A 57,671-nucleotide genomic window follows, 5' to 3' on the forward strand; every position below is an offset into this window, starting at 1 on the left:
TGTTGCGTACCCAGCCGCAGAGCGTGTCGGGGGCCTTCCATTCGAGCATAATCTTCGCCGCGCGCGAGAGCCTGTCGGCGCGCTTTCTGCTGCGCGGGTTGTACAAACAGATGCAGAAGTCGGCGCTCGCCACGGCAGCGAGCCTGCGCTCGATGACCTCCCACGGCGTGAGCAGGTCGGAGAGCGACACGACCGCGAAGTCGTGGGCAAGCGGGGCGCCGAGCACCGCCGACCCGCTCTGAGCCGCGGTGGCCCCGGCGATAACTTCCACGTCTACATCGGGGTAGTCCTCCGCAAGCTCCAGCACGGGGCTCGCCATGCCGTACACGCCCGCGTCACCGCTGCACACGAGCGCCACGGCTTCTCCGCTCTGCGCGCGCGAAAGCGCCAGGCGGCACCGTTCGACCTCGTGCATCATCGGCGTCGCGAGATGCGCCGCGTCGGGCACGGCGGCGAGCGCGAGCTCCACGTATTTCGTGTACCCCACAACGATGTCGGCCGCCTCGAGCGCGCGCCGAGCCGCAATCGTCATGCCGTCGGGGCCGCCCGGGCCAATCCCCACCACGAAGAGCTTTCCCATCACCGCTCCTTAAACGAAAGTTCGATAGTTACCTTGGAAAACGCGACGGTCACGCCGCCGTGAGCGAGCTTCGGGAAGAAAAGTTTGCCCCCGCCCGCGAGCGCCGCGCGCTCGCACACGTTGTCGACCCCCACCGTCGCGCGCACGAAATCAGATGGCGAAACGCTGCCTTCGACCTGCGACAACTCCTCTGCGGAATACGTCGCGAGCGGGATACTGCGCGCGTGGCAGAAGGCGAGCAGACCCTCCTCGCGCGCCTTAACGTCGATCGTCGCCGCCTCGCGCACGGCCGAAGGCGAGATGCCCGCCTGCCCGCACGCGAGAAGAAACGCCTCCCCGATCGCTTCGGTGCACGCACCGCGACGGCACCCTATGCCCGCAACGATGCAGGGTAAGACAAGGTGAAGCGGCTCGCGCGCAGGCGCCTGCGCCCGCACGCCCGCCGGCTTCCCCGTCACACCGGCGGGCACGACCTCGCCCGTTGTCTCCGCCGCGCGAACGGACGCACCTGCATTCGCGCCAGCGAACGGCGACACGACGATATCGGCCCGAGCGCGGTCGGACGCAATGTCAACCCCCTCAGGCGGCTGTCCCGAAATCGGCATGTCGGAATAGAGCGCCACGCGCCCGCCCGAAAGCAGCCGCGCCGACACTCGCTTGATAGCCTCGGGATTCGAAACGGCGAGCCCAGCACAGCGCGCCCACGTATCCACCGCCCACACGCCGCGGACGTCGGTCGCCGTGGTGATGACGGGGATGGCCCCTGCCGCGCGTGCCACAGTTTGCGCAAGCTCGTTCGCACCGCCCAAATGCCCCGACAAAAGCGAGACGGCAAAGCGCCCCGCCTCGTCGATCACCACAACCGCGGAATCGTTTGCCTTCGAGGCGACATGCGGCGCGATCGCCCGCACGGCGATGCCCGCCGCGCCCACGAACAGAAGCGCGTCCGACGCTTCCCACGCGAGCGCCGTCCATGCGCGCAGGTCGGCCTTCCCCTCGCCGAACCCGCGCGAAACGGAAACGTTCCAGCCAGAGTCATCTTCACCTGTCTGCGCGCAATCGGAAAGCGCGCGTGCGGTGCGCTCCGCCAACGCATACCCCCTCTCAGTGAACGCTATGCAGGAAACCCTCATCTAGCGCACCACCATCGTCGAGAAGTAGCTGCCCCGATCGGGCACATCGTCGAGCGAGCGGTACACGCGCTCGCCCGGAAGCCCACAGTCCTCTACGAGCTCGGCACCGTCGAAGGCACCCTCCTCGCGAAGGATGCGCTTCGTGTCCGCAAGCGAGCGGCGCGCCTTCATGACCACCTTCGTCCCCGGCCAGCCGATTGCGCGGCGAACGTCATCGTAGCCGCCGGGCACGATGTGCAGAGGCGACGACATCTCGGGCGTGAGGTCGCGCTCGAGCGCCGCGGCGACCGCGCAGAAGCTCGGCACGCCGGGAATGGCGCGCGCCTCGAACCCGCGGGCGCGCACGTCGGGCGCTATGCGCTGGAAGGTGGCGTAGATGCTTGGGTCCCCCAGGTTCAGCAGCGCGACGTCGCGGGCCGCATCCAGGTGCGCGACAAGCTCGCGAACAAGCGAGGCATGCTCGGCCGCGCGGCGCTCGGCGTCGCGCGTCATCGAGAATCGCACGGGGATCACCGTCTTGCCTGTAAGGTCGACGGCGCCGCGCACAATGTCAAGCGCGACCATGACCCCGTCCGCCGTTTGCGGTGCGGCGATGACCGGACACGATTCGATTGTGCGGACGGCCTTGATCGTGAGCAGCTCGGGGTCGCCAGGCCCCGTGCCCACCCCGTACAGCACGCCTTTACTCATACGTCGCCCCCAATTCCCCGATAACAGCATCGGCGCCCGACGTGCGGAAAAGCTCGCGGCGCCCGGCGTCGAACACGACCGCGGCGATGTCGCATGCGCCCGCCGCGCGGCGGCGCAACCTGTCCTCGATTGCCGCAGCGAGCGAGGCGCGCACAGCATCCCCCACGCCGGCGGCCTCGATTACCTCAAGCGCCGTCGTGGTCGTGACCGACGACATGATCTCGTGCACGGTCTTCGCGCCCGCGCCGGCCAAGGCCGCGTGGGCGGCCAGAATCTCCGCGCGGCAGTCGGCGGTACGCGAATGGGTGTCCATGATGCCGCCCGCGACCTTCACTAGCTTGCCGATGTGTCCCACAAGAAGGACATTGGTAAATCCCTCGCGAACGCAGCAATCAATCGCATCGCCCACAAAGTTGGAGATGAAGACCACCGGCGCACCGTTTAGGTGGAAATGCCCCGAGATGAACTGCCCGCCGTAGTTGCCGGGCGTGAGCACGACTCCGCGCCGCCCCATAGCCGCATGCTGCCGGATCTCGAGCTCGATGCTGTCGCGCAAGGCAGCGAGGCTGCGCGGCTCGACGATGCCCGTCGTACCCAGGATGGAGATGCCGTCCTCTATCCCCAGGTGCGGGTTGAAGGTCTTTTCGGCAAGGGCAACACCCTCGGGTACCGAAATCGTCACAGCAATATTTCCAGAAAAGCCGTGCGCGGCGCACACCTCGCGCACCGCCGAAGTGATCATCGCGCGCGGCGTCGCGTTGATGGCGGCCGCCCCCACCGGCTGCTCAAGCCCGGGCAACGTCACGCGCCCCACGCCCACGCCGCCATCGACGGAAACTTCCGATTCGCGCGCGGGCACGCCCTTGCTGCCCGCAGCGCCCGTGCCCGGCCCCGCATGTTCCACGAGCGCGTACACGAGCACGCCGTCGGTCACATCGGCATCGTCGCCTGCGTCCTTTCGCACGGCGCACTGGGCGCACCCCTCGCCGATGCATACGTCGACCACGTCCGTCTCGACGGGCAGCCCGCCGGGGGTGACGATCGACACGCGGCCCACGGTCTTTCGTGACAAGAGCATCTCGCAGGCCGCCTTCGCCGCGAGAGCGGCGCAGCTCCCCGTGGTGTAGCCGCAGCGCAGGCGGGTCGTCCCGGTATATATGTAGTGCTCGAAGGCCACGCTAGCTGCTCGCCTTCCGATACCCCGTGGCAAACGAAGGGTCGTAAAGCTTGCTGCGCTCGTACGACTCCGCTTGCGCGCCGTCGTGCGCAAGCCCGCCGCGAGCTCCGAGCACGCTGCCCACCACCACGAGCGCCGTGCGGTCGATGCCCTCTCGCGCGCCCGCATCGGCGAGCGTGCCCACTGTGCATCGCACCACGCGCTCCTCAGGCCAGGTCGCCTTATACACGAGCGCCGCCGGCTCGTCGGAGCTGCGGCCCGCGGCCAAAAGCTCGGCGGAAAGCTCGGCGAGCATACCCGAGCTCAAGAAGATGACCATAGTCGAGCCGCTTTCCGCCATGGTGCGCATGCCCTCGCCCGCAGGCATGGGGGTGCGCCCGGAAAGCCGCGTGATCACGACCGACTGGCTGATTCCCGGCAGCGTGTATTCCTGGCGAAGCGCCGCCGCGGCACCGCAAAAGCTCGACACGCCGGGCACCACCTCGTAGTCCACGCCGCGCGCGTCGAGCGCGTCCATCTGCTCCTGGATGGCGCCGTACAGGCACGGGTCGCCCGTGTGCAGGCGCACCACTTCCTCGCCCCGCGCATCTGCCGCGCACATCACGTCGAGCACTTCCTCCAAGGTCATGTGCGCGCTGTCGTAGACGATGCAGGATTCCTTGCACTCAGCGAGCAGCTCGGGGTTCACAAGGCTCCCCGCCCAAACGACCACGTCGGCCGCGTGCAGAAGGCGCGCCCCGCGCAGCGTGATAAGGTCGGCGGCGCCAGAGCCTGCGCCAACGATATGAATCATCCGAGCCTTCCCTTCCCGTTTCTCATCGCAACCGTTTACGCCGCCATTCGCGCAGCGGGCAAAACACGGCGCCTGCGGCAGCAATCGGCGCAAATACGCAGGCAGGAGGCGCAATGCCGCCCGCGCTGGCTTTGACACGTTCACAAGTGCCCACTATCATAGTAAAAGTTTCGGCAACGAGCATATGACAATCGGATAAAAGGAAATGACCGGCGCGGCGCCTGCACAGCCCGCGCTGGCTTGCGGAGGGAACCAGGTGGGAATCCTGGGCAAGGGACATTACTGTATAGGACGCGCGGGCGAACCGCCTCGCGCCCCAAGCCAGACTGCTTCGCCTTTTCCTCACGGCATCGCCGTGGCGTTAGCTCCTTGTGAACCCCGAGGGGTGCGCTTTTCTTTCGCTTGTGCCGACAAGCAACTGTCGCCGGGGGACCGGCAAACCGAGGAAAGGAAAAACCATGTCCGACCAGATGTCACGCCGCGGCTTCATGGGCGCCGCAGCAACCGGAGCCGTCGCGCTCGCCGGAGTCGCGCTCGCGGGCTGCTCCAACACCTCCGCGAGTTCCGAGAAATCTAGTGAAAAGGAGAAGGCCGCGAAGCCGGTCATCCTCGTCACGAGCTTCGGCACGAGCTACAACGACTCGCGCCACATCACCATCGGCGCCATCGAAGACGCTATCCGCGAGAAGTACTGGCAGGACTACGACATCCGCCGCGCCTTCACCGCGCAGATCATCATCGACAAGCTGAAGAAGCGCGACGGCATCACGATCGACAACATGACCGAGGCGCTTGACCGCTGCGTGGAAGACGGCGTGAAGGAAATCGTCGTGCAGCCGACGCATCTCATGGCTGGCCTGGAATACGCCGACGTGAAAGACGAGCTCGACAAGTACGCCGACAAGTTCGACAAGATCTCGCTCGGCGACCCGCTGCTCACCTCCGACGACGACTACAAAAAGGTGGCCGCAGCCATTAAGGAGAACATGGCGTCCTTCGACGACGGCGAGACGGCGCTGTGCCTCATGGGCCACGGCACCGAAGCCGATTCCAACGCCGACTATGCCAAGATGCAGGAAGTGTTCAAGAACGAGGGTTTGACGCAGTTCTTCGTCGGCACCGTCGAGGCTGAACCGACCTGCGAGGATGTTATCGCCGCCGCGAGCGCCGCAGGCTACAAGAAGGCCGTGCTCGCGCCGTTCATGGTGGTCGCGGGCGACCACGCGAACAACGACATGGCAGACGAGACCGACCCCGACAGCTGGGCTGCGAAGTTCGTGGCCGCCGGCTTCGAAGTGACGTGCCTGCTCCAGGGTCTGGGACAGAACGTCGCGGTCGACGACATCTACGTCTCGCACGTGGACGACGCCATCGCCAAGCTGTAAACTCGCCGCGCACGGGGGCGCCGGTCGCGTCCCCGTGCAACGGGCATGCGCCTTTCCCCGACTGACGACGCATGCCCGTTGCATTCGCATCCCGACCGCCCACCGCACGGCGCGGGCGGTCGAAGCGATTGAAAGGAACCCCCTCCATGTTGAAGAAAACCCTCGTCTTCGCCCTGTCGGCGGCGCTTTGCGCGTTCTCGCTCGCCGGCTGCGCCGGAAATTCAATCGACAGCGCAAAGGCAAGCGATGCCGATTCCCAGGAAAAGACCGAACAGGCGGCCGATGCGCCCGCGGGCGCAAGCGCTGCCCCCATCACCGCCGACAAGGTGGCCGACGGCACCTATCCAATCACCGTAGATTCCAGCTCGAACATGTTCAGGATCGTGGACGCCCAGCTCATCGTGGAAAACGGCTCCATGCACTGCGTGATGACGCTTTCCGGCACGGGCTACGGCAAGCTCTTCATGGGCACGGGCGACGAGGCTGCCGCCGCGAGCGAGGCCGACTTCATCCCCTATGTGGAAAACGCGGAAGGCAAGTACACCTACGACGTGCCCGTTGATGCGCTCGACGAGGACACCGCCTGTGCCGCGTGGAGTATTAGAAAAGAGCAGTGGTACGACCGCACACTTGTGTTCGAATCCGCCGGCGTCGATCTGCGCGCCGACGCACTGAAGTAACGCCATGCGGTCGATTCTTCCCAAGGGGGAAAACAGGAAGCTCCACAGCATCGCGGCGCGCGCGATCGCCTGCGTTCTCGTCGCCCTGCTCGCGCTTCCCTTCGCGGGGTGCAGTGCGAGCCCGAACGCGACCGGTGGCACGGCGGGCTCTCAGGAATACACGGTGAGCGTCTCGCTTTCCGGCGGGTCAGGGCGCGCAAGCATCGCCTCACCCACCACAATTGTGAAGGATGGCGACACCTACACCGCGACCATCACCTGGTCGAGTTCGAACTACGACAAGATGACCGTCGACGGCGTGGACTACGCGCCCGTAAACGACGGCGGCAACTCCACGTTCGAGATACCCGTCACGCTCGACGAGGACATCGCCGTGTCGGCCGAGACCGTCGCCATGTCGACGTCGCACACCATCGACTACACGCTCCACTTCGACTCATCCACCATGAAGGAGAAATCGGGCGACGATGCAAGCGGCGGCTCCCCTGCGGGAACGGCTTCAAGCGCCGCGGCCGACTTCCACAACGCCGATTTGGGCTGCGGCTGGGAGCCGACGGGAGCGCTTCAGCTTGAATACGCCGAGCACTTCACTGTCGACGAGTTCGAAGGCGGCCTGCGGCTTATCTGCGTTTCGAACGGGGAGCGCTTCCTCGTGGTGCCGCAAGATGCGAAGGTACCTGATGGGTTAAGCTCCGACATCGCGGTCATAAGGCGCCCCGCCGACAAGGTGTACCTCGTGTCGTCGGCGACGATGTGCCTGGTCGACGCGCTCGATGCGAACGACAATATCTTAATGTCGGGCACGAAAGCCGACGATTGCTCGGTCGCGGGCTTCAAAAGCGCGCTCGGAAGTGGGGCGATCGCCTACGGCGGCAAGTACAGCGCGCCCGACTACGAGCGAATATCGGCCTCGGGCTGCACGCTCGCCATCGAGAACACCATGATCAACCACACGCCCGATGTGAAGGAAAAGCTGCAGAAGCTCGGGCTCGTCGTGCTCACCGAACAGTCGTCGAGCGAGCCCAAAGCACTCGGGCGCGTCGAGTGGATTAAGCTTTTCGGCGTCCTGTTCGACAAGGAAGACGAGGCCACGCACCTGTTCAACGAGCAGAAGGCCCGCGTCGAGCAAACGTCGGGGCTCGCGTCGTCAGGTAAAACCGTGGCGTATTTCTACATTAACTCGAACGGGGCCGCCGTCACGCGGCGGGCGGGCGACTACGTGGCGCAGATGATCGAGCTTGCAGGCGGCAGCTACGCGCTCGATGACGCGCAGACGGCGTCGACGTCAGGTTCGTCAGTAACGCTCGAAATGGAGCGCTTCTACGCGACAGCGAAGGATGCCGACATCATCGTCTACAACGGCACCATCGACGAATCGGTTGCCACCTTGAACGACTTCGTAGGCAAAAACGCGCTATTGTCGCAGTTCAAAGCCGTGAAGAACGGCAACGTCTGGGTCACAAGCGCCGACATGTACCAGCAGATGACTTCTACCGCCGACATTATCGACGAGCTGCACGGGGCGTTCACCGGCGATGACGCGAGCGACTTCCATTATCTGAGGAAGCTCGGTTAGCGCCATGAGAAGCCGGCTTTCCATGGCATACGACGAATCGGGGCGCGCCGCGCGGTGTCGCGTCGTGACGGCGCTGCTCGCTGTTGCCCTCATCGTGCTCGTCGGGGCCAACCTGTGCATCGGGAGCGTGCTCGTGCCCGCAGACCACATCCCCGGCATCCTTTCGGGCGGCGCGGCCAATTCCATGGAAAGCCAGGTCATCTGGGAGATTCGCCTGCCGCGCGTGCTTTCAGCCGTGCTTCTCGGCGGGGCACTTTCGCTTTCCGGGTTCCTGCTGCAGACGTTTTTCAACAACCCCATCGCCGACCCGTTCATCTTGGGCGTCTCCTCGGGCGCAAAGTTCGTCGTCGCGCTTACGATGATCGTACTTCTAGGCGCGAACCAGGCCATGTCCTCGCCGGCCATGGTGGCCGCAGCGTTTCTGGGCTCGCTTATCACCATCGGCTTCGTGCTCCTCATCGCACGGCGCATAAGTTCCATGGCCATGCTCATCGTGGCGGGCGTCATGGTGGGATACATCTGCTCGGCGGCGACGAACTTCCTCATCGCCTTCGCCGACGACCAGTCCATCGTGAACCTGCACAACTGGTCTTTGGGTAGCTTCTCGGGTTCGAGCTGGGACGACATCGCGGTCATCGCGGTCGTGGTGATCACCGTGAGCGCATGCGTATTCGCGATATCGAAGCCCCTTTCCGCCTTCCAGCTGGGAGAAGCCTACGCGAAAAGCGTCGGCGTGAACGTCGAACGCTTCCGCGTGGTGCTCGTCCTTCTAGCGAGCATGCTCTCCGCCTGCGTGACCGCGTTCGCTGGTCCGGTGTCGTTCGTAGGCATCGCGGTTCCGCATCTCGTGAAGTCGGCGCTAAAGTCGTCGAAGCCCATCCGCGTGATTCCTGCGTGCTTCTTGGGAGGCGCCATCTTCTGCGCGGGCTGCGATTTGATCGCGCGCACGCTGTTCTCTCCCGTCGAGCTTTCCATCAGCGCCGTCACCGCCATCTTCGGCGCTCCGGTGGTTATCGCGCTCATGTTGAAGAAGCGGGTGAGGTAGATGCGGGAATTCGTGCCGCGGCCCAAAACGCTCGGAGGGGACATTCCATGCTTAGACAGTCCTGAGCTCGCACGAAAGCGCCAGAAGGCACTTTCGGCTCGTGCGGAACTGCGCGCGGAACGCCTCTTCCGAGCGGAGCCGAACCTCGAAACTACGGTCGAAACGCAGGCTGACGGAGCGCCGCTTTTCCACATAAGCGACCTGTCGGCGGGCTACGACAAGAAGGTCGTAGTCGGAGGCGTCGATCTGGAGGTTCGCGCGGGCGACGTCGTGGCGCTCATCGGGCCGAACGGCTCGGGCAAGTCGACCATCTTAAAAACCATCACACGCCATCTGGCACCGCTTGCCGGCGCGGTCGAGCTCGACGGGCGGGAGATTTCCCGATGGAAGACGGCGGAGTTTGCAAAGAACCTTGCCGTTATGCTGACAGATCGCCCCCGGACCGAGCTCCTCACCTGCCGCGATGTCGTAGAGGCGGGAAGGCACCCCTACACCGGGCGAATGGGCACACTCTCGCCCGACGACCATAGTCGGGTCGACGAGGCCATGAAAACCGCACGTGTGGAAGAGCTCGCCGAGCGCGACTTCATGCAGATAAGCGACGGGCAACGCCAGCGCGTCATGCTCGCACGCGCCATCGCGCAGGATCCGCGTGTGCTCGTGCTCGACGAGCCCACGTCGTATCTCGATATCCGCTACCAGATCGACCTGCTGCGAATACTTCGCCACCTTGCGAAATCGCGGAATGTGGCTGTCATCATGTCCATCCACGAACTCGAGCTCGCGCAGAAAAGCGCCGACAAGGTGATTTGCGTGAAGGACGGCCGGGTCTTCCGCGCCGGCGCACCCGAGGACATATTCACGCGCGAGACGATTGGCGAGCTCTACGGCCTTCAACATGGCACCTTCAACGAGCGCTTCGGCAGCGTGGAAATTGGGCGCCCACACGGCGATGCGCACACGTTCGTCATCGCCGGCGCAGGTACGGGGTCAGCTGTGTTTCGCCAGCTCATCCGGCAGGGCAAGGCATTCTACGCGGGCATTCTGCACGAAGGGGACATCGACTGCGAGCTCGCGCGCGACCTGGCGACGGAATGCGTGGCCGAGCGTGCCTTCGAGCCGATTGGGGATAAAACCATAGCCCGCGCCAAAGAGCTCCTCGTCCACTGCGCGCGCCTTATCGTGTGCCCCGCCGCCTTCGGCACCCTAAACGCCCGCAACGCAGAGCTCGTCGACTTCGCACGCTCACATGGTATCGAGGTCATGCGAGCGCGCGAAGGCGCATCGGAAGATTCCAAATTGGAGTGGGAAGGATAAACTGGACTTTCTTTTAAAGATCCTCAGGCTACAGCTCCTACGCCGACGAGGTCTACAAGGCGCCAGAGAACCTCGTGAACAGGCATTTCCACGCCGACGAGCCCAACTAGGCCTAATCCAAGCGAGATTCCAGACTCGACAGACCATTGAGAGTTAGGTCGTTGGCGACCTCAGAGACACGCTCGATAGGAACCGAGCCGTCAGACAGTGCCCACGTGCGATAGATACCGATAATACCCGACAGCAAAAACGCCAGATAATAGTCGAACATCTCGTCCTTGAGACCTTGGGGCAGCAGATCGCGCTCGGCAATCTCATGTTCGAGCGGCGCACGAAGACGAGCCATGAAATCATCGAGCGGAATATTCTCGATCAGCTGACGATTGAGCACTAAGTTGTTGCACAGTGCCTCATTAACGGTTTTAAAGAAGGTCGCCGCCGCGCCAAGAGCGCGCTCGTTGGTGTCACCGTCCATAGAAGCAAGCGTTTTCTCGACCGAGTCGACAATCATCTCCACCACATCGACGGCAATGGCATCGAGCAGGCCGTCAACCGTACCAAAGTGTACGTAAAAGGTCTTGCGGTCGACATTGGCCTCGCGCGCGATGGCACTCACCGTAATGTCTGCCAGCGGCTTTTCCATGAGCAGGCGCTCGAAAGCCGAAAGGATGGCATTACGGCTGCGAACGATGCGGCGGTCAAGACGCGGTTTGCTGGTTGCCATGGGCGTGTCCCTTCGATATGCGAGCATTCATCAACAGATGAGAGATAATCTACGTAAGAGGATTATCCCCCATACAGCACAAATATGCCCCGCATCATGAAGAACGCACGACTGCCCTACTGCGACTTGGGATGCTTCTTCTTATTAAGTGCCGACGGAGATACGCGAATACCATCGCCTGTCTGGCGCACATAGGCTTTATGAGCCGGCTTAGCGGTCCCAGAAGCCTTCTGAGCGCGCTTCTTGGGATCAACGGTAACAGCATTCGTGGGGTGCGGCTTAGTGGGCGCAGAGGGCGTCTGAGACGTGCGGCCGAGCTTGCGCATCACACGATCCCAGCGCGCATGGATGCTCTCGTTGTGGGCGCTCTTAAGTCCCAGCAGGGGCGCAGCCAAAATGGTCGGCGCAATAAACGTAATGAGGCGCCACAGCAGATAGCCGGCGGTCGAAGCCGACCCAAAGAAATGACCCAAGAACAATGCAAAGCCGCCCTCAGCACCACCAGTTCCACCGGGCAAGGGAACCGCAGAGCTCAGCAGCTGGACAAAGGCGCTCGCGGCCATGACCGAGAAAAAGTCGACCTCGTGGTGGCCAAAGGCAAGCATCAGGAAATACGGCACCAGATAGAAAAACGCGAGCTGCAGCATGGTGATAAACACGGTGAGCAGCATGGAAGAAAAATGTCCGGCTGAAAGCTTGAACTTCTCGGAGAAGGAGTAGATCTCGCCATCGACAAACGTGCGCCATCCCTCGATCTTAGTGGCCGAGACACCAATGCGCTCAAGCCAATTGATGATGCAGTGGGCGACGCGCGTGACGGTCTTAGGCATGAGCGCGACGGCGAAGATGCCAAGCAAGATGCAGCAGTGCCCACCAAAGCTAAAGACGCACAGCAGCGTCATGTCGCCATAGCGCTCGGCAAAAAACGGCATGCGAGCAAGCAGTAGGATAGCGCCCCAGGCAACGAGGCCAAACTGATACACGATAAAGCGCGTGAATTGCGTGGCTCCGGCCTCGCCGACATTTTGGCCCGCCTTGGTCAGGCGGTAGATCTGAGCAGGAGTCGAGCCCATCATCATAGGTGTGAGGTTGCCAAAGAAGATGCCGCTCGCCTCGACCGAAATGAGGTCGCGAATGCCGACGGGTGAATTGGGGTCGAGCCAGACAGCGATCGCATAGGCCACAATGCCAAAGAACAGATACATGAACATGCAGAGACACGCGACAACGAGCCATGACGCCTGGACGCTCGACATAGCGGCCCAGAACTGCCCCATCTGCCCGGTTACCACCAGATAGACGATATAACCCACCAGCACGACGCCGATAAAGATGGCGCCGCGGCGTGCGCTCTTATTGTCATCTCCGCCCGAGGCCTCAACCTCGACCTGGGGCTTAGACGTATGCTGAGAGGACTCCGTCATGAGACTCCTTCTAACAGTCAAAATATCTTGGATATTGTACCCGCAAGGACCATAGACAGAACGCAAAGCTCTGGTTCAAACGGGAATTGCAGACGGTTGTTTGAAAATAAAAAACCCGGCCTTCCATAGGAAGTCCGGGTATCAGATGCGTGGTAGCCCGTACCAGATTCGAACTGGTGATCTCCGCCTTGAGAGGGCGGCGTCCTAAACCGCTAGACGAACGGGCCATAAGCCTCAGCAGAAAAGAAGTGGTAGCCCGTACCAGATTCGAACTGGTGATCTCCGCCTTGAGAGGGCGGCGTCCTAAACCGCTAGACGAACGGGCCACATGACATCTGCACTGCCGTGCTGCGAGGAGATATATTACGGGACAAAAAACGTCAGCGCAAGAAGAAATTCCAAATTGCCGAAAAATTGTCGGCAGGTTATGGAACACGCAGGTAAACTAGGTAGCTAATTCAAGTTGAGATGGACCAAAAGAGCTTCGCGCTCGTTGGGAATGTTGTCTTCGATCACGGCGTCGAGGGCGGAGTTGAGAAGCTGCCCCAGTTCCGGCCCGGGCTTGACTCCAGCACGGATCAGGTCGCCGCCGTTGATGGCGAGCATCTTGAGCGTATAGGGCTCCCCCGCCCTCAGCAGCTCGTGCGCCATCGCGCGCATCTCCTCAATCGTCTCAACGTAATAGAAGCACGACGGGGCCTTGCCAAGTGTGTCGGCACGCTTAAGGTCCATGAGCTCGTCAATCAGGCGGGCCGTGTCGACGCCCTCACCCGAAAGCGCGCGCATCATATTGAGCAGACAGGAGCGCTCGGGGCGCAGCGGCATGTCATGGTATTTGATGAGCAGGCACACGTCGCGCACCAAGTCGTGCGAGAGCGCCAGGCGATCCATAATGACGCGCGCCTTCTTGGCACCGAGCTCGGGATGACCGTAGAAGTGTCCGCTGCCGGCGTGATCGACCGTGAAGCACTCGGGTTTGGACACATCGTGCAAAAACGCCGCCCACATAAGACTCGACGAGGGCGCGACGCCGTCGCACAGCGCCAGCTCCCCTGCCACCGTCAGAACACGAGCGATATGCTCGTAGACGTTAAACGCATGATAGACACTTCGTTGATCAAACCCGCGACCCGCTGCCAACTCGGGCACGGCGGCGCAGATGAGCTCGGGGTAGCGCAGCATGGCATCTCCCCCGTGGCCGGTCGAAAGGATGCCCTCAAGCTCAATGCCCACACGCTCGCGCGCCACGGCATCGAGCAGCGGCGCGCACTCGGCAAGCGCACGCTTGGTCTCGGGCTCAATCATAAAGTCCAGGCGGCAGGCAAAGCGCACCGCACGCAGCATGCGCAGGGCATCCTCGTTAAAGCGACGCTTGGGATCGCCGACAGCGCGAATCAGCTTGCGCTCCAAGTCACCCTGGCCGTCGTAGCGGTCGACAAGCCCGCGCTCGGGATGCCAGGCCATGGCGTTGACGGTAAAGTCGCGGCGCGCCAGATCGTCCTCGAGCGAGGCGGCACGCTCCACACTCTGGGGATGGCGACCATCGGTGTAAAAGCCATCCAAACGGTACGTGGTGACCTCGATACGCTCGCCATCGGAAATAGCCGTGATTCCGCCAAATTTAATGCCCGACTCCACAACCGCGATGCCGGCGGCCTCGAGCGCCGCCTTGGACTCCTGCCACAGGCCGCTACAGCACATATCAACATCGTGGCTGGGGCACCCCATCAGGGCGTCGCGCACCCAACCGCCCACGTACCAAGCCTCAAGACCAGCCGCCTCAAGCGCGCGCAGGACGCACAGGGACGCATCGGACGGTTGATTACCGTTGAGCGAAACATTGCACATGCCTATGGCCTCCTGCACTTGTGAGCGTTAATCGATGGTTCTCAAGAAGTCTAACAAGAAACGAGAAAGCGCGCACACGCAATCGCGTCGTCAATTCCATAAAACGAGACAGCAGACGCCATATGCGTTCAGCGAGCAAAAAACACCCGCCTCGGAGATCCAAAGCGGGTGTTCGGCAGCGATTTTTCGATGCGGCTAGCAGACCTGACGAACCTCGATGTGCTTCTTATATTCGTCCACCTTGGCAAAGTCGCCCAGGCCCGGGCACTCGACCACGTTGGCGCCGGTGGCCATCGACAGACGGAGGGCATCCTCGACGCGCTCGGGAGCGTCGTGCCATACGGACAGGAAGGCAGCGAGCGAGGAATCGCCGGCGCACACCGTCGACAGCAGCTTGACGTCGAAGGTGCGATTGGCAAACCAGATGTGCTCGCCGTTGGAGAAGTACGCACCGGCGCCACCGAGGGTCAGCAGCACGTTCTTGGCGCCCTTAGCGTGCAGCTCGGCCATAGCGCACTTGACGGACTCATCGTCGCCACCGCTCACCTTAATGCCAAAGATGTCGAGCAGCTCGTCGTCATTGGGCTTGATCAGCAGCGGCTCCATGGCAATGAGGTCTGCCAGCTGATGGCTCGAGATGTCGAGGACGAACTCGGCCCCCTTGGCCTTGACGCGGCGCAGGACATCGGCCAAGAAGCCCTCGGAAGTGTTGGGAGGCAGCGAGCCGCTGATGACCAGGCAGGTCATGTCATCGAGCGAATCGATGAGCTCAAACATCTCCTGCTCGTTGGCCTCGTTGATGGCGGCACCGGCGTTGACCATGTTGTACTCGGTGTCGGGTCCGGCATTGAGGAACACGTTGACGCGCGTGATGCCGTCGGTCCAAACGGGCTTGACGGGCACGCCCAGGGCCTCGGCGCCCTTAACGATAAACTCGCCCGAGAAGCCGGCGAAAAAGCCCAGGATCGTGGTGTCGACACCGTAGTGATCGAGGGTGAACGAGACGTTGAGACCCTTGCCGTTGGGCGTGTAGACGGCGTTACGGGTACGCGTGACGGTGTTGGCAGCAAGGCCGTCGCAGGCGATGTTGTAGTCAATGGCGGGATTTGCAGTGAGCGTGTAAATCATGAATGTTCCTTTCACGAAGTAACGTGTTAATGAAAGTATATTCCACCCAACGGTAAAAGGCTAGGACAACTCGGTGAACGGTGTGGAAGCGATGAAGTACGGCAGAGCATCTCTCTCCAATAACGGAACAAAAAGGCGCCCCAGCCGAAACCGGGGCGCCGCATGCGCACGAATATGTCGCGTTTCGATTACTGACGATCGAGCTTGCGGACAGCAACGCGCTTGCTGTACTCGTCGACGTGACCGAAGTCGCCGATGCCGACGGACTCGGCAACGTTGGCGCCGGTGGCCATAGCGAGCTTCATGGCCTCCTCGACGTTGTCGCGATCCCTGTACCACTTGTGCAGGAACGCAGCGAGGGTGCAGTCGCCGGCGCAGACAGAAGAAACCAGCTTGATGTTGAACTCACGCTTGGCGTACCAAATATCCTCGCCGTTGGAGAAGTAAGCGTCGCCGCGGCTACCACGGGTGAGCAGCACGTTCTGAACGCCAGCGTCGTGAGCCATCTTCATGGCAACGCGGACCTCGTCGTCGGTGTCGACCGGCACGCCGAAGATGGCCTTCATCTCGTGATGGTTCGGCTTGATGAGCAGCGGCTTCTTGTGAGCGAGCTCCTTGAGCTTGTCGGAGGACAGGTCCAGGACGACGTCGGCGCCACGAGCCTGAGCGTGCTCCATAACCTGAGCCAGGAAGTCGGGCGTAGCTTTGGGAGGCACGGAGCCGGAAACGATCAGGCACTCGAGATCGCCCGCGGTGTCCAGGATGTTGTAGAGCTCCTCCTGGTGCTGCGGCGTAATAGGAGCACCCGGGTTCAGGATGCCGTACTCGTGCTGGCCATCGTTGACGTAGGTGTTAATGCGCGTGATACCGTCGGTCCAGACCGGGCGGCAGAGGCAACCCAGGTTCATGACCTCCTCGACGATGAACTTGCCCGTGAAGCCAGCGAAGAAGCCGAGCGCGACGGTGTCGACGCCCATCTTCTTAAAGGCGAAGGACACGTCGAGGCCCTTGCCGTTAGCCGTGTAGCTGGCCGAGCCGGTGCGGACGTTCTCGTCGGGCTCGAGCGGAGAGCTCGAAACCGTCATGTCGACAGCCGGGTTAGCGGTTAGCGTGTAGAACATTTACAGTACCCCCTGTATATGTGAGGGCCGCGTGGCCGACCCATTCCAACCACGCGGTTACCTCTGATACCAAATTAGCGAGCTGCGGACTCGAGCAGTGCCTTGACCTCGGCGGCGGTGTTGCAGGCGAGTGCCTTCTCGGCGAGCTCGTCGCACTCGGCCTTGGTCCACTGGCTGATGGTCTTGCGGGCGCGCAGGATCGACGGAGCGCTCATCGAGAACTCCTCCAGGCCCCAGCTGATCAGCAGCGGCTCGAGCAGCGGATCGGCAGCGGCCTCGCCGCACATACCGACCATGATGCCGGCCTTCACGCCGCTCTCGATGATGTTCTTGAGCGAGCGGAGCACGGCGGGATAGTAAACCTGGTACAGGTTGGAGATGGTGTCGTTACCACGGTCGGCGCACATGGTGTAGCCGATCAGGTCGTTGGTGCCGATGGAGAAGAAGTCGGCGACCTCGGCAAGACGGTCTGCGAGCAGCGAAGCGGCGGGCGTCTCGACCATGATGCCGACCTCGATGTTCTCGTTGAACTTGCGACCCTCTTCGGTCAGCTCGGCCTTGCACTGCTCGACGAGCTCCTTGACAGCCAAGACCTCCTCGACGCAGGTGACGAGCGGGATCATGATCTTGACGTCACCGAAGGCGCTAGCGCGCAGCAGAGCGCGGAGCTGGACCTTGTACTGGTCGGGATTGGCCAGGCAGTAACGCACGGCGCGGAAGCCCATGAAGGGGTTGTCTTCCTTGACCATATGCAGATACGGAATCTCCTTGTCGCCACCCACATCGAGCGTGCGGATGATGACCGGAGCACCCTTGAGCGCGCTGGCGACCTTACGGTAGGCGTTGAACTGCTCCTCCTCGGAAGGAAGCTCAGCAGAGTCCATGAACAGGAACTCGGAGCGGAACAGACCGATGGCCTCGGCGTCGTGATCGAGCGCGTTGGGCACGTCATCGGGGTTACCGATGTTGCAGGCGATGATCTTCTTGATGCCATCGGCAGTCACGGACGGCTTGCCACGGAAGGCCTCGAGGGCCGCCTTCTCGGCAGCGAAGGCCTCGGCCTTGGCGGTATAGGCAGCGAGCGTCTCCTCGTCGGGATCGGCCTCGACGATACCCTTGCCACCGTCGACGACAACGGTCATACCGTTGCGCAGCGCGGTGCAGCTGTTGGAAACCGAAAGGACAGCCGGGATCTCGAGGGCGCGCGCGATGATCGCGGAGTGCGACGTGCGGCCACCGGTCTCGGTGACGATGCCGGCAACGTGGGCCTTATCGATCGTGGCGGTCATGGACGGTGTGAGGTCGTGCACGACAACGACGGTGTTCTCGGGCAGGACGGAAAGGTCGACGACCTCCTTGCCCAGCAGCTCGGCCAGAATACCGGTGCGGATGTCGGCGATGTCGGCCGCGCGCAGACGGAACATCTCGTCGTCCATGGACAGGAACATGTTCTCAAACATGGTCGAGGTGTCCATGAGCGCCTGCTCGGCGCAGGTACCGCCGTCAATGGCGGCGTTGATGGCGTCAGTCATGCCCGGGTCCTGAGCCAGGACAATGTGTCCGCTCATGATCTCGGCCTCGGCCTCGCCCACCGTCTCCTTCATATGGTCGGCCTGAGCCTGGGTCTTCTCGCAGAAGACCGAAAGAGCGGACTGATAGCGCTCCTTCTCTGCTGCCGAATCAGCAACCTCGTGCGGCTCAAACGTCAAGTCGGGATCGACGGCGACCATGACGGTGCCGATACCGATGCCCTCGGAAGCGTTGACTCCCTGATACATTCCCATTCCTCTCTCCGTGTCATGTGATAAAGCGTTTTGCCATATCCATGACAAAAGAGCGCAGCTACCTTACAACAGGTCACTGCGCCCCCAAATATGAACTTAGTTGTTCAACATGCGACCCGTTTGAGTTCTACTCGCCAAGACCGCTCTTGATGAGCTCGATGGCAGCAGCCAGAGCCTCGGCCTCGTCGGCGCCGTCGCACTTGACCTCGACCTCGGTACCGCAGGGGATACCAGCAGCCATGAGGGCCATCGGGGACTTGCCGTTGACCTCCTTCTCGGGGGTGACGACCGTCACGTCACAGGCGTACTTGCCCATGGTGGAGGCGAACAGACCAGCCGGACGCATGTGCAGACCCTGAGGATTAACGAGGGTAGCCTTCTCAGAAACCATAGTTGACTCCTTTTTGTGTTTAACCCCTGTCATGCATGTGGCAGGAGTCAGATTCACGACGTTGTTTATATTAACTCACATCAAACGGTTTTTCATTATGTTTCGCACGAATTGTTGGACAGATGTCGTTCCTGTACGCTTGCCTGCCGGGCGGGGCGGTTAAGTTTGCTGCTCTACAGTCCTGCGCAAGACGAAAAGCACATTAAGTGCTTTCCTTTGCGTGCGGAACTCGCGACAAACTTAACCGCCCCGCCCGGCAGGCAAGCTGCGGAAACTCGGTCGGCTCAGAGCAATATCGTGTGAACGGAATTCTGGCTGAGGATCTGTTCGCGACAAAGACTCAATGGGCAGTTCCCTCTATGCCCTTCTGGAAGTTGCGGTGAAATAGGGACTGATTTTGCGGTTGAAACGTTTAAACAATCCCTATTTCACCGCACCTTACAGAAGGGAATGAAAAAAGGCGGGGGCTCCGAGTGGAGTCCTCGCCTTTGTTACAGGGGGCGATGGTATTCGCGTGTTGCGGGATTAGACCAGACGGGCGTTGATCGTCTTGGCGATCTCGGCGGCGTCGGTGGAACCCTTGACGGTGGCACGGAAGTCCTCGTCCATGAGCGCCTCGGCGACCTTGGACAGGATCTTGAGGTGCGTAGTGCCGGCCTGGGCACCGGGGATGAGCAGGGCGATAGCCACGTTGACGGGAGCGCCGTCCATGGTGTCCCAACCGGTCACGCCGGACTCGTCCTTGACGACGATGACGGCAGCCTCGGTAATGGCGTCGGACTTGGCATGCGGGATGGCGAAGCCCTCCATCATGCCCGTGGTGCCCTCGGACTCGCGGGCCAGGAAGGCGTTCATCACGGCGTCGGCGTCGCTGGCGATACCGGCCTTGACGGCCTGGTTGGAAACGAAGCTCAGAGCCTCGTCACGAGAAGCGAAGTCCTCGGCGACAAAGACATTCTCGACCTTCACGAAGTCGGCAGCCTCGGCCTTGGGGGCCTCGACGGCAGCGGCCTTGGGAGCCTCAACCGGCTTGGCTGCAGGAGTGGCCTTCTGGTTCTTCTCAAAGTCGTACTTCTTGAAGGCCACGAAAAGGATGCCACCGACCACAGCGCCGATGAGGATCGCGAGGACCCAAAGCGGACCGTTCTCGACAACGGGCAGGACCAGGAAGCCACCGTGAGGCGCCGGATCGTGAACGTTGAACATAATGGTCAGGATCGAAGCGATAGAGGAACCGAGCATCATGATGGGCATGACGGGCCAGATGTTCTTGGTCATGAACGGAATGGCGCCCTCGGTGATGTGGGTGCAACCAAGGATGAGGTTGACGACACCGGCGTCGTGATCCTCCTGGCTGAAGTACTTCTTGCCGACAACGACGGCAAAGGTGGTGATCAGCGGCGGAACGATGCAGGCGGCGGAGACGGCAGCCATGAAGTTGGTGCCGAAGTTATAGGTATCGGTGCCAACACCGGCGGCCAGAGCCTCGGTGAGCATAGCGGTACCGGTGACGTAAGCAGCCTTGTTGACCGGGCCGCCCATGTCAAAGGCGCACATGCAGCCAATGGCAAGACCCAGGACAACGGCGCCAGAGGCGGACAGGCCCTTGAGGAAGTCCATCATGGCGGTGTTGATGGCAGCCATGGGGCCGGAAATGCCGAGCATGACCAGGCCGACGATAGCCGTCGAGAACAGCGGGTACAGGAAGATAGCCTTGAGGCCGTCCAGATTCTTGGGCAGACCGGCAAAGACCTTCTCGAGCAGCAAGATGACATAGCCGGCAAGGAAGCCGCCGACGATGCCGCCCAGGAAGCCGAAGCCCACGCCGGCGCCACCGGCATCGATCATGCCGGTCTCGGCGTTAACAGGCAGGCCCTGGATGGCGATCATACCGGCAACAAAGCCGGGGACGAGCGCCGGGCGCTTGCCGATGGATTCGGCGATGTAGGCGGAAAGCACCGGAACCATAAGGTTCATGGCGATGCCGCCGATGATCTTGAGCATCGCAGCAAAGCTGTTGTAGTCAGACGCCGTCGAATCGAAGGACGTAATGCCCCACAGGAACGAGACAGCGGTCAGAACACCACCAGCAACAACGAAGACCAGCATGTGGCTGACGCCGTTCATGAGGTGCTTGTAGATGACGTGGCCGATGGACTCCTTCTCCTCGACCTCATCCTCGACATCGGCAGCGGCTGCAACCGTGCTGTCGCCCTTGGCGGCGAGCGCGCGGTCAATCAGCTTACCGGCGGCCTCAACGGACAGGGCCTTGGAAACACCAACGGAAACCATGGGCTTACCGGCGAAACGCTCAGCCTGGACATCCTTGTCGGCTGCGACGACGACGGCCTTGGCACCAGCGATCTCACTCTTGGTGAGCTCGTTCTCGACACCGACCTGGCCATGAGTCTCGACCTTAATGGTCAGACCGCGCTCGGCAGCTGCCTTCTCCAGCGCCTCCTTCGCCATGAAGGTGTGCGCAATGCCGGTCGGGCAACCGGTCGCGGCGATGATGTCAAACTTAGCCATGTGTCCCTCCTTCTTGAGTACAGCGCCCGCGGGCGCTCCCCTACACGCGCTTCGATGCGCGTTTTTCCACAACTGAAAGATACCAACCTACCGTCCGCGTGAGAAGAGCTAAGGTGCAAATCTCCGGTGAAAGGTTCTTTCATAACCGTAAACGGTAAGTGAAAGTTTACCATCAACACTTGAAACGGCAAGGTGTATCTTGTAATTGAAAATGCCCGTATACTATGGCATTGCAAATCAAGCTAGATTTTCATGCCAACCAGGAGCCATCCATGACCGATAGTAGCAAGAGCGCACTTTCCCTCATTAGCACCCATCAGGGATACAGCGAGTCCGAGCAGCGCATTGTCGACTATATATTGGAGCACCAGTCCGAGGCGCCACGCCTCACGGCCGCTCAGCTCTCGCGCGCCGCCGCCACGTCCGAGGCGACCGTTTCGCGCTTCTGCCGCAAGCTTGGCTTTGGTAGCTTCCGCAGCTTTCAGTTTTCGTTGGCGAGGGATTTGGAAAGCCAGCGTAACGAGGGCCTGACTGACGAGGTCTCGCTCGACAATATGGAGCAGAGCCTCAAGAATATCCTGGCTGCCAAGGTGAGCGAGCTTAATGCGACCATCGACGGGATCGACCACGATACGCTGGCGGCTGTTGTGCATGCCCTTAAGCATGCAGGGGTTATTGAGTTTGCAGCTGTGGGCAATACGAACGCGGTCGCGCTCGATGCGACGTTTAAGTTTTCGCAGCTGGGCCTGCGCTGCATGGCGAGCACCATTAGCGAGACATCAATCGGCTTTGCGCTCACGTTACGCCCGGGTGACGTCATCGTGCTTATCTCAAACTCCGGCAAATCGCGCCGATTGAATCGCATGGCAAAAGCGGCTCGCAACTGCGGCGCAACCGTAGTCGTCATCAGCAGTGACAGCAAATCCCCACTCGCGCGCCTGGCAGACTACACTTTTAATACCGTCAACCACGAAGCGCTGCTGACGACAGGCGACTTTGCGTTCTCTAAGATCAGCGCTACGATGATCATCGAAGTCATCTACAACTTCCTGCTGCCCGAGATTGAAGACGCCCGCGAGCATATCAGCTACTACGAGGAGCTCATCCAGCCGGACAAGGTCGTTGAGTAAAACGCGTAGTGGGACAAAAATTTCAGTCTATTTTGTCCCACCAACACCGCTGATACGATCTAGCCTCGAGCTTCTTCAAGCATCTGTTTGGCGTGCGCCAGGCTTGCCTCGGACTGATCGCCGCTCAACATGCGGGCGATCTCGGCGGTACGCGCTTCGCCGGTTACCTCGTCCAAATGCGTCTGGGGAACATCGCCCGGTTCCTTACTGACAACATAATGCTTGTCGGCCATGACGGCGACCTGCGCCAAGTGGGTTACGACAATCACCTGATGCGTAGCGGCGAGATCTGCCAGCACGCCCGCGAGCGCACGCGCCGTGGAGCCACCGACACCAGCATCGACCTCGTCAAACACCAGCGTATCGACACCGTCCGCGTTACCGAGGACAACCTTGCTTGCCAGCATGACGCGGCTGAGCTCGCCGCCCGACGCAATGCGGCGCAGGGGGCGTGGCGTCAAGCCGGCACCGCTGCGGTATAGCAGCTCGTAACTCGAAGGACCAACCGGCGTCCACTCAGCACGGGGAAGATCGCGCGACTCCCAGACGAGCTCGGCACTACCCATCTCCAGGCGAGCCATCTGGCGGCCAACCTCGTGACAGAAGCGCGGGGCCGCCGTATTGCGAGCGCGCTTAAGCGCCTTGGCGGCAGCAAACAGTTCGTGCTCCGCCGCGCCAAGCGCTTCACGCGCCATTTTGATCTGTTCATCGCCATTATCAACCAGCGAAAGCAGCTCTTGCGAGCGATCACGCATGGCAAAAACATCGTCCATGGTCGGACCCCACTGACGCAGCAGGCCCTTGAGGTCGGAATACCGCTCGCGCATGCGAGCGAGCTCGCGCGGGTCGAAGGCGACCCCATCGCGATAGGCGCGCAGCTCGTTGGCACAATCCTCAAGCGAGATGCAGGCATCCGAAAGCGTCTCGGCAATGTCGCCCAGTTTGCGATCGACGGTAGCCATTCGGGAAAGCTCTGCCACGGCGCTGTTCACGGCATCGAGCGCTCCCCCTTCGGCGGCAAGCGATGCATGGGCATCGTTAGCTGTGGCAACCAGTACCTCGGCATGTTCGGAGCGCGGCAGCAATTCCTCGAGTTCCTCATACTCGCCCGGCTTAGGGTCGACCTCGCCGATGCGCTCGAGGGCAAAGCGCGCCTCCTCGACACGACTCCCCTGCGCACGCGAGGCCTCCTCAACGCGACGGACCTCCTTGGCAGCCGCGCGCGAGGCTTTAAAGCAAGTACGGTAGTGCTCGAGTGCCTCGAGCGCAGAGCGCCCCGCCCAGGCATCGACCATGGCAACGTGATGCGCCGGGTCGAGGAGGCGCTGGTGCTCGTGCTGACCGCACAGATCCATCATCACGCCGACGCGCTCCGAAAGCTCGCGCACGCTGGCGATGCGGCCGTCAATCCTCACGCGGCTGCGGCCCTCGGCAGAAAGGCTGCGCTGGACCGTGAAGCCCTCCGTGTCGTGCGGGCCGTCAAACAGGCGTGCCTCGACGCTCGCCAGCGCCTCGCCCTCGCGCACCGTCGACGAATCCGCACGCTCGCCCAAAATAAGCTTAAGGGCCGAGAGCAGCGCGGTCTTGCCGGCGCCGGTCTCGCCTGTCAGGACAGTCAGGCCGGCACTCGGCACCAGCGTCGCCTCACGAATGAGTGCAATGTTAGAAACCTGCAGCTCATCGATCATGACGGACTCCGTAGAATACGCGGCTCACCGAGTTGTAAAAACTCTCGGGGCCGTAGTCGAGCAGCAGCACATCGCCTGGGCCTCGGCGCACGGCCACGCTCTCGACCGTGCCGTCGCAGGTAATAAACTGTCCATCGATGGCGATCGCCGGAACGCTCGGGCGATCATCGGACATAAAGATTTCGACGACATCACTCGGCGAAGTCAAGAAGGCACGGGCCTGAATGGTGTGCGGCGCAATGGGTACGCAGACCATACCCGTATAGTCGGGGCTCACAATGGGGCCACCGGCACTGAGCGCGTACCCCGTAGAACCAGTCGCCGTGGACACGACCACGCCGTCGCCACGCAGTCGATCGATATGGTGGCCCGACACCGTGATGTCGAACTCAACCATATCGGACAGGGGGCCGCGCGTGAGCGCCATGTCGTTGAGGGCGAACGTGCGCACGACATCCTTCGTGCCATCGTCGCGCACGGACACGATATCCGCGGCGATGGTGGCGCGACGGCTCACGTGCAGCTCGCCGGAAAGGGCGTCGCTCACGACCTGCAGAATGTCGCGCTCCTCGGGGCTCGCAGCAGTTAAAAAGCCCAGGTGACCATAGGAAAGACCGAGGATAGGAATCTCGCGATGGTTGAGGATGCGGGCAGCGCGCAGCAACGTACCGTCGCCGCCGAGCGTAATGACCAGATCGGAGCCGTCAATATCAGGCGTGCTTTGAATCTTCGATCGCTGGTCGGCAGCCCATGCGACCTCATAGCCCTGGCGCGTCAGCCAAAGCTCGAGCATCAGGCCGCTCTCAACCGCCTCTTGCTTGTAGTAATTGGGAACCAGAAAGACCTTCATAGCGTTGCAGCTTTCTCGCTCAAAACCGATACCTGGAATTGCAGCTCGTCTTGCGTGCGGTCGCCGGGGTCAAATCTCGTGCCGTACAGGAAAAACTCAACGTTTCCCTTGGCACCATGAATGGGCGACACGCACACATCGACCGGGAACAGCCCCTTGGCAGCAAAGAGTTCAACTGCCGCAACGAGTGTATCGCGGCGCACGGCGGGATCGGTCACAATGCCGCCCTCACCCACCAGCGCCGCCGGAGCCTCAAACTGCGGCTTTACAAGCGTGCAGAATGCACCCGTAGGCGCCAGGCACGCCAGCACCGCATCGATAATGTTCGCGATGCTGGTAAACGAGACATCACACACAGCCAGGTCGATGGCGCCGGCATAGCCAAGCTCAGGCAGCTGCGTCACGTTTGTGCGCTCATGCAGCGTCACGCGATCGTCCTGACGTAACGACCAATCGAACTGGGCGCGACCAACGTCCACCGAGACAACGGTCGCAGCTCCGCGCTTGAGCAGGCAATCGGTAAAGCCGCCGGTAGAGCAGCCCACATCCAGACAGGCAAGGCCCGTCGGATTGATACCAAACGTATCAAGCGCGCCTTCGAGCTTAAGACCGCCGCGGCCAACATAGGGAATGCGCCCCTTCACGTGCAACGGCAGGCCCGGGGTCACCTTAAGGCCCGGCGAAGTCAAGCGCTCGCCGCCACTCGAGACCAAGCCAGCCATAAGAGTGCGAAGGGCATCCGCGCGATCGGCGCAGATGCCCTGTGAAATCAGTTCGTCATCAAGACGCACGCGTTTCATGAATGCCATCAACCATTCGTATCCGGGGATGCAGCCTGTCTATCTTGGGACTCGTTTGCCGCATCCTCATCGTATTCCTGCTCGAGCTTGTTGGCCTCACGCGGCGTCAGCTCAAACTTGTCGACCATATCGACCGCACGGGAGCCCAGCTCAATCGCCTCGTCAAACAAATCGAGCGAACGCTCCAGGGACGTATCCTTAGATCGAACGGTGGCGATGATCTGGTCCAGACGATCTGAGATCTCATCGAAGTTGCGGACGGAACCCTCTGGCATGACTACTCCTCGACGGAGTCGGCCTCGACGGCCTCGGCAGCGTCCGCATCCTCGGCAAGTACACCGGCGGCAGTCTGAGCGGCAGCGACCTTGGCGGCCGCCTCAGCAGCCTGTGCCGCCTCGCGTGCGCGATCCTCGGCCAGCAGCTCTTGGTACAGCTCCTCGCCCGGCAGCTCCTCGCTGCGAGCGATCTTGCCCAGCACGCCGTTGACAAACGACGCGGACTGGTCGGTGCCATAGGCCTTGGCAAGCTCGACAGCCTCGTTGATCACGATGGCGTCCGAGACCTCATCGTCGGTGAGGAAGCGCATCTCATAGACGGCGATACGCAGCAGATTGCGGTCGGCGCCTGGCATGCGCATAAGATCCCAGTTCTTGGCGATGGCGCGCAGGGCGCAGTCGATGCGGTCGATGTGCTCGTAGGCACCACGGCACAGGTCCAGCGCGTAGGGATCGAGGGGACCCTTCGAAATCAGGAAATCGCCCTCGAGGACGCGCTCGAGCGGGCTGTCCGTGGCCTCGGCCTGGAACAGCAGCTGCAGCGCCTGACTGCGGGCAAGCGTACGCCCGCGATAAACCTTAAGGCTCAAAGGTTACTCCTTGGGGAAAACGAGGCCGTCGATACAAACGTCAACACGCTCGACCTCGACGCCCACCTGGGCATCGATGGCGGCGACCACGGCGGCGCGAACAGCCTCGGCGAGTTTCTTGAACGGATAGCCAAAGAACACCACGACACGCACGGTGAGTGCGAGCTTGTCACCGACGACCTCGGCCTCGACCGCCGGCTCGGAAGCCGGGGCCTTAGAAGAGAGCATCATGGAGACAAGGTTGGTGGCAAGGTCCTTGACGCCAACGGAGGCGATGCCCTCGACATCCGACACGGCGCGCGAGACGATGGCGGTCAGAACATCGGGCGAAATGCCGATGCCGTCAATCTTGATTTCCTGGGGCATGAGTCCTCCTAGAAGAGTTGGTTGCTAGACGCGGGAGACGAACTTGCCGTCGCGGGTGTCAACCTTAATGACCTCGCCCTCGTTGAGGTACATGGGGACCTGGATGACAGCGCCGGTGTCGATGGTGGCCGGCTTGGTGGAACCCTGGACGGTATCGCCCTTGAAGCCCGGGTCGGTCTGGACGATGGTGGTCTCGATGAACATCGGCGGGGTCACGCCCATGAGCTCGTCGTCGGCGAAGAGCAGCTGGCAGGTGTCATTCTCGCGCAGCCACTTGGCGTTCTCGCCCACCATATCCTCGGGAACGGGAACCTGCTCGTAGGACTCGTTATCCATGAAGATGTAGTCGGCGCCGTCGTTGTAGAGGTACTGGAACTCACGGGTGGTGAGCATGACGCTCTCGAACTTGGTGCCGGCGTTGCAGGTGTTCTCGACGACGCGGCCGCTCTTGATGTCGCGGGTCTTGTAGCGCACGAAAGCGCCGCCCTTGCCCGGCTTGACGTGCTGGAACTCGACGATGGTGTAGACCTTGTCCTTAATGCGGAGACCGAGGCCATTCTTGAAGTCGGCGGTAGAGATAGTAGGCATAGCGACCTTTCTTGTTATTGGCTAGACGCACAAACGTCCAAATTACATACGACCGAAATTATACACTTGCAGACGGCGGCTGCGGCGAGCGCATAAAAAGAGAACGCGGGACGCCCGAATCGATCCGGACGCCCCGCCCCAAAAATCTATCGAAATGGGCTAGCAATCGATGACGTGCAGGTCGTGCGGGGTCTTGGTGAAGGGCTCGTAGCCGTTCTCGGTGACGACACCGTAGTCCTCCAGGCGCACGCCGCCCACGCCGGGCAGGTAGACGCCGGGCTCCATGGTGATAACCGAGCCGACCTCGATGATGTTCTTGCTACGGTTGAAGTTGGGCAGCTCGTGGATGTCGATACCAACGCCGTGGCCCAGGCCATGGTTGTAGTAATCGCCATAACCGGCATCGCCGATGATCTTCTTGGAGAGCTTGAAGATGTCGTTGCCCTCGACGCCCGGATGGATGGCGGCGACGCATTCCTCGTGCGTGCGGCGCACGAGTGCGTACAGGTCGAGCTGCTCCTGCGTGGGCTCGCCCATCACGACGGTGCGTGTCATGTCGGAGCGGTAATCACAGTAGCCCGCACCGTAATCCATAAGAACGAAATCGCCCTTCTCGATCACGCGGTCGCTCGGCACGGCATGCGGGTTGGCGGTGTTGGGACCGCTCGCCACGATGGAGCCAAAGGCAAGGCTATCGGCGCCGTTGGCGAACATAAAGTTCTCGAGCTCGTTGCGAACCTGCTTCTCGGTCATACCGGGCTTAATAAAGCCGAGCATGTGCTGGAAGGCGGCATCGGTGATCGACTGCGCATGGCGCATGAGCTCGATCTCCTCGGCGTCCTTGATGGCGCGCATCTTACGGATGTCGTCGTGCATCAGCGGCAGCATGCAGGCAACGGAGCGGTCCTCCAGACCACGCTGAATACCCTGGTAGAAATTGATCTGCATGTCGTCCTCGACGGCGCAGACGCGGCACTTGTTGGCCGCAATCTTGCCAGCGACCCAACCGGGGATGGTTCCCTCGTCCATGTCGTAGACCCAGGGGCTGCCGGCGGGCGTGTTCTCCTCAAAGCTGTTGAGATAGCGCGAGTCGGTATGGAACAGGCACTGGTCAGCCGTAATAAACGCCGCGTGCGGGAACTCGAAGGTGTAGTCGAAGACGCCCTTCACGCCCGTGAGCCAACGGAGGTTGGCCTCGTCGCGCACCACGATAGCGTCGTAGCCGCGCTCGGCCATCAGGGCACGGACACGTTCGATACGACCGGCAGGACCGGCAGCAAACTCAGACATGCAGATTCCTTTCTTATTGTCTCTATAAAGACGGGACGGGTCTCAACCGAACGTCAGAATCGCATGCGATCCGCAACCGATTGGAAACCCGTCCCTCAACATGATACGAAAGACGAAGGATGTCAATAAAACTTAGAGAAGTTCTTTGCGAGAAGCCAAGTAGGCATGAGCATGGCGCTCAAGAACCTCGTCCTCAACGCTCGTTAGACGAATGGCGCCGAGTGCCGCGGGCAGCGGCAACATACTGCGGTTCGAGCGGACAAACTGCTGCCTGCGGAACTCCTCGATATATGCGGCGGGCTCCAGATCGAAGGCAAACTCCTCGATACCAAAGTCCTCCAAGCAGTCATCGACCTCAAAGACGTGATCGATATCGAAGTCGCAGGCATCATGTGCTAGGCGCGCCTCAAAGCGCATACCTTCGGACAACAGCTGGTAGGCAGGGACCTGCGAAGCGGCATCGCCCAAGCAGGCGCGCAGGGTACGCTCCCCCGTCTTGCCAAAATCGAGCGCATGGCGGGCGCTCGGGTTCGTGGCCATCAGTACGTCCTTGTGGGCAGTCTGAGACCACTGAACGGCATTGACGAGCGCGACCTCCTCGCCAGCGAGAATCTCGGGGACGGTCTCGGTAAACTGATTCCAACGGGACTTGCTGCTCGAAAGCATAGTGCCAACAAGTACCGCATAACCGAGCTTGAGGTCCTCGGGGTCCGCTTCGCGAACAAGTTCGAGGTCACACACGACCAAGCCCGGCTCGGGACGGAACGCGATAGCGGGAAGCGCATTCGCCGACGAGGCGACGAGTGGCTTCATAGTCGTCGCGACCGTGAGCATGGCGTCGAACGTCGTCGGCAGCAAGGCGCACTCGGTGCGACCGCACCACTGATTGGCACACCAGCAAACGACCGAGCAGGTCGCCGTGTCGCCGACAGCGACAACGAGATCGTCGCAGGTAATGCCGTTAGCCGACAGGGCGCCAAAAACGGTATCGGCATCGGCCAGCGTAGCACCGGCAGGCGAAACCTCGAGGACAAGCGGCGACACGGCAAAACCGGCGTCGACCAGCGCATGCTCGACAACCTCGCCAAAACGCTCGGATGTGGCGCTGTTCCAAACCACCATCGCCCGCTTGGGTTTGCCCACAGCCGAGGCAAACATGCGCGACAGCTCCTCGAACGCGCCCAATCCGACGCGGACATCGACACTGCGGTTTTGGAAATTGATAAGTTGACGGCGAATCATAGCAGTCCACGCTCCAAAAGCATCTCGGCACAAAGGTAGGAAACGTCCTCGAAGGACTTGTTGCGAATATCAAGGGTAATATCGGCGGCCTGGCGATACAGCGGACGGCGATGTTCAAACAGGCGCGCAGCATGCTCGGGTGAGCGGAAATCTGGTCGGGTATCGGAGCGGCGAATCTGGCGCAACGAATCCTCAAAGTCGCCTTCGAGGTACACACAGGTACCCATCTTGTGCATCAACTCAATGTTCACCGGCGTCTCGACGATGCCACCCCCGCACGATACCAGCAGGCTGCGCTCGCTTTGAAGCGAACGGAGTGCCGAGGTCTCGAGTTCGCGAAAACGATCCTCGCCCTCGGTCTCAAATATCTCGGTCACCGACTTGCCGCATCGACGCACAACCAAACGATCGGTATCGATGAATCGACGCTTGAACATCGTGCCCACGTTGCGCGCAAGCGTCGACTTGCCCGCACCCAAAAAGCCGATAAAGAAGATATGGTCGCAGCCGTGTTTGATGTGCTGAGACATGGCGAAACCTATTCCTCGCAGGGAAGGTCGCGCAGGGCCCGGCGCTCAAAGATACGGAAGATCTGCGTGTACCACAGGTCCTGGGTTGCCTGCGGCTTAACCAGAATAGTGTCAACGCCGGCAAAGTTACCGCCCCACACGTCCGTGTAAAGCTGATCGCCGATCAGTACGGCCTCGTTAGCCGTGGCCCCCAGGCGCTTAAGACCCGCCTTCAGGGCAAACGGGGCGGGCTTCATGGCATGGCTGATGGCCTCGAGCCCCAGCTCGCGCGCCGACGCCATGACCTGGTCGCGATGCCAGTTATTGGACACCATGCACAGCTTAAAGCCCTTGGCATGGGCGGCCTCGAGCCAAGCGGAGACCGCAGTGGGTACCTGCTCGGTATCACGCGGCACCAGGGTGTTGTCGCGATCGAGCAGAATGGCGCGCTTGCCATCGGCCCAAAGGGTATCGAGGTCGATGCGGTCGACCGAGGCAACATATCGTTTGGGGCTGAAAATCCTCATGTTTAATTCCAAGACTGTTGGTGCTCTTCGTAGGTCTGCGAGAAATACTCCTCGTCCTGCGTAATGTAGAAATACAGGTCATCGGAGTCGGTGGGCTCAAGGGTGGCCTTGAGCGCCTCGAGCGACGGAGAGCAGATGGGCGTGGGCGGCAGCCCCTCATGCTTATAGGTGTTGTACGGACTATCGCTCTGAAGGTCGTCGGCGGTAACCTCGCCGCCGGTGACATACATCATGGTCGCATCGCTATTGAGGTAGCGCAGACCGTCGAGCTTGCCGGCAAGACGGTTGTAAAACACCGAGGCGACATGCGCGCGCTGCTCGGCGTTGAGGCCCTCGCGCTCAACGATGGAAGCGAGATTGATGATATCGTAATCGGACATCTCCACGCCGTAGCGCTCCTTGATCTTGGCCTCGCAACCGGCAAAGTCGAGCGATTTATACTCGGTGTTGAACTGATCGAGCATGGCTCGGATGACATCATCGGCACTTGGGTCCTTGCCCAACGAGTAGGTCTTAGGGAACAGGAAGCCCTCGAGCGAATCGTTCGCAGCGCCTTTCAGGAACGCATAGTCGTTCACATAATTGCTGGCCTTCGCCTGGTTGAGGAAGTCCTCTTTGGAGATACTGTCGTAGGCCTGGGCCACGCGGTCGGCAACCTGGTCGACCGTCAGGCCCTCGGGGATTGTCAGCGCATCGGAGCCGGCATTGGGGCCCTCCATGAGCTGCTGGACGACCTTAGTCGCATCCATCAGCGTCGTGAACGAGTACGTGCCAGGTTTAAGCGACATGTCCGCGTTGAGCTTTTTGACCGCCGCATAGTAATCCTTGGGATTCTCGACAATATGGTTCTCGGAGAGAATCGAAGCGATGCTGTCACCCGAGGCACCATCGGGAATAGTGATAGTAACCTGCTGGCCAGCAGTGACTTTCGCATCCTCACCAGCAAAAAAGCCCTTGACAGCTGGCACGACAAAGAAAACGATCGCGACAAGCGCAAGCACGGCGACGACGCCACCGATAATCATAGGCACCGGGGAGCTTTTCTTTTGGGCACCACGGCGAGCGCGCGTGTTATAGCTCGAGCGCGTAGCCGGAGCAACGCCGTGCGAGCCATGAGTATGATGTGCGTGGGAGCGTGATTGCGGTGCCTGTCCCTGCGTACGCTGGGCAGGAGCCTGCTGCTTAAAGCGGGAACCGCCCGCGGGCTGCGCGGGACGAGCGGCGGGCTGTTGAGCAGTACGCCGAGTAGGTTGAGCCGAACGCTGCGTCGGTTGCATCGGACGCTGACCGGACGATACAGGGCGTGGCGCAGGCTGTCGTGTACAATTCGGCTGGCGCGGATCGAAAGCGCTAGACATGCGAAACCTCCTCGTTTTTACGATCGAGCCATGTCTGCAAGAACAGGCTGGCGGCGATCATGTCGATCTTGCCCCTCATCTGCTTTTCGTTGAGTCCCTGCTCGCGCAGGATACGCTTGGCCTCTTGCGAGGACAGGCGCTCGTCCTCAAACTCCAGCGGAAGATCGAGCTCGTCGGCGATCTTTTGCGCTATGGCGGCAACGCGCTCGGCCTGGGGGCCAGGCTCGCCGGCCATGGTCAGGGGACGCCCGCTTACCAAGATGTCGGGCTCATAGTCCTCGACCAGGTAACGGAACGTCTTGGCCATACCGGTAACCTCAGCGGCCGGAAGCACCTTGACGGGCATCGCCATCTTGCCATCACGGCTCGAGACGGCGATGCCGATCCTGGTCTCCCCTATGTCCAGCGCGAGCGCGACCACAGCGACTACTTAGGCGCCGAGCGCGGTCTTGGCGGCCGCGAGGGCATCGGCGATACCGGCAGCGTTCTTGCCACCGGCCTGGGCCATGTTGGGACGGCCGCCACCGCGACCATCGACCAGACCCGCGATCTGCTTGATCACGTTGCCGGCGTGGAAACCGGCCTTCACGGCGTCATCGGAGCCGGCGGCGAGCAGGGCCGGGGTGCCCTTCTCGGTCACGCTGGCAACGACGCAGGCGACAGGGCCGGCGACCTTCTGGTGCACGGTATCCCAGACGTTGCGCAGGTCAGCAGCCTCAAGGCCCTGGAGCTCAGCGACGACGAGCTTATAGCCGTCGAGCTCGACGGCACCCTCGATGGCGCTGGAGATAGCGTCGGAGGAGCCACCGGTCAGCGCCTTCTTGAGCTTGTTAGACGTCTCGCGCAGCTCGGCCTGCAGGTTCTCCACACGAGCGGGAACCTCGTCAACACGGCACTTGAGCGCAGCGGCAGCGGCGTCAACGAGTGCCAGGCGGTCGGCCATGTAGTCGAGGGCGCCCTTAGAGGTAACGGCCTCGATACGGCGGACGTTCGAGCCCGTGGAGGACTCGGAGATAATCTTGAACAGGCCAATCTCGGCAGTGTTGGCAGCATGCGTACCACCGCAGAGCTCGCGGGAGAACGGCTGGTCCTCGGCGCCCACGGAAACGACGCGGACGACGTCGCCGTATTTCTCGCCAAAGAGGGCGACAGCACCGGCGGCCTTGGCCTCGTCGATGCCCATGACACGGGTCACGACCGGCTTGGAAGCGAAAATCTGCTGGTTAACCAGGTCCTCGACAGCCTTGAGCTGCTCGGAAGACAGGGCCTCGAAGTGCGTGAAGTCAAAGCGCAGGTGCTCGGGCGTCACCAGAGAGCCGGCCTGGGAGACATGCTCGCCCAGTACCTGCTTAAGCGCAGCGTCGAGCAGATGCGTGGCGGTGTGGTTGCGGCGCAGGAAACCACGGCGCTCGGCGTCGAGCGCGGCGGTCACGGTAGCACCGACGGTCAGCGTACCCCCGGCAACGTGCGCGACGTGGGCATACAGGCCGTTGTGGTTCTTGGTGTCGGCAACGGTCAGAACAACGCCCTCGGCGGAAAGCTCGCCGGCGTCGCCCTGCTGTCCGCCCATCTCGGCGTAGAACGGGGTGCGGTCGAGCACGACGTCGACGTCCTCGCCCGCGGCGGCAGACTCGACGGACTCGCCGTTGCGCACGATGGCGACAACCTTGGCGCCCTCGATAACGTCGTTGTCGTAGCCGTCAAAGTCGGTCGCAGCGACCTTGTCGGAAAGCTCGACCCACACGTCGTTGAAGCTGCCCCAGGCATCGCCCTTGGCGTTGGCACGGGCGCGGGCCTTCTGGTCCTCCATGCAAGCGGTGAAGCCGTCCATGTCGACGTCATGGCCAGCGGCGCCCGCGATCTCAACGGTCAGGTCGATGGGGAAACCAAAGGTATCGTGCAGCTTAAAGGCGACCTCGCCCGGAAGCACGGCGCCCTCGGCAAGAGCAGCCAGGGCCTCGTCCAGGTAGACGCGGCCGTTGTCGAGCGTCGTGGAGAAGCGCTCCTCCTCAGAGGCGACGATACCCTTGACGAGTGCGACGTTCTTTAGCAGCTCGGGATAGGCCTCGCCCATCTGAGCGTTGACCTCGTCGATGAACTTGGTCAGGAAGGCGCCCTCGATGCCCAGCAGGCGACCGTGGAACACGGCGCGGCGGAGCAGGCGGCGAAGGACGTACTCGCGGCCCTCGTTACCGGGCAGGATGCCGTCCGAGATCATAAAGTCGACGGCACGGGAGTGATCGGCGATGATGCGCAGCGAGCGGCTGGCGCCGGAGTAATCGTCGGCGTCATAGGTCTTGCCGCTGATCTTCTCACCGAGCTTGATGAGGTGCTGCATCAGATCGCCGTCGTAGTTGGCGGTCTTGTGCTGCATGATGGCGGCCATGCGCTCCAGACCCATGCCCGTATCGAGGTTGCGGTGCGGCAGCTCCGGCATGGAGCCGTCCTCCTGGCGGTCGTACTGGGTAAACACGAGGTTCCAGAACTCAAGGAAGCGGTCACAGTCGCAGCCGGGCTTGCAGTCGGGGCTACCGCAGCCGACCTCCTCGCCCATGTCAAAGTAGATCTCGGAGCACGGACCGCAGGGACCGGTGGGGCCAGCGGCCCAGAAGTTGTCGTCCTCGCCAAGGCGCGAGATGTGATCCTCGGCAACGCCCAGGGAGCGCCACACGTCATGGGTCTCATCGTCCTCGGTAAAGACGGTAAAGTACAGGCGGTCGAGCGGCAGCTTGAACTCCTTGGTGATGAGCTCAAAGGCCCAAGTGCAGGCCTGCTGCTTGGAGACGCCGCCAAAGGAGAAGTCGCCGAGCATCTCAAAGAACGAGAGGTGACGGCCGTCCTCGCCGATGCAGTCGATGTCGTTGGTGCGGACACACTTCTGGCAGGAGATCGCGCCGATCTCCTTCATGGCCTTCTTGCCCTGGTAGTACTCCTTAAACTGGTTCATGCCGGCGTTGGCAAGCAGCAGCGAGGGGTCGTCGGGAACAAGGGACGAAGAAGGATAGAGCTTAAGACCGCGCTCCTCAAAGAAGTTGAGGAACTTGGAGCGGATCTCGGCCGTAGTCATTGACGGGTAGTCAGCACTCATAGAGGGAATCTCCTCGGTTTCACATCGAAACAGTTCAAACGTAACGATATTACCATCCCGCCGCGCAAGTGCAAAAAAGAGGGCCGACATAAAGCCGACCCTACAGCGAAAGTGCACGTTATTTAGGAGTATGCGATGCTTTGAAAAAGGCTACTGTATAATTACATATAAGATTCACCCGGAAGGAGCGATCGATGAAAAGCAAACGATTTGTCCTGAATGCACTTCTGGTTGTAGCACTTTTAGCGCTTTTGGCTTTCTCCTGCTGGTACGCAAACCAACCAGCATTTGGCTACGTATTGTATGCAGTAATGTCCGGCGATAAAGCCTATTACACTCTACGCGCAATTGACGTTCTCTTTTTCTATGTAGCCGGCCCCTTATCAATCGCTTTGCTCGCGTTTCTTGTCATTTACAACTTCAAGAAACGCTAGCGGTGCCTATTTGGAATCCGAATCGTCCATGGAGCCGTCGATGCCGGTTTTGGTATCGTCGTCCGAGTTGGAGTCATCGTCCTTGGCGAAGGGATTCTTGAAAAAGCTCGTCGCATCGGGCTGCAGGCCCGAGAGCTTGATCCAGGGATTCTCGAGCTCGGGCTTGGGCATCGCCTGGGCCTCGGGCGCGGTCTCGTTGCCGATGAGCTCGGACTCGTAAATGAACGTATCGTCTCCAAGCGCGTCGTAGGCGGCGACCGGGTTGCCCTCGGCATCGCGATATGGCGTGCCCTTAAATACAGCGCCGTCGTATGCCACGAGCTGGCGACCGGTCTCGTTCTCAAAGTAGTAGACGAAAATGCCCTTGAGGGCCGCGCACAGCGGAATGGCGATGACCATGCCGATGGGACCCATAAGTGCCGAACCAATAACGAGGGCCGTCAGGCTCATGATGGGATGCACCTGCACCGAACTCTGCATGACCTTGGGGGAAATGACGTTATCGGTGACGTTTTGAGCCACCATGGTCACAACGAGCGTCCACAACGCCAGCATGGGGCTGAACATAAAGCCGAGCACCGTGGCGATAGCCGCGCTTACCCAGGGACCGACAACCGGGACCAAGTGCATGATGCCGGTAAAGATGGCCATGAGTGCCGCGTAGGGATGGCCAATGAGCGTAAAGCCGATAAAGGCGAGGATGCCACCGCAGATGGACGTCACGACCATGCCGCGCATATAACCGCCGACCGAGCGCGAAAGAATCGCGACCATAAAGCGGTACGAGGTCTCTTTTTCCTGTCCGATGATGGTACAGACCTCGTGGTGCATACGGGGATAATCGCAGGCAAGCCAGTAGGCAAGCACCAAACCCAGGAAGATTACGAACAGCTGCGAGGCCGTGTTGGTGATCAGCGGGAACACGCCGCGACCGAGCTCAGCGGCGATTTGCGATACGTACTTGGACGCCACAGTAACCAGCGAGGACAGATTATCGTCCAGGTACTCCTTGAGCGGCGTGTTGTTGAGCGTCTTAGCGTGCGAAATCATCTCGTTGAGATCACCGCCCGCAACGCGAAGCTGCTCAGGCAGACGGCTCAGGACTTCCATAATCTGACCGAGCAAAATAGGCGACAGGATGCAGACGACGCCGACGAGCACTGCCACAACCACGATCAGCGCGATGAGCGAACCGATGCCACGACCGACGCCGTGATGCTCGAGCCAGTTAGTGATCGGCGACATCACAAAAGCGATGATGGAACCGACAGCGAGAAACTCGATAACCGGCGCCAGGATACCCATAAGGTTAAAGATGACGGCTGCGATGACAATGCAGCCAACGACAGCCCAAATGCGAAGCGTCAGAATACGAGTATCACGCAGCGTGCGGTCGGTTTGTTGGGGGTGCTCAATCATGAACGAACCATCACTCCGTCGGGGTCGATCTTGTCCTGTATCTTCTTAAGGGTACGGCGCAGCAGGCGCGAAACCTGCACCTGCGAGATACCCAGCTTCTTGGCGATCTCGATCTGGGTCATGCCCTTCACAAAGCGCAGCTCGATAACCTCACGCTCACGCGGCGAGAAATCGCGGATGGCTTCCTCGATCACCAGGCGGTCATCGGTAAAATCGAGCTCGTTGTCGTCATCGGCATAGCGGTCGAGAATCGAGGGGGCATCATCGGAATCGGACGCGCCAGGAGCCTCGATGGGCACCGAGGTATAGGCCGAAGACGATTCCATGGCCTCCAGCACCTCGTCGACGGTCACACCCAGGTACTCAGCGATTTCTTCAACCTTAGGCGAGCGCTGCAACTCATTGGTGAGCTTGTCGGTGGCCTGGTTGACCTTGGCAGAAAGCTCCTGCAAACGGCGCGGCACGCGCACGCTCCAGCCCTTATCACGGAAGTGACGCTTAATCTCGCCCAGGATGGTAGGCGTGGCAAACGTCGTGAACTCGAGTCCGCGCTCGGGGTCAAAGCGGTCGATAGCTTTGAGCAAACCCAGATAGCCGACCTGCATGAGGTCGTCGAGCGGCTCGCCGCGGTTCTTAAATTTGTTGGCAAGAAACCTTACCAGGTTCATATGGGACATGACGAGCTGCTCACGTGCGTCCGGATCACCGGTCTCTTTGTAGCGACGAAACAGCTCGCGGGTTTTCTCCTTGTCCCAAGCGGTCTTACCGCTCCGGGAACGTTCGGTCATATTAGATATCCGCCTTGAGGTCGAGGGAAAGCGTCAGGGGCGCCGCAGTCTTTTCGTAGGAATCGCACACGCTTGCCAGAATGAGCTCGGCATACACGGCAGCCTGATCATCCTCATCGACAGTCGCCTGGTCACCAAAGGTAAAGGTCATGCCCACGTGCGATTCGTCGACGTCGAATTTGATCGAAATGTCGTCAGAATCAACGGCCGTGCAGCCAAAGATGAAGGCCTCCTCGGCAGCCATACGGATATCCTCGATGCGATCGACGGACATAGAGCACAGCGCACCGACATTTGCCGCCGTCATGCGCACAAGGCGCGCCAGACGCGGATCCCCGGCAACAGTCAGCGTGATGGGGCAAGTTGCTTCGCTACTCATCGCAGGACTCCTCGGAGGTCTCGGCGGGCGTATAGGTGTAATACTGAGCAGGCTTGGCTGCGGGCTTCTGAGCCGCATCCGCACCATCGGCGGCCTCGTCCTCAGCCTCACCAATCAGAACGCGCTCGATAGGCTGCTCGGCCTCGGTGGCGGCAGCGGCGAGCTTGCGATCGGCGTCGGCTGCAGGAGCCTTCACCTTATTGAAAAGCTTCTGCACGGCGCCAGCAGCAGAATCAGTCACGCTCGACACAGCGTTGCTTGCCTCGGCCATGGTGCCCGTGACCTCAGAGATGTCGCGAACGACCGCCTCAACCTCAACGAGGTTGGACGTCAGGGCGTCAACGGCAGTCTTGCTCGACTTAAGCAGCGGCTCCATCTGGGCAAGTGCGGGCGTAAGCTCGTCAACGGCACCATCGAGCTTTGCCACCACAGGCTGAGCCTCGGCGATGGTGTTGTTAAGGTCGCTCACGGTCTTATCGAGCGAATCAACGACGGTGCGGGTCTTTCGCAGTGTGAGCGCGAGCTCGATAACAGCCCACACACCGGCAACGGCGAGCAGCAGCAGGGCGATTTGAATGGGACTCATACAAGCCTCCCGAAGGAATCGAAATACAGACGCTGTTCATGGTACCCCAAAGAAGGGGAAAGATACCCAAAGGGGATGTGCGAGGTGCCAATGACCTACTTGGGCGCATTGCCGCTACGGTCGCGCTCGCTTTGCTCTACGCGCCACTCTTCCCAGCCGCGGCCGGCAGGCTGCCAAAACGCACCGCGCTCCAACCCCTCGGGCAAATAACGCTGATCGACCCAGCCTTCGGGATAATCATGCGGATACTTATACACACCGTATTCGTCGCTGCCCGGGCGATGACGATCGCGCAGATAACTCGGCACCTCGCGGAGCCCACTTGAATGGATATCGGCCAACGCCGCATCGATCGAAGCCTCGCACGCGTTGGATTTAGGCGCCAAGCACACATAGAGAGCAGCCTGAGCCAGATTAATACGGCACTCGGGATAGCCAATGACCTCGGCAGACTTAAACGCGGCATGCGCCACCAAAAGCGCCTGTGGGTCGGCGTTGCCAACATCCTCAGAAGCCTGAATCATAATACGACGAGCGATAAACTTAGGATCCTCCCCCGCGTCAATCATGCGCGCGAGCCAATAAATCGTGGCATCGGGGTCGCTACCGCGCATAGACTTAATAAACGCACTGATGATGTCGTAGTGCATGTCACCGTTTTTGTCGTACGAAAAGCCACGGCGCGGATTGGCAATCTTCACGTCGTCAACAGTGATGGGATAGCGCTCCCCCGCCGCCGGCGCGGGCGTTCCCTCGGTATCGGGGCGCGTGACGGCAATCTCGCTCGCAAGCTCAAGCGTCGTGAGCGCCGATCGAGCGTCACCCGCTGCCAGTGTGCAAATGGTCTTAACCGTATCCTCATCGGCCGAGAACTTACCGTTCAAACCCTGCGGCGCCTCGAGCGCACGCTCAATAAGCGTGGCGATATCCTCGTCTTTAAGATGCTCAAGTTCCACCACGCGACCGCGCGAGAGCAATGCCGAGTTGACCTCGAAGTACGGATTCTCCGTCGTGGCGCCAATCATAATGACGGTACGGTTCTCAACTGCATGCAGCAGGGCATCCTGCTGCGACTTGGAAAAGCGATGAATCTCATCGATAAAAAGAATGGTGCGGCGGTCGTACGTATTCAGGCGCGTCTTAGCCTCGTCGATCACGCGACGAAGATCCTTTACGGTGCCCGTCACAGCGCTGACCTCGACAAACTCGCTCTTAGTATGGTTGGCGATAATATGTGCCAGCGTCGTCTTGCCCGTACCGGCCGGCCCATACAAAATCACACTCGACAGCACGTCGTGCTCAATCGCGGCACGCAACCACGAACCCTTACCGACGGCCTTTTGCTGGCCCACATACTCGTCGAGCGAATTGGGCCGCATGCGCACCGCAAGCGGCGCATTCTGAAAGGAACGCTCGCGCGTCGAAGCAGAAAAAAGGTCGTCCATAGCCATCCCGTGCGTCAATCAAAAACGTTTTCCACCAACAGTATACCGAATAAATACGAACTACCGTTCGTTAATATAGGTACGGTGCGGAAACTTCAATCCCGGGAACAGCTTGCTCGTAAGCTCGCAGAAATAGCCGTCCGTCATGCTCGCGATGTAATCCACCACCGCTTGATCCTTGTCGTCCTGCCAGGCATAGGTGCGATCGTAGTAGAAAAGCTGCCGCTCAATGCGAGAAATGTGGTGCTTAAAGATATACGAAGACTCGTCGCCTTCGTTTATATCCTGCAGGCAACGGTCGTAGAGCTTTTCGAAGGCCTCGCGCAGCTCCGCTTCGGAGTCGCCTTCAATGCCGCCCTTGCTATAGATCTTCTCGTAGTTCTCGCGCTTGGCTCGGCGGATCTCCTCAAACAGGTCCTCGCTCATCTCGATGCGTGGCTTACCATAGCTGTGCTCGACGATATCGATGGAGGCATGCGTAAGGATCCAGCTGTTGTATGCCCCGCCCAGGTCATCGTCAAAGGCGTCGGGTGACAGCAGACCCGCCGAAATGGCGTCTTGGCGATCGCGCCCCACGTAGGCAAGGATATCCGAGATGCGAACCACGCAGCCCTCGAGCGTCATGGGGCGCAGGTGCTCAATTGCGCTGTAACCTGTGGCAATGCAATCCTCAACCGTAAGGTCGAACTGGTCAAAGGAGCTCATGTCCGAAAGCTCAAACACACGCTGTTCGTACTCACCGTTGTGGCATAGCACGCCGTCGAGCGTCTGGAGCGACACGTTGCGGCCGTACAGCGCGTCGAGCACGCGGACCGACTGCACGTTATGGAAAAAATAACGACCCGTGCGCTCGTGATAGATATCGTTGAGGAATCGCTCACCGGCATGGCCAAAGGGCGTGTGGCCCAAGTCGTGGCCTAAGCCAATCGCCTCGATCAGATCGCAGTTGAGCCCCAGGGCACGTCCGATATCGCGCGCGATGCGCGAAACAAGCTGCACGTGCAGGCCGCGACGCGACAGGTCGTCGTTGCTGCGAAAACTAAAGACCTGCGTTTTGCCTGCATAACGGGTGTATGCGGGCAGATGCAAAATCTTTTCGGTATCGCGCATAAATGCCGGACGCATGAGCGTGCCCACATCTGCGGCTCGATCGAAGCGTCGAATGACCTGGTCGTCACCACATTGATAGGGATTAACGACACCTGAGCCGCGGTCGGCGGCGATACGCCCGACCAACTCGGGCGACAACGCCGCGGGAATGCGATCCATACGCGCCTTAATGGCGGCTGTCTGTTGATTGGTTGCCATGGCATGCTCCTTAAAAAGGGCGCGCAAACGGTTACAGCGTACTACCCACAACCTCGATTATGGCAAATATCGGCACCAAAAACGGCAGCAATGGCAGGGAGCGCGATTTTGCGATGAGACAGGCGGCGGCAAGGGCCAGGAGCGCAGCCGCAAACGCGACGATACCACCCAAGGGATCGAAGGTACAAAGGGCAAAGAGTGCCTTGGCGTCCCCCATACCAATGCCGGGAGCGTGGCGAACACGACGCCAGAGCGACTCAGTAAGCATAAGGGCAAGGTAGGCGATGGCAGCAAGACCGGCATGGTCAAGCGCAGTGTTAACGCCCTTGTCGAGCCAAACGCCTGCAAACGCCGCCACCGCACACGCGCCGGCAAGCTGATTGGGAAACCGTCGCTCACGGGCATCAATCGCCGCGCCGGCAAAGATGCAAATCCAAAACGGAATATAGACCATCTAACACCTCCTTGGGCAGCAGCTCAAACGCAAAAACCACCACAAAGGTGCCTGTCCCCTTTGTGGTGGTTTTGATCGTGGTTATTTGGCGCCTTGCATGACCTCGTCAAGGGTAACGCTCACGGCGTGCTGCGTCGGCACCCAGTCGACCTTCAAGAACAGTGCTGCCACCGTAATGGGGATATAGCTGAACATAAAGATCGGGAAGGTAAACAGGTTGGTCACCAGACGCCACTTTTGCGCGCAATGAATGTGCTTGTACTCAAAGATGGTCGTGAGCAGCGCCAGGATAAAGAACGTCTGATACATCATGGCGAAGGTCATAATGAGAGAAGCGGCACACGCCTGCATCTCAACCTCGGTGGCCAGGAAGCCGTGCGAAAGACCGCCCACAATCAGGAACGTGGCATTGGCGAGCATCGAGATCAGAGATAGCAACATACCCGGGGCGATCGTCATAAACATGTCGTAGGCGGCAAAGCGATGGTAGCGAAAGGTCGATTTGACCAGGTGCTTACCATACGTAAAGAACACCTGGTAGAAGCCCTTGGTCCAGCGCATACGCTGCTTCCAGGAAGCCTTAAACGTCACGGGCTGTTCGTCAAAGAACTCCGCCGGTGCATAGCCAATGCGAATGCCGTGAATGGCGCAGAACGTGGTGAACTGAATATCCTCGGTCAGCGTATGGAACTGCCAACCGTGCATGCCCTCGATCACGCTCGCCGAGATAAGGTAACCCGAACCCGAGACAGCGCAGGACGTCTTGCAGATATTACGCGCGTTGTTGAGAAAGCGCGCCTCTCGCAGATACCACGTAGCATTAGCCGCCGAGATCCACGAGCTGCCGAAGTTCTTGGAGTTGCGATAGCTCGTGACCACATGGAAGCCCTGATCAAAGGCATCGTTCATCTTGGAGACGTAATCGCGGGCGATGACGTTATCGGCATCGAAGATAAAGTAGCCTTCAAACGTATCGGGATACTCGTTAAGGATGCGGTCGAAGCCAAAGTCCATGACCCAGCTCTTGCCCTTGCGGGCAAGGTCATTGCGCTCATAAACGACAGCGCCCGCCTCGCGCGCGAGCTGCGCCGTGTTGTCGGTGCAGGCGTCGGCGACCACAAAGACCTCGATAAGCTCGGACGGATAATCCTGGTCCTTGATGGAGCGAACGAGGTTGGCGATTACGGCCTCCTCATTATGCGCCGCGATAAAGAAGGCATAACGATGGAGTTTTTTGGCCTTGGGAGGCGCGACCTCGCCACGAAGAGCGCCAATGACAAAGAAGACCACCTGGTACAGGAAGCAGACCGTGAGCAGCGTGACGACAATCTGGTTGAAGATCACGATGGGTGTGTTGGTTTGTAAAAAGGCGAGCATGCAGGCTCCCAGCAACGCATTACGTAAACAACCGTATATCTTACCGCAGGCTTACCGAGTTCAAGAAACCACCTAATACTGGCTAGGCTTCGAGCAGGCCGAGCTGCGGGACGATTTCGTCACCGGCGGCAGTGCGGCCGAGCGAACGCGAGGCCAGGTCATCCAGAACCGCGGCAAGGTCCCACGGCAGCTCGTCACGACACTCAATGCGCTCCCCCGTCACGGGATGGTCGAACGCCACGTGCCAAGAATGCAGGAACTGCCTGGTCAGGCCCTGATCGGCGCGTGCATCGCACTTACCGTAGAGTGGATCGCCCACGCAGGCGTGGTTGATATGGCGCATATGCACACGAATCTGATGCGTGCGGCCGGTAAACAGATGGCACTCGACGAGCGTGTAGCCGTCGTCAAAGCGCGTGGAATCAAAGCGCTCGAGCACCTTGAAAGTCGTGATGGCCTGGCGCGCAAAGGGGTCATCGGAAACCGCCATCTTGACGCGGTCGCGCGTCGATCGGGCAATGCCGGTGTTGATGGTGCCCTCGTCCATGGCGATGTGCCCGTGAACAAGTGTGATATAGCGACGGTCGAGCGTACGCGTGCGGATGAGATTTTGGAGCGCGCGCTGGGTGTCGTCGTCCTTTGCCGCAAGCATGAGACCCGAGGTATCGCGATCCAGGCGATGCACAATACCGGGGCGGTCCTCGCCCTGCACGGTGCCCAGATGGTCGATACCGCAGTGATAGACCAGGGCATTCGCGAGCGTACCGCTCTCATGACCATGCGCAGGATGGCACACCAGGCCGCGCTGCTTGGAGAGTACAATGAGATAATCGTCCTCATAGCGAATGTCGAGCGGGATGGCTTCGGGAATCACGTCAGTCGGATCGTGCGGCTCGGGAAGGTCGACCGAGATGCGGTCACCGGAGCGCACGGCATACTTTTTTGACAGGCAGGTCTCGCCGTTGACGGCAACGGCACCGCCCTCGATCAGATGCGCACAGGCAGAGCGCGTGGGACAGCCATCGTTGGCACCCAGATAGGCGTCAAGACGCTGACCAGCGGAATCGTCGGCAACGAGAATATGGATGTCGGCCATTAGCGCTCATTCCTTTCGCGAATCTTGCGGGCACGCTCCCCACGCTGCTTAGCTTTGCGTTTGGCTCGGGCCTCGTCACGGGCGTTGAGCTCGGCAGTCGCATCGACCTCGCGAGCGGCGGGACTCAAGAACATGTAACCAATGAGCGCCAGCACGACGCCGACCGTAATGCCGATATCAGCCACGTTAAAGACAGGAAAGTCGATGAACGTGGTGGCAATGAAATCGGTCACGAAGCCAAAGGCGAGGCGGTCGATCGCGTTACCGATGGCGCCGCCCGCAACCATAGCCATGCCTACAACCTCAAGATGGGCGAGCTGGGGCGCACGAACGAGGTACACGGCAATAGCGATAATGACCGCCAACGCCAGCACGGCAAACGCGATGCCATGCCCCTCACCCATGCTAAAGGCGGCTCCGATATTGCGAACAAACAGGAAATCGATCACGCCGGGGATAACGGTCATATGCAGGGCATCGCCCACGGAACGAACCGCAAGCTTGGTCAGCTGGTCAACGAGCAACACAACGAGCGCCACGCCACCAGCAACACCCAACCGCCAACGCAAAGGCGGCGTCATATCCGCACCACGACCCAAAGAAATCCCCTACCCTCAAAAATCGAATTACGTTTAATGCAAAGAACCATCTTATATTGCCATACGCTGAACGCACGACATATACACCAACGCAAGCGAAATAACCAGCTAAAAACGAAAGCGGCATCCCGAAAAACAGAATGCCGCTTGAATGTGACACAGGTAGTCAATGGGGACGTTCTTGTTAGACTAGTCGTTTAAGAACGTCCCCAACGACTAGTTCAGCGCCTCCGCGCAGCGCTTACAGATCTGCGCGTGGCCGTTGTACTCGCCGACGGTGGTGCGATAGTTCCAGCAACGGTCGCAGCACTCGCCCTCGGCAGCCTCGATGGCAACGGAGAGCTCCTCACCCTGGGTCAGCTCAACATCGGAGACGATGTAGAACTCGGCCAGGTCGACCGCCTTGTCGCCGGTCAACAGCGCATACATCTCAGCGGGAACGACCGCCTTGACACGGACCTGCTGGCTCTTGGTGAAGGTGCCGGCGGAGCGGGCATCCTCAAGGGCCTTGGTCACGGCGCTACGGAGCTCGAGCGAAGCCTCGAGCACGCCCTCGAACTCATTGGCCTCGTCGACCGTGATGGGCGACTTGTACCAATCGAGCAGCGCGGCGTACTTCTGGTGGTCGACGCAGCCGGCGGGCGCATAGGCCATGGCCTCATCGACGGTGTAGGACAGGATCGGCTGCAAATCGCGCATGAGCATCGAGAAGAGCTCGGCGAGCACGGTCTGGGCGCTGCGGCGCTCGAGCGAGCCGGGCTTTTCGCAGTACAGACGGTCCTTCAGGGCGTCGAGGTACACGTTGGAAAGCTCGGTAACCACGAAGTCGTAGAGCGCACGGTAGGCGCGCGGGAACTCGTAGCTGGCGTAGGCATCGTCGACCTCGGCCTGAACCTGGGTCAGACGGGCAACCATGAGCTTGTCGAGCGGCAGCAGGTCGGCAAAGGCGACGCCGTCGGTCTCGGGCTCAAACTGACCCTCGAGCTCGGAGAGCAGGAAGCGCAGCGTGTTGCGGAAACGACGGTAGGCATCGGACGTACGAGCGAGAATCTCGTGGTCGATGGAGACATCGGAGCTGGTATCGACCGAGGCGACCCACAGGCGGATGATGTCGGCGCCCATCTCGTCGCAGACCTTGTTGGGGTCGATGACGTTGCCGAGCGACTTGGACATCTTGCGGCCCTGACCGTCGAGCGTGAAGCCCTGCGAGACGACTGCCTTGTACGGAGCATGGCCGTTGGCGCCCACAGAGGTGAGCAGCGAGCTCTGGAACCAACCGCGGTGCTGGTCGGAGCCTTCGAGATACACGTCAGCCGGGTACTCAAGCTCGGGGCGATACTCGCAGACGGCCTTCCAGGAGACGCCGGAATCCCACCACACGTCGAGGATGTCCTTATCGGCCTTGAGGTGATGGCCGCCGCACTTGGGGCAGACGCAGGCCTCACCCAGGTAGCTCTCGGGAGCGTCGGTGAACCAGGCGTCGGAGCCCTTCTCGTGGAAGAGCTTGATGACGGCGTCGAGCGTGGCATCATTCATGACCTTCTCGCCGCAGTCGGCGCAGGTGTAGCTGGGGATAGGCACGCCCCAGTTGCGCTGACGGCTGATGCACCAGTCGGGACGCTGCTCGACCATGGCACCGATGCGGTTGGCCGCGTGGGCCGGATACCACTTGACGTTCTCGCGGACCTCTTTGCCAGCCTGCTCGCGCAAACCGGTCTTGTCCATCGAGACAAACCACTGGTCGGTAGCACGGAAGAGCACCGGGTGCTTGCAGCGCCAGCAGTGCGGATAGCTGTGCGTGATCTTCTTCTCGAGAACCAGGGTGCCGCGCTCGCGCAGGAACTCGATGATATGCGGGTTGGCCTCATCGGTATCCATACCGCTGAAGGGACCACCGGTGCCAAACTCCTCGCCGGTGTAGAACTTGCCGTCGTCATCGACCGGCATGCAGATGTCGGTGATGCCCTCCTTGAGGCAGGCGAAGTAGTCGTCGACGCCGTGGCCGGGCGAGTTGTGGACGATACCGGTACCGTCGTCGACACCGACGTAATCGGCCAGCAGCGCCACGCCCTCAACGCCGTCAAAGATCGGCTGCTTGTAGTGGATGTGGTGGAAGGTCTCAGCGGGAACCACATAGGGCTTGCCGGCGACCATAACCGGGGTGTACTCCCAGCCAAACTCCTCGCAGCACTTGGGAGCCAGGTCCTCGAGCATGACCTCGGCACGGCCATCGTGCTCAACGGCGACATAGGCGGCGCCGGGCTTAAGGGAAACGGCCTGGTCAGAGGGGATGGTCCACGGCGTGGTCGTCCAGATGATAAAGTCGACCGGACCGTCGAAGTTCTCTAGGCCGGCGGGCTTGGAGGTCATCTCAAAGCGCACGAAGATGGAGGGGCTCGTCTCGTCGGAGTACTCAATCTCGGCCTCGGCCAGCGCGGTGTGGCAGTGCTTGCACCAGTGAACCGGCTTGTGGCCGCGATAGATCATGCCCTTATCGAACATGGCCTTGAAGACCTCGATGTCGGCGGCATCGTGCTGGTGATAGAGCGTCAGATAGGGGTTATCCCAGTCGCCGAGCACGCCCAGACGACGGAAACCGGCCTTCTGCAGCTCGATGTTCTCAACAGCGAACTCGTTGCAGAGCTCACGAATCTTGGCCGTGGGGGTCTGGTTGAACTTCTCGGTGCCGAGCTTCTCCTCGACCTTGTGCTCGATCGGCTGACCATGGCAGTCCCAACCGGGGACATAGGGAACCTCATAGCCCTGCATCATCCAGTAGCGGTTGATCATGTCCTTGGAGATCTTGTTCATGGCATGGCCGATGTGGATCGGACCGTTGGCGTACGGAGGACCGTCGTGCAGCACAAACTTCTTGTGACCCTCGTTCTTCTTCAGAACCTGCTCGTAGACCTTGTTGTCCTGCCAGTCCTTGAGTCGCTTGGGCTCGGACTTGGAAAGACCGGCACGCATGGGAAAACCGGTCTTGGGCAGATTCATCGTCTGCTTGTACTCGTTTGCCACGGTACCCCTTTCATGTCGTGGGCGCGCACGCCCGTTGGGCACCAAAAAAGCGCCCGTCCCTACAAGCTGGGACGAAGCGCCACAAATCGAGCTGTACGCTCGCAAAAGCTCTTCGCTTAACCACCCAGCTTAGATGCCCTCGCCCGCATATTCGCGCGCTCGCATCCGTTACTCGGCTGGCCTGTATCGACGACCATCTCGGCGATATCTACTAAGACGTGCCTGTGCGGCGCGCCCGTTGGGACCGCAGCTCCGGGGTGATTTTCATCGGTCGCATGCACGGGTTCTCAGCGCTCCCCGCTCTCTGTAGCATGCGGACGGCCGACTACTCGTCCCCATCAACGCTTATGCGCTGTATGGTAACACGGTCAACGCCGGCGAAAAACCCTCAACATCGGTTTCATACTTTAGAAACTTCTCGCGATCGCAAGCACTCACTTGGAGCAAAATACCTGAAAGCACTTTATCTAACGAAAGAAGGCTGCTATGCGCACGATTGGAATGAGCGACTACACCGTCGGCGAGGACTGCTTTGACGAGCTGCCCGGCGCACTGGACGAGTACGGAGCGACCAAGGTCGCGATTATCGGTGGTAAACGAGCACTGGCAGCGGTGCTTCCCGGTATCGAAGCGGCGCTGGAGGGCACCGACGTCGAGATTCTGGAGACGCGCGTCTACGGCACCAACAGTACGCGCGCCAATATCGCCAAGGTTGTGAACTCCCCTGTCTGCCAAGAAGCCGACGTTCTTATCGCATGCGGCGGCGGCAAGGCGCTCGACACCGTCAAGACAGCGGCCATCGAGCTCAAGAAGATCGTCTTTACGGTACCGACGATCTGCTCCAACTGCTCGGCCGCGACCGCCATTGCCGTTGTCTACAACGACGACGGCTCGCTCGAGGGCTATTCGTACCCAAACCGCCCCGCGCACATCTTCATCAACCCCAAGATCATCGCCGAGGCTCCGGCGGAGTACTTCTGGGCGGGCGTGGGCGATGCCCTGTCCAAGCAGCCCGAGGTCGAGTACGCCACGAGCGCCGGCAACCTGGAGCACACCGCCGGACTTGGCCTGGCACTCGCCCACACCTGCTCCGAGCCGCTGTTTACCTATGGCGTGCAGGGTCTAGAGGACGTGCGCCAGGACCTGTCGAGCGAGGCCGTCAAGCAGATCGCGCTCGACATCGTGGTCAACACGGGCTATGTCTCGAACCTGACCAACCAAAACGATTACTACTACAACTCGAGCGTGGCGCATGCGTTCTACAACGCCACGTGCAGCATCCCGCGCGAGGGCTCCTACCTGCACGGCGAGGTCGTGAGCCTGGGCGTGCTCGTGCTGTTTGCCTATACGGGCGATACCAAGAACCTTGAGCGCTACGCCGCCTTTAACAAGCAGATGGGGCTGCCCGTGACGCTTGAGCAGGTCGGCCTTTCCGAGGCCGACATCCCTGCCCTGTGCGAGTTCGCGCACGCCACCAACGAGTGGAAGCAGGGCAACCCCGAGCCCTTCACCGACGAAAAGTTCGCCGCCGCCATCAAGGCTGCCGACGCTTACGGCCACACGCTCTAGGGCTGGCCCAAAACCACCACAAAGGGGACAGGCACCTTTCTGTTGGTTTTTTATTGCTCCAGAATTCAGTTCGTACTCGAACCCGATTCTTTACGAGAAAGGGTTCGGGTACGTTTTTTGTTTATCGGAAATTCTGCGGAAGGACTACTCGGAACGGTAAACAGGAACGAACAGAGGCAGGGCATCATCGTGGTGATGGTATCCTGCCTTTTGTTTTGCGGGATCAAGGTCGCTTTATGCGAACTTGATCGCCACTTATATGGGGCATTGATGGCAATTGCTTCGTACGTGCATACCGAGAGCCTGTACACCTCTGGCAAGGCGTAAAACACTAGACTTTATTCCAAAGTCCGTGTGCTAAGGGGGCAGGCCCCTTAGAATTCCTGTGGAGTGTGTACGCACGTACGCTGGAAAACGGCAAAATTTCGCTATATCAGGGCGTTCTATCATTGGAGAGTATGGTATACACGGCTTAGTTCAACAAATAAGAATTTATATATAAAGGAGAATATTGATGAAACTGTTTTTATGTTCTCACTTTTCAAGTGTAGGAAGTCTGATAAAGGAAGAAATTGAAAATAAAAAAGTCGCATTTATTCCAACAGCTTCGCTGCGTGAAGGCTACACCGGTTATGTCGGCTCGGCTCGAAAATTATTCAAAAAGTTGGGAGCAATCGTAACTGAAATTGATATTTCAACGGAGGCTTATTCAACGATACAGTCTCTTTTTGAAGATGCGGATGTGATCTATTTTACCGGCGGAAATTCTTTTTTCCTTATAGACCAGCTCCGTAAAACGGGAACGGATGAGCTGTTGAAGAAAGAATTGGCAAAGGGAAAACTGATGATTGGTGAATCGGCAGGGGCGATTGTATGCGCTCCAAGCATCCAATATATCGAGCAAATGGATGAAATGCCGGAGGACTACTCACAAGAAGATGATTCAGGGCTTAATTTGATTGATTTCTATGTTCTTCCGCATTATCTCACAGCACCATTTAAGAAAGTTACCGAGAAAATAATGGCTGAGTTTTCGGATTTGAATCTATGCCCAATTAACAACCGTCAGGGAATTGTAATTGATGGTGAAGGTTCAAAGGTAATTTGCAAAGACTAATTTGAAAATTCCAGTTAGCTGTACTCGTTCCTAGCAGGGTTTGGGGCAGGCACGCCCCAACAAGAAGCTGTCCCAAAGGGGCAAGTATGGGGACTGCGGATGATTTCATGGACCGTCACGCGGCCCTTCCCAGCGCGGAGCGGAACTCAGCCGGCATGCGGCCACCGAGCGCATCGCTGCGCCTCTCCGTATTATATCGACCGATCCAGCCCCCGAGCTCCTCGATGAAGCGGGCGGGGGGTCCAGTCCGACCAGTCCCGGCCGTGCCAGAACTCCTTCTTGAGCAGGCCGAAGAAGCCCTCCATCGCCGCGTTGTCCGGGCTGCAGCCCTTTGCGGACTGGATTGGCTACACTGATGTGGACAGTTCCGGGAGGGGCGCAAGAGACGGGAAGGCCGCGTGCGCGTTCCTGCGCGAGGGCCGCGGGGAGGGGCTGCCTGGGTACGGCGCCTGTCAACTCGGTCTACGTCTTTGATGACCGGGTCGTACTCAATATCAACTTCACGGATGATGCCAAAACGGTCACCCGTGAGGAAGTGTTGGGTTCGAGTGCTATGGACAATGCTCCAGCATGCTGGGATCGAACTCGCTAGCCGGAATCACACGGTACCCGTGACGCAGCAACAGATCGACGAAAACGCCGTTGCCCGCTGTAAGGGTGCCGCTGAATGTTCCGTCGTAGATGCGGCCCGCGCCGCACGAGGGACTACGGTCCTGCAAGATGCACGCAGCGATCTCGGACGGGCCGCCAAAGTGCTCGCACATATCGAGCGCGCGTTGGGCACCATGGCGAAACTCGCGATCAACCGACACGCCCTCGCGGGTGCGAACCTCACAGCCCACGATCTCGGACGGGTCGCGCGGCGTGGGCAGACCGCCAAAAACCTCGGGGCATACGAGGAGCACCTCGGTCCCCGTACGCTCGCAAGCCTCGACCAACGCGCGGTGGTAATTGTCGAGCCCGTTATACTTGCAGCTCTCGCCCATCAAACAGGCGCTTACCACGATCTTCATACATATCCCTCCCAAACAAAACGCCCCATTTGAGATAGAAACTCAAATGGGGCGTTCGACGTTGTGCAACCAGCCTTACTGCTGCTTTGGCATCAGCGGATTCTCGCGCGTGAGGAGATTCATGAACTCCTCGCCCGTGATCGTCTCCTTCTTGTACAGATAACGAGCCAGCTCATGGAGCTTAAACTTGTTCTCCTTGAGGATCTGCAGGGCGCGGTCATGTGCGTCCTCGATCAGCTTGGCGACGATCGCGTCGACGCGCTCGGCCGTACCGGGGGCACAGGTGAGCGACGTGTCCTGGTTGAGGTAGGCATTCTGAACGGTACCGAGCGCCATCATGCCAAACTCTTCCGACATACCAAAGCGCGTCACCATGTTGCGGGCGAGCTTGGTGGCCTGCTCGATATCATTGGCCGCGCCAGTCGTCATCTCACCAAAGATGAGCTCCTCGGCAGCACGTCCGCCGCAGTAGACAGCGAGCTTGTCGAGCACCTCCTGGCGCGTGGTCAAGAAGCGCTCGTCCTCCTCGACCTGCATGGTGTAGCCCAGAGCACCGCTCGTACGCGGCACGATGGTGATCTTCGTAACCGGCGCAGAACCCTTCTGGCGGGCGGCAACGATGGCATGGCCGATCTCGTGATAGGACACGACCTGTTTCTCGTGATCGGACAGCACCGTGGACTTACGCTGCTGGCCGGCGATGACGACCTCCACCGACTCCTCGAAGTCGTCCTGGGTTGCACGCTTGCGACCCTCGCGAACGGCGCGCAGGGCGCCCTCGTTGATGATATTGGCCAGGTCGGCGCCCGAGGCTCCGGGCGTGGCGCGGGCAATCGCGGTCAGATCGATCGGCGGCTCGGTCTTCACACTCTTGGCGTGAAGCTCGAGGATGTTCTTGCGGCCGGTCAGGTCGGGCAGCTCAACGGGGATGCGGCGGTCAAAACGACCGGGGCGCAGCAGAGCGGGATCGAGGCTGTCAGGACGGTTGGTGGCAGCGAGGACGACGATACCCTTGTGGTTGTCGAAGCCATCCATCTCGGTCAGCAGCTGGTTGAGCGTTTGCTCACGCTCGTCGTTGCCGCTAAAGCCGCCACCGTCACGCTTTTTGCCGATGGTATCAATCTCATCGATAAATACGATACAGGGGGCCTTTTCCTTAGCCTGCTTAAACAGGTCGCGCACCTTGGCGGCGCCACGGCCGACGAACATCTCGACGAACTCAGAGCCCGAAATGCTAAAGAACGGTACGCCCGCCTCGCCGGCAACAGCCTTGGCAAGCAGGGTCTTACCAGTGCCAGGAGGGCCCACGAGAAGAGCACCGCGCGGCAGCTTGGCGCCGATTTCCTCATAGCGCTGCGGCTTCTCCAGAAAGTCGACGACCTCCTTCAGGGATTCCTTGGCCTCTTCCTGACCAGCAACATCCTTAAAGGTCACGCCAACATCCTTGGAGGCGATAACGCGCGCACCGGACTTACCCAGACCGCCGCCGCCAAAGCCGCCGCCACCAAAATTCATGGACGGGCCGTCATCGCCCATGGCCTTCTTCATACGGCGGTTGAGCCACCAGCCGATGAGGAAGAAAATCGCCATGGGAAGGACGAGCGTGAGCAAGTAGTAAGTCATCAGGCCCGAGTTCTTATCGGGAACCACCGACTCCAGCGAGGCGCCGGCCTCGAGCACGCGATCGGTAAAGCCCGTGTCACTCGGCACGCCGGTCGTCTTGTAGGCGATGTTCTCGTCCTCGCCCTTCTTGGTGTAATAAATCGAGTAATCGTCCGTGTTGTACTCGACCTTGTCGACACTCTTCTTATCGAGCGCTTTGACAAACGTCGAATAATCGGTCTTCGTAATCTGCTGCGTGTGACCGATGTTGGGGAACAGAACGGTCGAGAGCACGAGGTAGACGACGAAGGCGATGAGCACGTAGAGGATCATATTCCGTCTACGTTTGTTGTCATCCATCTCCATCTGCTTGAACTCCATCTACTGGGGTTGATAATGCTAACTAGAATACCCAACCCGGCCGGCGATAAACCGACGCCGGGCACGAAAGAATAGAGATGGCATCACTCGAAGTCGGCAAGGTTCAGATCTATACGGGCGACGGCAAGGGCAAGACGACGGCTGCGCTGGGGCTCGCGCTGCGCGCCACGGGCTATGGACTTAACGTGCTCATGCTTCAGTTTGCCAAGAAGCTGCACTGCGCCGAGCATGATGCGGCACCACGCCTAGGGCTACGAATTGTACAGGCCGACCGCGACACGCCCGAGGCTTGCGCCGCACAGATCATGGAGCTCGCACGCAAGCAGATCTCACAGGTCGACGTTCTGATTTTGGACGAACTCGGCGAGGCCATGCGCCGCGGCTTCGTGACGCGCGAGGATGTCGAGGAACTGATCGCGATGAAACCCGACACCACAGAGCTCATACTGACCGGCCGCGGCCTGCTGCCCATCGCGGACCTCGCCGACCTGGTCACCGAAATGCGCCTCGTCAAACACTACTTCGACGAAGGCCTCCTGGCCCGCCAAGGCATCGAATACTAATTGATCCGAAGGGGACGAAGGGAAACGGATCATCGACATCACGACGGAGAGCAATGAGCCGTTTTCCTCCGTCCCCCCAGGGATCATTAGGCAGTGGCGCGGCCTAGCCAGTTGCCGCTGTGGTGGTAGATGGTGAACATCGTGGCGGTTATTACCCAGGTTACGGGGTAGACCAGCAGCAGATGCTCGAGCGAGGGGTCGAGCGGCATAATCGCGAACACCCACGCCACGCGGAGCACGACCGTGCCGAATATCGTGAGCATCATAGGCTGGAAGCTCACGCCAGCGCCACGGATGGAGCCGGACGCGTTTTCGATAATCGAGAAGATCGCGTAGAACGGCGCGATGAAATGAAGAATCGTCGTGGTGTAGGCCGAAATTGCGACATCGTCGATAAACAGACGCGAAAGCGGGCCCGAGAATACCAGCAGCACGGCAGACAGGCCACCGATAAGCACAAACGACAGCACGAGCGACGTGTGGTATCCCTTTCGCATGCGATCGTAATTGCGCGCACCAAAGTTCTGCGCCGAGAACGTAGTAATCGACACACCAAGCGCCTCGGTCACCATCCAGATAATGCCGTCCAGGCGACCGGAAAGACCCCAAGCGGTCGTAACATCGGCTCCAAACGAGTTGACCGACACCTGAATCAAAACGTTGGAGATCGAATACGCCGCAGACTGAACGCCCAGCGGCAAACCGCACGAAAGCATGCTCTTGCAAATGCCGCGATCGATACCGAGTTTGGATAGCGACAACCGCCACGCCCCCGGAGCGCGCATCATGCGGATCACAATCATCGTGGCATTGGTGCAGATAGTCAGCGCCACCGCGATGCCGCAGCCCAGCGCTTCCATGTGCAGCACGGCGACAAAGAGAATGTCGAGCGCCACGTTGACGAAGCAGCCGGAGGCAATAATGACCGCCGGACCGCGCGTGTCGCCCACGGCGCGCAACAACGCCGTCCCCATATTGAGCAGCAGCGCCGCAAACATGGCGGCAAAGTAGCAACGGGCATACGCCACACCCTCGGCCAGCAGCTCATGCGGTGTATTCATCAGCACAAGCATCGGCTCGACAAACACCATGCCCAGAATGGAAATGACAATGCCGCCCACCAGCGCGAGCGTCATGGCCGTATGGACCGATCGGCTCAAGCGCTCGTCATCGTGCTGACCAAAAAACTGGCCGGTAATAACGGCACATCCAGCACCAACACCGACGCAAAAACCAATGCAGAGCTCCGTAAGCACCATCGTGGCCTGAATGCCACCCAGCGCGAGCTTGCCGCCAAACTGACCGACGATATAGGTACCGATAAGCGTGTATGCCTGCTGAAAGAACGAACTAAAGAAGATGGGGACGCACAGCGACAGCAGCTGCTGCCAAATAACGCCCTGCGTTACATCGATAGCCGTAGATTTCTTAGCCACACGCCCTCCCCACCAGCGTACGTCAAACAACAAAACGGCACTTTAAAACGAAAGCCAAAACCAGCTTAGCACCGACCGACGTCGGCCGAAACGTCCCGAACCAGAGCCCGGTGCGAAATATCTGCCTAGTGATACAGCCCCGGCTGGTAGTGGTACTCGTTGCTCACATGCGGGCACAGTTGCCAAAAGGCGACGGCACTCGCAGCGGCAACGTTGAGTGAATCGACCCCGTGCGCCATCGGAATGCGCGCGGCTCGGTCGCAGCCGGCAATGGTCTTGGTGCCCAAGCCGGCACCCTCGGTACCCATAAAGATCGCTAGGCGGTCAATCTCCTGCAGCACGGGATCGTCCAGCGACACCGAATCATCCGTCAACGCCATGGCGGCACACGAAAAGCCGGCATCGTGCAGCGCCGCCAGCCCATCATGCGGCCATACGCGCGCCTCGCTGCCAATGCGCGTCCAGGGCACCTGGAACACCGTGCCCATGCTCACGCGGGCCGAGCGACGGTACAGCGGGTCACAGCAAGTGGGGCTCACCAAAATGCCATCGACGTTCAGCGCAGCCGCCGAGCGGAAAATCGCGCCGACATTGGTGTGGTCGACAATGCCCTCGAGCACGCACACGCGCACCGGGCGCTCACCCGCCGCCTCGACGACGCCACTCAAGAACTCGGCTACCGGAATCTGGCGTGGACGACGGAATGCCGCGAGCGCACCGCGCGTCACGTTAAAACCCGTCAGCTGCTCCATGAGCTCCATGGAGGCAACGAACACAGGAACCGGACCCGCGCCCTCGCGCACAACCAGGCGCTCAAACAGCGGCATCATCTGATCGAGCCAGCGTTCGCCCAAAAGAAAGCTCACCGGCTCGTATCCGGCGCGAACCGCACGCTCGATGACCTTGGCGCTCTCGGCGATAAAAATGCCCTTCTGCGGCTCCAGCACGCAGCGAAGCTCACGCTCGGTCAGTCGCACGTAGGCATCGAGCCGCTCGTCCTCGAGCGAATCGATTCGCAGCACCTCAACGGCATCAGTCATAGCAGCCAGCCCGCACCCTTCTTTACAGCACATCTATACCAAACGAGGCGACGCTAAGCGCCGCCCCATGCATTCAATCAACCCGATGATACCGTTCACGCCAGGCGATTTATGCCTCAACGCGACGATACGTCACGAACTCATAATCGAGACCCTCGTCACCCTCGCCCGAGGCAATCGTGGCAACCCCGCCACGCCGCGCAATCTCCCACGCGGGATCGGCGTCCAAGTCGGGAAAGTACGTGTCCACGGGATGGACGCAGTGGTTATGCGTGACCTCGGCCTCCACGCAGCACGGCAAAAACTGACGATACACCTCGCCACCGCCGATCACCCACGCAACGGGCTCATCGGCAACCACGGCGAGCGCTTCGTCGACGCTATGCACCACGTCGACGCCCTCGGCAGCAAAGCTCTC

The 57,671-nt window shown here is 60.4% G+C and carries 53 protein-coding genes and 2 tRNA genes (2 of these 55 cut by a window edge); 10 read left to right on the top strand and 45 right to left on the bottom strand.

Translation table 11 applies throughout. The annotated features are described in order from the left end of the window. The 5 genes in view from cobJ to cobM are tightly spaced (at most 42 nt apart) and all read right to left on the bottom strand, a layout consistent with a single transcriptional unit that may run on beyond the window. On the bottom strand, window positions 1-580 hold the 5' portion of the coding sequence (gene cobJ / locus DW180_RS03265) for a precorrin-3B C(17)-methyltransferase (RefSeq protein ID WP_042435525.1). It extends 164 nt beyond the left edge of the window; only the first 580 of its 744 coding nucleotides appear in the window; its start codon is at window positions 578-580; its stop codon lies beyond the left edge, outside the window. Further along, a complete protein-coding gene (locus tag DW180_RS03270; protein ID WP_233545167.1) occupies window positions 580-1,671 on the bottom strand; it encodes a cobalt-precorrin 5A hydrolase in 1,092 nt (363 codons plus the stop codon). Before DW180_RS03270 ends, cobJ begins: the two co-directional genes overlap by 1 nt. Before the next feature lie 42 nt (window positions 1,672-1,713). Continuing rightward, window positions 1,714-2,403 (bottom strand): precorrin-2 C(20)-methyltransferase, encoded by a 690-nt coding sequence (gene cobI / locus DW180_RS03275; protein ID WP_117758124.1) that lies wholly within the window; start codon window positions 2,401-2,403, stop codon window positions 1,714-1,716. Then, window positions 2,396-3,580: a cobalt-precorrin-5B (C(1))-methyltransferase CbiD gene (gene cbiD, locus DW180_RS03280; protein WP_233508818.1), complete on the bottom strand. Its 1,185-nt coding sequence runs from the start codon at window positions 3,578-3,580 to the stop codon at window positions 2,396-2,398. The genes cobI and cbiD overlap by 8 nt, the downstream gene beginning before the upstream one ends. Before the next feature lies 1 nt (window position 3,581). Next, window positions 3,582-4,373: a precorrin-4 C(11)-methyltransferase gene (cobM, locus tag DW180_RS03285; protein WP_118237418.1), complete on the bottom strand. Its 792-nt coding sequence runs from the start codon at window positions 4,371-4,373 to the stop codon at window positions 3,582-3,584. A gap of 458 nt (window positions 4,374-4,831) precedes the next feature. On the opposite strand from cobM, the gene DW180_RS03290 reads away from it, so the two are divergent. The 5 genes from DW180_RS03290 to DW180_RS03310 all read left to right on the top strand — a co-directional run bounded on the left by DW180_RS03290 (window position 4,832) and on the right by DW180_RS03310 (window position 10,376). Continuing rightward, complete coding sequence (locus DW180_RS03290) at window positions 4,832-5,758, top strand: sirohydrochlorin cobaltochelatase (protein ID WP_117583469.1); 927 nt, start codon at window positions 4,832-4,834, stop codon at window positions 5,756-5,758. A 146-nt stretch (window positions 5,759-5,904) separates the two neighbouring features. Next, on the top strand, window positions 5,905-6,438 hold the full coding sequence (locus tag DW180_RS03295) for a hypothetical protein (protein WP_117716075.1): 534 nt from the start codon (window positions 5,905-5,907) through the stop codon (window positions 6,436-6,438). 4 nt (window positions 6,439-6,442) lie between these two features. Continuing rightward, window positions 6,443-8,014, top strand: coding sequence for an ABC transporter substrate-binding protein (locus tag DW180_RS03300; protein WP_147357371.1), 1,572 nt, complete (start codon window positions 6,443-6,445; stop codon window positions 8,012-8,014). A 22-nt stretch (window positions 8,015-8,036) separates the two neighbouring features. Then, window positions 8,037-9,059 carry an iron ABC transporter permease gene (locus tag DW180_RS03305; protein ID WP_117637717.1) on the top strand — a complete coding sequence of 341 codons (1,023 nt, stop codon included), beginning with the start codon at window positions 8,037-8,039 and terminating at the stop codon, window positions 9,057-9,059. Continuing rightward, a complete protein-coding gene (locus DW180_RS03310; protein WP_118237422.1) occupies window positions 9,060-10,376 on the top strand; it encodes an ABC transporter ATP-binding protein in 1,317 nt (438 codons plus the stop codon). Between the two features lie 112 nt (window positions 10,377-10,488). On the opposite strand, the gene DW180_RS03315 is transcribed toward DW180_RS03310, so the two are convergent. The 10 genes from DW180_RS03315 to DW180_RS03360 all read right to left on the bottom strand — a co-directional run bounded on the left by DW180_RS03315 (window position 10,489) and on the right by DW180_RS03360 (window position 21,325). Next, a complete protein-coding gene (locus DW180_RS03315; protein WP_157757975.1) occupies window positions 10,489-11,100 on the bottom strand; it encodes a TetR/AcrR family transcriptional regulator in 612 nt (203 codons plus the stop codon). Between the two features lie 116 nt (window positions 11,101-11,216). After that, a complete protein-coding gene (locus DW180_RS03320; protein ID WP_117769625.1) occupies window positions 11,217-12,524 on the bottom strand; it encodes a lysylphosphatidylglycerol synthase transmembrane domain-containing protein in 1,308 nt (435 codons plus the stop codon). A 150-nt stretch (window positions 12,525-12,674) separates the two neighbouring features. After that, window positions 12,675-12,751 (bottom strand) — tRNA-Glu (locus DW180_RS03325). Window positions 12,752-12,773: 22 nt separating this feature from the next. Then, window positions 12,774-12,850 (bottom strand) — tRNA-Glu (locus DW180_RS03330). 127 nt (window positions 12,851-12,977) lie between these two features. After that, on the bottom strand, window positions 12,978-14,372 hold the full coding sequence (locus tag DW180_RS03335) for a CCA tRNA nucleotidyltransferase (protein ID WP_118237424.1): 1,395 nt from the start codon (window positions 14,370-14,372) through the stop codon (window positions 12,978-12,980). Window positions 14,373-14,567: 195 nt separating this feature from the next. Continuing rightward, entirely contained in the window at window positions 14,568-15,500 is a 933-nt protein-coding gene (locus DW180_RS03340; RefSeq protein WP_118237426.1) for a 1-phosphofructokinase family hexose kinase, read from the bottom strand. A gap of 188 nt (window positions 15,501-15,688) precedes the next feature. Further along, entirely contained in the window at window positions 15,689-16,621 is a 933-nt protein-coding gene (locus tag DW180_RS03345; RefSeq protein WP_006233969.1) for a 1-phosphofructokinase family hexose kinase, read from the bottom strand. A 74-nt stretch (window positions 16,622-16,695) separates the two neighbouring features. Continuing rightward, window positions 16,696-18,399: a phosphoenolpyruvate--protein phosphotransferase gene (gene ptsP, locus DW180_RS03350; RefSeq protein ID WP_035138206.1), complete on the bottom strand. Its 1,704-nt coding sequence runs from the start codon at window positions 18,397-18,399 to the stop codon at window positions 16,696-16,698. Between the two features lie 133 nt (window positions 18,400-18,532). Beyond that, window positions 18,533-18,796 carry an HPr family phosphocarrier protein gene (locus tag DW180_RS03355; protein WP_022094575.1) on the bottom strand — a complete coding sequence of 88 codons (264 nt, stop codon included), beginning with the start codon at window positions 18,794-18,796 and terminating at the stop codon, window positions 18,533-18,535. A gap of 525 nt (window positions 18,797-19,321) precedes the next feature. Then, entirely contained in the window at window positions 19,322-21,325 is a 2,004-nt protein-coding gene (locus DW180_RS03360) for a fructose-specific PTS transporter subunit EIIC (RefSeq protein WP_118237428.1), read from the bottom strand. A 272-nt stretch (window positions 21,326-21,597) separates the two neighbouring features. Between DW180_RS03360 and DW180_RS03365 the strand changes: the two genes are divergently transcribed. Further along, window positions 21,598-22,455, top strand: a complete 858-nt coding sequence (locus DW180_RS03365; protein ID WP_226790721.1) for a MurR/RpiR family transcriptional regulator — start codon at window positions 21,598-21,600, stop codon at window positions 22,453-22,455. A gap of 59 nt (window positions 22,456-22,514) precedes the next feature. Here DW180_RS03365 and DW180_RS03370 read toward each other — a convergent pair whose 3' ends face one another. The 14 genes from DW180_RS03370 to alaS all read right to left on the bottom strand — a co-directional run bounded on the left by DW180_RS03370 (window position 22,515) and on the right by alaS (window position 35,626). Beyond that, window positions 22,515-24,143, bottom strand: a complete 1,629-nt coding sequence (locus tag DW180_RS03370; protein ID WP_118237430.1) for a DNA repair protein RecN — start codon at window positions 24,141-24,143, stop codon at window positions 22,515-22,517. Beyond that, on the bottom strand, window positions 24,133-24,993 hold the full coding sequence (locus DW180_RS03375) for an NAD(+)/NADH kinase (protein WP_117746039.1): 861 nt from the start codon (window positions 24,991-24,993) through the stop codon (window positions 24,133-24,135). Before DW180_RS03375 ends, DW180_RS03370 begins: the two co-directional genes overlap by 11 nt. Then, window positions 24,990-25,793 (bottom strand): TlyA family RNA methyltransferase, encoded by an 804-nt coding sequence (locus tag DW180_RS03380; RefSeq protein ID WP_229028394.1) that lies wholly within the window; start codon window positions 25,791-25,793, stop codon window positions 24,990-24,992. The genes DW180_RS03375 and DW180_RS03380 overlap by 4 nt, the downstream gene beginning before the upstream one ends. 8 nt (window positions 25,794-25,801) lie before the next feature. Then, the gene (locus DW180_RS03385; protein WP_118237432.1) at window positions 25,802-26,068 is read right to left on the bottom strand and encodes an exodeoxyribonuclease VII small subunit; all 267 of its coding nucleotides are present in this window, start codon (window positions 26,066-26,068) and stop codon (window positions 25,802-25,804) included. Between the two features lie 2 nt (window positions 26,069-26,070). After that, on the bottom strand, window positions 26,071-26,658 hold the full coding sequence (gene nusB / locus DW180_RS03390) for a transcription antitermination factor NusB (protein ID WP_118237434.1): 588 nt from the start codon (window positions 26,656-26,658) through the stop codon (window positions 26,071-26,073). Window positions 26,659-26,661: 3 nt separating this feature from the next. Next, window positions 26,662-27,024: an Asp23/Gls24 family envelope stress response protein gene (locus tag DW180_RS03395; RefSeq protein WP_006233982.1), complete on the bottom strand. Its 363-nt coding sequence runs from the start codon at window positions 27,022-27,024 to the stop codon at window positions 26,662-26,664. A 24-nt stretch (window positions 27,025-27,048) separates the two neighbouring features. Next, window positions 27,049-27,612 (bottom strand): elongation factor P, encoded by a 564-nt coding sequence (gene efp, locus DW180_RS03400; RefSeq protein WP_117583455.1) that lies wholly within the window; start codon window positions 27,610-27,612, stop codon window positions 27,049-27,051. Window positions 27,613-27,771: 159 nt separating this feature from the next. Then, on the bottom strand, window positions 27,772-28,902 hold the full coding sequence (locus DW180_RS03405) for a Xaa-Pro peptidase family protein (protein ID WP_117806185.1): 1,131 nt from the start codon (window positions 28,900-28,902) through the stop codon (window positions 27,772-27,774). A gap of 132 nt (window positions 28,903-29,034) precedes the next feature. Further along, the gene (locus tag DW180_RS03410; RefSeq protein ID WP_118237436.1) at window positions 29,035-30,144 is read right to left on the bottom strand and encodes a 3-dehydroquinate synthase; all 1,110 of its coding nucleotides are present in this window, start codon (window positions 30,142-30,144) and stop codon (window positions 29,035-29,037) included. After that, window positions 30,141-30,674 (bottom strand): shikimate kinase, encoded by a 534-nt coding sequence (locus DW180_RS03415; protein ID WP_118237438.1) that lies wholly within the window; start codon window positions 30,672-30,674, stop codon window positions 30,141-30,143. Before DW180_RS03415 ends, DW180_RS03410 begins: the two co-directional genes overlap by 4 nt. A gap of 8 nt (window positions 30,675-30,682) precedes the next feature. Further along, on the bottom strand, window positions 30,683-31,180 hold the full coding sequence (locus tag DW180_RS03420) for a YqeG family HAD IIIA-type phosphatase (protein ID WP_118237440.1): 498 nt from the start codon (window positions 31,178-31,180) through the stop codon (window positions 30,683-30,685). Between the two features lie 2 nt (window positions 31,181-31,182). Continuing rightward, a complete protein-coding gene (gene mltG, locus DW180_RS03425) occupies window positions 31,183-32,205 on the bottom strand; it encodes an endolytic transglycosylase MltG (RefSeq protein WP_118237442.1) in 1,023 nt (340 codons plus the stop codon). Between the two features lie 325 nt (window positions 32,206-32,530). Continuing rightward, a complete protein-coding gene (gene ruvX, locus DW180_RS03430) occupies window positions 32,531-32,959 on the bottom strand; it encodes a Holliday junction resolvase RuvX (protein WP_118237444.1) in 429 nt (142 codons plus the stop codon). A gap of 9 nt (window positions 32,960-32,968) precedes the next feature. Beyond that, window positions 32,969-35,626: an alanine--tRNA ligase gene (gene alaS, locus DW180_RS03435; RefSeq protein ID WP_118237446.1), complete on the bottom strand. Its 2,658-nt coding sequence runs from the start codon at window positions 35,624-35,626 to the stop codon at window positions 32,969-32,971. A 194-nt stretch (window positions 35,627-35,820) separates the two neighbouring features. Between alaS and DW180_RS03440 the strand changes: the two genes are divergently transcribed. After that, the gene (locus tag DW180_RS03440; protein ID WP_118237448.1) at window positions 35,821-36,060 is read left to right on the top strand and encodes a hypothetical protein; all 240 of its coding nucleotides are present in this window, start codon (window positions 35,821-35,823) and stop codon (window positions 36,058-36,060) included. Between the two features lie 6 nt (window positions 36,061-36,066). On the opposite strand, the gene DW180_RS03445 is transcribed toward DW180_RS03440, so the two are convergent. The 11 genes from DW180_RS03445 to ileS all read right to left on the bottom strand — a co-directional run bounded on the left by DW180_RS03445 (window position 36,067) and on the right by ileS (window position 48,508). Continuing rightward, complete coding sequence (locus tag DW180_RS03445; RefSeq protein ID WP_118237450.1) at window positions 36,067-37,479, bottom strand: AI-2E family transporter; 1,413 nt, start codon at window positions 37,477-37,479, stop codon at window positions 36,067-36,069. After that, window positions 37,476-38,267, bottom strand: coding sequence for an RNA polymerase sigma factor SigF (locus DW180_RS03450; RefSeq protein ID WP_118237452.1), 792 nt, complete (start codon window positions 38,265-38,267; stop codon window positions 37,476-37,478). The genes DW180_RS03445 and DW180_RS03450 overlap by 4 nt, the downstream gene beginning before the upstream one ends. A 1-nt stretch (window position 38,268) precedes the next feature. Further along, complete coding sequence (locus tag DW180_RS03455) at window positions 38,269-38,646, bottom strand: hypothetical protein (protein ID WP_022094590.1); 378 nt, start codon at window positions 38,644-38,646, stop codon at window positions 38,269-38,271. Then, complete coding sequence (locus tag DW180_RS03460; protein ID WP_118237454.1) at window positions 38,639-39,232, bottom strand: hypothetical protein; 594 nt, start codon at window positions 39,230-39,232, stop codon at window positions 38,639-38,641. The genes DW180_RS03455 and DW180_RS03460 overlap by 8 nt, the downstream gene beginning before the upstream one ends. Window positions 39,233-39,327: 95 nt before the next feature. After that, a complete protein-coding gene (locus tag DW180_RS03465; protein ID WP_118237456.1) occupies window positions 39,328-40,677 on the bottom strand; it encodes a replication-associated recombination protein A in 1,350 nt (449 codons plus the stop codon). 60 nt (window positions 40,678-40,737) lie between these two features. After that, entirely contained in the window at window positions 40,738-41,985 is a 1,248-nt protein-coding gene (locus DW180_RS03470; RefSeq protein ID WP_118237458.1) for a deoxyguanosinetriphosphate triphosphohydrolase family protein, read from the bottom strand. A gap of 31 nt (window positions 41,986-42,016) precedes the next feature. Next, complete coding sequence (locus DW180_RS03475) at window positions 42,017-42,439, bottom strand: prepilin peptidase (RefSeq protein WP_118237460.1); 423 nt, start codon at window positions 42,437-42,439, stop codon at window positions 42,017-42,019. Between the two features lie 81 nt (window positions 42,440-42,520). Beyond that, window positions 42,521-43,816 (bottom strand): glycosyltransferase family 2 protein, encoded by a 1,296-nt coding sequence (locus tag DW180_RS03480; RefSeq protein ID WP_117765675.1) that lies wholly within the window; start codon window positions 43,814-43,816, stop codon window positions 42,521-42,523. 82 nt (window positions 43,817-43,898) lie between these two features. Continuing rightward, window positions 43,899-44,912, bottom strand: a complete 1,014-nt coding sequence (locus tag DW180_RS03485) for an RluA family pseudouridine synthase (RefSeq protein WP_118237462.1) — start codon at window positions 44,910-44,912, stop codon at window positions 43,899-43,901. Beyond that, a complete protein-coding gene (gene lspA, locus DW180_RS03490) occupies window positions 44,912-45,511 on the bottom strand; it encodes a signal peptidase II (RefSeq protein ID WP_233545168.1) in 600 nt (199 codons plus the stop codon). Before lspA ends, DW180_RS03485 begins: the two co-directional genes overlap by 1 nt. Window positions 45,512-45,727: 216 nt before the next feature. Next, complete coding sequence (ileS, locus tag DW180_RS03495) at window positions 45,728-48,508, bottom strand: isoleucine--tRNA ligase (RefSeq protein ID WP_369831516.1); 2,781 nt, start codon at window positions 48,506-48,508, stop codon at window positions 45,728-45,730. A 510-nt stretch (window positions 48,509-49,018) separates the two neighbouring features. Here ileS and DW180_RS03500 point away from each other — a divergent pair. Both DW180_RS03500 and DW180_RS03505 read left to right on the top strand, forming a co-directional pair. Further along, entirely contained in the window at window positions 49,019-50,101 is a 1,083-nt protein-coding gene (locus DW180_RS03500) for an iron-containing alcohol dehydrogenase family protein (RefSeq protein ID WP_118237466.1), read from the top strand. Window positions 50,102-50,615: 514 nt separating this feature from the next. Then, on the top strand, window positions 50,616-51,218 hold the full coding sequence (locus tag DW180_RS03505) for a Type 1 glutamine amidotransferase-like domain-containing protein (protein WP_117583435.1): 603 nt from the start codon (window positions 50,616-50,618) through the stop codon (window positions 51,216-51,218). Between the two features lie 551 nt (window positions 51,219-51,769). Here the strand turns inward: DW180_RS03505 and DW180_RS03515 are convergent. Continuing rightward, window positions 51,770-52,231: a DUF523 domain-containing protein gene (locus tag DW180_RS03515; RefSeq protein ID WP_117800959.1), complete on the bottom strand. Its 462-nt coding sequence runs from the start codon at window positions 52,229-52,231 to the stop codon at window positions 51,770-51,772. 75 nt (window positions 52,232-52,306) lie between these two features. After that, window positions 52,307-54,199 carry an ATP-dependent zinc metalloprotease FtsH gene (ftsH, locus tag DW180_RS03520; RefSeq protein ID WP_192934481.1) on the bottom strand — a complete coding sequence of 631 codons (1,893 nt, stop codon included), beginning with the start codon at window positions 54,197-54,199 and terminating at the stop codon, window positions 52,307-52,309. A 92-nt stretch (window positions 54,200-54,291) separates the two neighbouring features. Between ftsH and DW180_RS03525 the strand changes: the two genes are divergently transcribed. Continuing rightward, window positions 54,292-54,777 (top strand): cob(I)yrinic acid a,c-diamide adenosyltransferase, encoded by a 486-nt coding sequence (locus DW180_RS03525; protein WP_118237468.1) that lies wholly within the window; start codon window positions 54,292-54,294, stop codon window positions 54,775-54,777. An 86-nt stretch (window positions 54,778-54,863) separates the two neighbouring features. Here the strand turns inward: DW180_RS03525 and DW180_RS03530 are convergent, their stop codons facing one another. The 3 genes from DW180_RS03530 to DW180_RS03540 all read right to left on the bottom strand — a co-directional run. Then, complete coding sequence (locus DW180_RS03530; protein ID WP_118225799.1) at window positions 54,864-56,213, bottom strand: MATE family efflux transporter; 1,350 nt, start codon at window positions 56,211-56,213, stop codon at window positions 54,864-54,866. 125 nt (window positions 56,214-56,338) lie between these two features. After that, window positions 56,339-57,253, bottom strand: a complete 915-nt coding sequence (locus DW180_RS03535; RefSeq protein WP_117798127.1) for an RNA methyltransferase — start codon at window positions 57,251-57,253, stop codon at window positions 56,339-56,341. Between the two features lie 109 nt (window positions 57,254-57,362). After that, window positions 57,363-57,671, bottom strand: partial view of a dihydrofolate reductase gene (locus DW180_RS03540; protein ID WP_117639324.1) — the 3' portion only. It continues 210 nt past the right edge of the window; only the last 309 of its 519 coding nucleotides appear in the window; its start codon lies off the right edge, out of view; it ends in the stop codon at window positions 57,363-57,365.

Origin of the sequence: Collinsella sp. AM16-21, assembly GCF_003471905.1 — a bacterium.
Taxonomy (GTDB): Bacteria; Actinomycetota; Coriobacteriia; order Coriobacteriales; family Coriobacteriaceae; genus Collinsella.

What these genes read in the sequence shown, in the direction of transcription:
- cobI (WP_117758124.1), bottom strand. Translation starts at nt 2,403, where the DNA reads ATGAGTAAAGGCGTGCTGTACGGGGTGGGCACGGGGCCTGGCGACCCC.
- cobM (WP_118237418.1), bottom strand. Translation starts at nt 4,373, where the DNA reads ATGATTCATATCGTTGGCGCAGGCTCTGGCGCCGCCGACCTTATCACG.
- DW180_RS03290 (WP_117583469.1), top strand. Translation starts at nt 4,832, where the DNA reads ATGTCCGACCAGATGTCACGCCGCGGCTTCATGGGCGCCGCAGCAACC.
- DW180_RS03295 (WP_117716075.1), top strand. Translation starts at nt 5,905, where the DNA reads ATGTTGAAGAAAACCCTCGTCTTCGCCCTGTCGGCGGCGCTTTGCGCG.
- DW180_RS03300 (WP_147357371.1), top strand. Translation starts at nt 6,443, where the DNA reads ATGCGGTCGATTCTTCCCAAGGGGGAAAACAGGAAGCTCCACAGCATC.
- DW180_RS03305 (WP_117637717.1), top strand. Translation starts at nt 8,037, where the DNA reads ATGGCATACGACGAATCGGGGCGCGCCGCGCGGTGTCGCGTCGTGACG.
- DW180_RS03310 (WP_118237422.1), top strand. Translation starts at nt 9,060, where the DNA reads ATGCGGGAATTCGTGCCGCGGCCCAAAACGCTCGGAGGGGACATTCCA.
- DW180_RS03315 (WP_157757975.1), bottom strand. Translation starts at nt 11,100, where the DNA reads ATGGCAACCAGCAAACCGCGTCTTGACCGCCGCATCGTTCGCAGCCGT.
- DW180_RS03320 (WP_117769625.1), bottom strand. Translation starts at nt 12,524, where the DNA reads ATGACGGAGTCCTCTCAGCATACGTCTAAGCCCCAGGTCGAGGTTGAG.
- DW180_RS03335 (WP_118237424.1), bottom strand. Translation starts at nt 14,372, where the DNA reads ATGTGCAATGTTTCGCTCAACGGTAATCAACCGTCCGATGCGTCCCTG.
- DW180_RS03340 (WP_118237426.1), bottom strand. Translation starts at nt 15,500, where the DNA reads ATGATTTACACGCTCACTGCAAATCCCGCCATTGACTACAACATCGCC.
- DW180_RS03345 (WP_006233969.1), bottom strand. Translation starts at nt 16,621, where the DNA reads ATGTTCTACACGCTAACCGCTAACCCGGCTGTCGACATGACGGTTTCG.
- ptsP (WP_035138206.1), bottom strand. Translation starts at nt 18,399, where the DNA reads ATGTATCAGGGAGTCAACGCTTCCGAGGGCATCGGTATCGGCACCGTC.
- DW180_RS03355 (WP_022094575.1), bottom strand. Translation starts at nt 18,796, where the DNA reads ATGGTTTCTGAGAAGGCTACCCTCGTTAATCCTCAGGGTCTGCACATG.
- DW180_RS03360 (WP_118237428.1), bottom strand. Translation starts at nt 21,325, where the DNA reads ATGGCTAAGTTTGACATCATCGCCGCGACCGGTTGCCCGACCGGCATT.
- DW180_RS03365 (WP_226790721.1), top strand. Translation starts at nt 21,598, where the DNA reads ATGACCGATAGTAGCAAGAGCGCACTTTCCCTCATTAGCACCCATCAG.
- DW180_RS03370 (WP_118237430.1), bottom strand. Translation starts at nt 24,143, where the DNA reads ATGATCGATGAGCTGCAGGTTTCTAACATTGCACTCATTCGTGAGGCG.
- DW180_RS03375 (WP_117746039.1), bottom strand. Translation starts at nt 24,993, where the DNA reads ATGAAGGTCTTTCTGGTTCCCAATTACTACAAGCAAGAGGCGGTTGAG.
- DW180_RS03380 (WP_229028394.1), bottom strand. Translation starts at nt 25,793, where the DNA reads ATGAAACGCGTGCGTCTTGATGACGAACTGATTTCACAGGGCATCTGC.
- DW180_RS03385 (WP_118237432.1), bottom strand. Translation starts at nt 26,068, where the DNA reads ATGCCAGAGGGTTCCGTCCGCAACTTCGATGAGATCTCAGATCGTCTG.
- DW180_RS03395 (WP_006233982.1), bottom strand. Translation starts at nt 27,024, where the DNA reads ATGCCCCAGGAAATCAAGATTGACGGCATCGGCATTTCGCCCGATGTT.
- efp (WP_117583455.1), bottom strand. Translation starts at nt 27,612, where the DNA reads ATGCCTACTATCTCTACCGCCGACTTCAAGAATGGCCTCGGTCTCCGC.
- DW180_RS03405 (WP_117806185.1), bottom strand. Translation starts at nt 28,902, where the DNA reads ATGTCTGAGTTTGCTGCCGGTCCTGCCGGTCGTATCGAACGTGTCCGT.
- DW180_RS03410 (WP_118237436.1), bottom strand. Translation starts at nt 30,144, where the DNA reads ATGATTCGCCGTCAACTTATCAATTTCCAAAACCGCAGTGTCGATGTC.
- DW180_RS03415 (WP_118237438.1), bottom strand. Translation starts at nt 30,674, where the DNA reads ATGTCTCAGCACATCAAACACGGCTGCGACCATATCTTCTTTATCGGC.
- DW180_RS03420 (WP_118237440.1), bottom strand. Translation starts at nt 31,180, where the DNA reads ATGAGGATTTTCAGCCCCAAACGATATGTTGCCTCGGTCGACCGCATC.
- mltG (WP_118237442.1), bottom strand. Translation starts at nt 32,205, where the DNA reads ATGATTATCGGTGGCGTCGTCGCCGTGCTTGCGCTTGTCGCGATCGTT.
- alaS (WP_118237446.1), bottom strand. Translation starts at nt 35,626, where the DNA reads ATGAGTGCTGACTACCCGTCAATGACTACGGCCGAGATCCGCTCCAAG.
- DW180_RS03440 (WP_118237448.1), top strand. Translation starts at nt 35,821, where the DNA reads ATGAAAAGCAAACGATTTGTCCTGAATGCACTTCTGGTTGTAGCACTT.
- DW180_RS03445 (WP_118237450.1), bottom strand. Translation starts at nt 37,479, where the DNA reads ATGATTGAGCACCCCCAACAAACCGACCGCACGCTGCGTGATACTCGT.
- DW180_RS03450 (WP_118237452.1), bottom strand. Translation starts at nt 38,267, where the DNA reads ATGACCGAACGTTCCCGGAGCGGTAAGACCGCTTGGGACAAGGAGAAA.
- DW180_RS03455 (WP_022094590.1), bottom strand. Translation starts at nt 38,646, where the DNA reads ATGAGTAGCGAAGCAACTTGCCCCATCACGCTGACTGTTGCCGGGGAT.
- DW180_RS03460 (WP_118237454.1), bottom strand. Translation starts at nt 39,232, where the DNA reads ATGAGTCCCATTCAAATCGCCCTGCTGCTGCTCGCCGTTGCCGGTGTG.
- DW180_RS03465 (WP_118237456.1), bottom strand. Translation starts at nt 40,677, where the DNA reads ATGGACGACCTTTTTTCTGCTTCGACGCGCGAGCGTTCCTTTCAGAAT.
- DW180_RS03470 (WP_118237458.1), bottom strand. Translation starts at nt 41,985, where the DNA reads ATGGCAACCAATCAACAGACAGCCGCCATTAAGGCGCGTATGGATCGC.
- DW180_RS03475 (WP_118237460.1), bottom strand. Translation starts at nt 42,439, where the DNA reads ATGGTCTATATTCCGTTTTGGATTTGCATCTTTGCCGGCGCGGCGATT.
- DW180_RS03480 (WP_117765675.1), bottom strand. Translation starts at nt 43,816, where the DNA reads ATGCTCGCCTTTTTACAAACCAACACACCCATCGTGATCTTCAACCAG.
- DW180_RS03485 (WP_118237462.1), bottom strand. Translation starts at nt 44,912, where the DNA reads ATGGCCGACATCCATATTCTCGTTGCCGACGATTCCGCTGGTCAGCGT.
- ileS (WP_369831516.1), bottom strand. Translation starts at nt 48,508, where the DNA reads ATGAATCTGCCCAAGACCGGTTTTCCCATGCGTGCCGGTCTTTCCAAG.
- DW180_RS03500 (WP_118237466.1), top strand. Translation starts at nt 49,019, where the DNA reads ATGCGCACGATTGGAATGAGCGACTACACCGTCGGCGAGGACTGCTTT.
- DW180_RS03505 (WP_117583435.1), top strand. Translation starts at nt 50,616, where the DNA reads ATGAAACTGTTTTTATGTTCTCACTTTTCAAGTGTAGGAAGTCTGATA.
- DW180_RS03515 (WP_117800959.1), bottom strand. Translation starts at nt 52,231, where the DNA reads ATGAAGATCGTGGTAAGCGCCTGTTTGATGGGCGAGAGCTGCAAGTAT.
- ftsH (WP_192934481.1), bottom strand. Translation starts at nt 54,199, where the DNA reads ATGGAGATGGATGACAACAAACGTAGACGGAATATGATCCTCTACGTG.
- DW180_RS03525 (WP_118237468.1), top strand. Translation starts at nt 54,292, where the DNA reads ATGGCATCACTCGAAGTCGGCAAGGTTCAGATCTATACGGGCGACGGC.
- DW180_RS03535 (WP_117798127.1), bottom strand. Translation starts at nt 57,253, where the DNA reads ATGACTGATGCCGTTGAGGTGCTGCGAATCGATTCGCTCGAGGACGAG.